This is a genomic window from Teichococcus aestuarii (assembly GCF_003116135.1).
GTDB lineage: Bacteria > Pseudomonadota > Alphaproteobacteria > Acetobacterales > Acetobacteraceae > Pseudoroseomonas > Pseudoroseomonas aestuarii.
Genome location: NZ_PDOA01000010.1, coordinates 109,627 through 164,085 on the forward strand (window position 1 = coordinate 109,627; position 54,459 = coordinate 164,085).

Sequence of the window (54,459 nt, forward strand, 5' to 3'; positions counted from 1 at the left end):
TCCTTTCCCCGACGGCGTGGCGGCGGGCAGCCCCGGTTACCCGGCGCCCGACCCATCCCGTTTTCCTTCTGATGACCTCAGGTGCGTGGTCGCGACCCGGGCCATCGCCTTCACCGTCTCCGAGCGGCTCGTGCACCCGAACAGCCTGCGGCCGATCTCGTCCAGCCCGAGGGCCGTCTCCTCGGAAACGCGGACCGTCAGGACAGGGCCACGGGCGATCCGCGCCCGGTCGCGGAGCTTGGCCAGCAGCCGGGCGCGCAGCGCTTTCGCCCGGTCCGGAGGAAGCAGGCAGTCAGGGGAAACCGGGTCCAGCACGTGGCGCAGCAGCCAATCGTCCTCGTGGCGCTGGCGCGACCGGAGAAATCTTTGCCTGGCGGCCTCGCCTATCGGCTCCGACCCGCCGCTGGCCGCGACGGGGCCGCGCGAGTACGCGTGCAGGACGCTCCTGAGAGCGTCCGAGTACAGCTTGGCGCCGTGCGCCCGCAGCCAGCCTTCGAGGTCGAACCCGAACTCGGACCGCAGCAGCCGCAGCAGTTCCTTGTCGCGTTCTGCTATCGGTGGCGTGCCCATGCAGCGCCCAATCCTTGTTTCTCGGCGGACCTCGACGGTGCCAAGGGGCAACGCGAATACCGTGGAACTCCACGGCCAGCAAGCGCCGCCCCACAGGGCGTGGAGCTCCACGGTAAATGCGCAGGGTCAATCGGCCACCGGCGCCGCCGCGTCGGCGTCACTGCGTCCAGGGAAGCCATTCCGGCGCGATCCGTAGTGAAGTTCCGCGCGATCCGTAGGGGAAGAGCCCCGTAACCGACTGATTCCGCGAGCGGAATCGGCTCCGAATCTTGAATAGATTCCAGGGGGACCGCGCGCCGCCGGTTCGGCATGCCTTAGTCGGCCAGCGACGAGGTGCGGCGGCAGGCCGAGAAACAGGGTTGACCGCTCTGGGTTCCGCGCACGTCGTTGGCTGCGCGGAGGCTCCCATCCGGCTTCCGCCAGGCGCGGGCAGGACGGCTGGCAGCCCGCCAGGGCTTCGCTGATGCGCCGTACGCCCGCCATCAACTGGCATCAAATGCCCCTCCCCCGACGGGGAGAGTTCACGGAACTGAAACAGACAGCTTCTTGGCGAGATGATACGACGTTTCCACAAATATCGAACCGACGTTCGATATGCGCGAAGCAGGAGTTCACGGCGATGTCGTCGAAGCCGACGTCCGGCGCCACAGCGGCCGGGACCACGAAGCCAAACCGGGCAGGGGCCTTGGTGCCGCGGGCGGGTAGGCTGCTCGCGCTGGCGGGGACCGCGGCGGCTTTCCTCGGGGTGGCCGCGCCCGCGCAGGCCGAGACCCGAGAGGTCACCCAGGTCACCGGCAGCTCCACGGTGGCCCCGTTCAGCCGGGCCGTCGCCGAGGCGGTCGGTAAGGCAGCGGGCGGGGAGCGGGTCCGGGTGGCCAGCACCGGCACGGTGCACGGCTTCGCCCAGTTCTGCCGCAGCAACGGCCTCGGCAACCCGGACGTGCAGGACGCCTCGCGCCGCATCAACGCGGGCGAGTTCGCCCTGTGCGTGCGGAACGGCGTCAACGAGATCATGGAGATCCCCATCGGCTACGACGGCATCGTCGTCGCCCACCGGAAGGGCCTCGCCTCGCCGAACTTCACGCTGGCTCAGCTCTGGCTCGGCGTTGCCAAGCAGGTGCCGCGGGACGGGCGGCTCGTGCCGAACCCCTACACCTCGTGGCGCCAGATCTCGCCGGAGCTGCCGGACTGGCCGATCCGCGTCATCGGCCCGCCGCCGACCTCGGGCACGCGCGACAGCTTCACCGAACTGGCGATGATCCCCGCGTGCCGCACGGCACCGGAGGTCCAGGCCATCGAGGAAGCCGCCGAGCGGACCCGGGTCTGCTCCACGGTGCGCGAGGACGGCCGCTGGACCGACGCCGGTGAGGACGATCATGCCATCGTGGCCAAAATCGCGAACGGCGCCGACGGCACCCTGGGCATCTTCGGGTTCAGCTTCCTGGAGGCCGCCCGCGACCGCATCGAGGGTTCGATGGTCGGCGGGGTCGACGACACGGTGGAGACCATCGCCTCTGGCCAGTACCCGCTCTCCCGCCCGCTGTTCCTGTACGTGAAGCGGCCGAACATCGACCGCGTGCCCGGCCTCAAGGAATTCCTCGCCGAGTACGCCTCTGATCACGCCCTGGGCCGGGAAGGCTACCTGGCCCGCATCGGGCTCGTGCCGTTACCGGCGGAGCGGCTCCGCGCCATCCAGGACGCGGTGCGCAACCGCGTCATCATGGACCGGCGCCCGGCGGGCTAAGGGCGATGCGCGGCCGTGACCCCCGAGACCTCGACCCGCCTGCCGCTGGTCGGCGCCCGTCGGCCGCCGGTGGCGGTGGCTGCGCCGGGCCGCGGCCCGCGGGGGACACGGCCGCGCCGTTCGACTATGGCGACAGCATGGAAGCCACCGAAGCCGCGTCCGTGTTCTCCGCCCTCGGCCAGGGTTCCCGCCTCGACCTGCTCCGCACCCTGCTGGACGCCGGGCCGGACGGGTTGCCAGCGGGCGTCCTGGCGGAGCGGCTCGGCATCGTCCCGTCCACGCTGTCCTTCCACCTCAGGGGCCTGGAGCAGGTCGGGCTGATCCGCTCCACGCGGCAGGGGCGCAGCCTCATCTACGCCGCCCAGATCGACCGGCTGCGGCACGTCGTCACCTTCCTGACCGAGACCTGCTGCGGTGGCCGCCCGGAACTGTGCGGCAGCCTGACTCCGGCACCGGCGGCAGCACCCCTGCGGGACGGCCCCATGGTCGCCGCCTTCAACGTGCTGTTCCTGTGCACCCGGAACTCGGCCCGCTCGGTCATGGCCGAGGCCATCCTGAACAAGCTCGGCGGCGGCCGCTTCCGCGCCTACTCGGCGGGCTCCGATCCGGCGGCGCGGCCAATGGCGGAAGTCCTGCGCAAGCTGGAGAGCCTCGGCCACGACGTCTCCGCGGTGCGCAGCAAGTCCTACCGCGAGTTCCAGGGGCCGGACGCGCCGAGGATGGATTTCGTCATCACCCTCTGCGACGAGCTCCAGGGCCAGCACTGCCCCGACTTCGGCGGGCAGGCCATCACGGCGTCATGGCCGCTGCCCGGCCCCGGCCGCTACGAGGCCGGGTCTCCGGACCGCCAGCTGATGGTCAACGAGCTCTACGCCAGCCTGCACCGTCGCCTCGGCATCCTCACCAATCTCAAGGTGGACGCGCTCGACCGGCTGTCCCTGCGCCACCGCGTGGACGACCTCGGCGAATCCCCTCTCACCGTCGCAAGGGAGCGCTGACATGCGCGTCGGCATCAACGGCATGGGCCGCATCGGCCGTCTGGCCTTCCGTGCCGCCATGGGCGGCGTCCACCGCGAGACGGACGACCCCCGCGCGGGCAACCGGCTGGACGTCGTCCACGTCAACGAGCTGAAGGGCGGCGTCGAGGCGACGGCGCACCTGCTGGAGTTCGACACCATCCACGGCCGCTGGCGCGAGCGGATCGCGGCGGAGGGCGGCGAGGCGTTGCGCCTCGGCGACCGGCGCGTCGGCTTCAGCGCCGCGGCGGCGCCGGGCGACCTCCCCTGGGGAGACCTCGGCTGCGATGTCGTCCTGGAGTGCACTGGCAAGTTCCTGAAGCAGGAGCAGCTCCAGCAGTACTTCGACCGCGGCGTGAAGCGCGTCATCGTGGCGGCGCCGGTGAAGGACCCGGCCGCGGCGGCCCTGAACATCGTGGTGGGCGTCAACGACCACGAGTACGACCCGGCCCGGCACCGGCTTCTGACGGCGGCGTCCTGCACGACGAACTGCCTGGCGCCGGTGGTGAAGGTCGTCCACGAGGCCATCGGCATCCGCCACGGCCAGATCACCACCATCCACGACCCGACGAACACCAACGTCGTGGTGGACGCCCCCCACAAGGATCTGCGGCGCGCCCGGTCGGCCATGCTGTCCCTGCAGCCGACGACCACCGGCAGCGCCACCGCCATCGCGCTCATCTACCCGGAACTCCAGGGCCGCCTGAACGGCCACGCCGTCCGGGCGCCGGTGCTGAACGCCTCGCTGACGGACGCCGTCTTCGAGCTGCGGCGGGAGACCACGGCGGAGGAGGTGAACGCCCTGTTCCGCGACGCCGCCGCCGGGCCGCTGGCGGGCATCCTCGGCTACGAGGAGCGCCCGCTGGTCTCCGCCGACTACGCCAACGACACCCGCAGCGCCATCGTCGACGCGCCCAGCACGCTGGTGACCGACGGCACCATGCTCAAGGTCTACGCCTGGTACGACAACGAGATGGGCTACGCCTGCCGGATGGTCGACCTCGCCTGCATCGTCGGGGAGCGCGGCGTCTGATGTCGGCCGTCCGCAACTACATCATCGTGACCGGCGCCTACTGGGGCTTCACGCTCACCGATGGGGCGTTGCGGATGCTGGTGCTGCTGCACTTCTACCAGCTCGGCTACACCCCCTTCACACTGGCCTTCCTGTTCCTGCTCTACGAGGCGGCGGGCATCTTCGCCAACCTCGGGGGCGGGTGGCTGGCCGCGAAGTTCGGCATCCCGCGGATGCTGGCCATTGGCCTGACGCTGCAGATCGGCGGCCTGCTGATGCTGTCGGCGCTCGACCCGGCCTGGAGCGCCGCGGCATCTGTGGCTTGGGTCGTTTGCGCCCAGGGCATCTCCGGCGTGGCCAAGGACCTGACCAAGACGGCCTCGAAGTCGGCCATCAAGGCGTCCTCGCAGCAGGGCGCCGGTCAGTTGTTCCGCTGGGTCGCCTGGTTCACCGGCTCCAAGAACGCCATGAAGGGCTTCGGCTTCTTCCTTGGGGGCTTCCTGCTCCAGGCCGCGGGCTTCCGTCCGGCGCTCTGGGCGCTGGTGGCGTTGCTGGTGGTGGCCCTGGTGGGCGTGCTGCTGTCGCTCCCCCGGGAGCTGGGCAGGGCCAAGGCGTCCAGGAGCTTCAGGGAACTCTTCGCCAAGAACCGCGGCGTCAACCTGCTCGCGGCTGCCCGCGTCTTCATGTTCGGCTCCCGCGACGTCTGGTTCGTCGTGGGCCTGCCGGTGTTCCTGTATGGCCAGGGCTGGAACTACGTCGGCGTCTCGACCTTCCTGGCCGCCTGGACGATCGGCTACGGCGGCGTGCAGGGCCTGGCGCCGCAGGTGGTCCGCCGCAGCCCGGACGGGCTATCCCGCGAGGTGCCGGAGGCGCGGCTCTGGGGGACGGCGCTCGCGGCCATCCCCGTCGTGCTCGGCATCGTGCTGGCGACGGGCGCGGTCGGGCGCCCCGACCTCGTGGTGGTCGCCGGATTGGCCATCTTCGGCTTCGCCTTCGCTGTGAATTCCTCACTGCACTCCTACCTGATCCTGGCTTACGCCGGGTCCGAGAAGGCCGCCGAGGACGTCGGCTTCTACTACGCTGCCAACGCGGCCGGACGGCTGGGCGGGATCCTGCTGTCGGGCGTGCTGACGCAGTACGCCGGTCTGGAAGGATGCCTCTGGGGGTCGGCCGCGATGCTCGCCGCCTGCGCCCTCCTGACCTTCCTGCTCCCCAAGAGCCTCGTGGCACGTCACGCCCCCGTCTGACGCCCCGCTCGCAAAGCACGTGACAATCCGGCGAAAGGAGCGCCGAATGCAGGGCTGCAGGTAGAACCCGTAAGTGGGTCGCCTGGGGGTGGAACGAATGGCTCCAGCGTGCCCCGCAGGCCGAAGGGCCGTCCTGGCCGCCGTGGCCCTGGCCGGGCCGCGCAGGGCCCGTGCGACCTCTCTGGCCCCGGTCCGCTTCGGCCTCACCCCAGTCTTCCTCGAATCCGACCTTGCCCTGCTGCGGGCGCTGTCCAGCCAGATGGCGGCGGCGCTCGGTACCCCTGTTGAGCTCGTGAAGCGCCGGACCTACCAGGAGGTTGTCGCGCTCCTTCTCACGGGGCAGCTCGACGCCGCCTGGATCTGCGGCTTCCCCTACGTGCGGCACGCCGACAGGCTGTCGGTTCTCGCCGTGCCGGTGCACCGCGGGCGCCCACTCTACCAGTCCTACCTCATCGCGGACCCCAGCCTGCGGGCGAGGTCGCTCGCGGACCTCCGGGGCCGCAGCCACGCCTTCTCCGACCCGGACAGCAACTCCGGGTGCCTGACAACCCGTTGGCTCCTCGCGGGCGAGCACCAGTCCCCGGCGACGTTTTTTGGCGCCACCTTCTTCGCCTACGGCCACCGGAACGTGGTCCGGGCCGTGAGCAGCGGCCTGGCGGAAAGCGGGTCCGTCGACGGCTACGTCTGGGAGACCATGGCCGAGACGGAGCCTGGGCTCACCTCGACGACTGACGTTGTCGCCCGCTCCGCATGGCAGGGCTTCCCGCCGGTCTGCTGCCTCACCGTGTCGCGGCAGGGCGCCGCGGCTCGCGGCATCGAGGCGGCCCTGCTGGCGATGGCGGGTTCCCCGGCGGGCACCGAGATCCTCCGCGCGCTCCGCCTGGACGGCTTCATGCCCGGGAGCCCCGGCCTCTACGACGGCATCCGCGCGATGTCCCAAGACCTGGAGAGCCGGGCATGAGGCGTGCGGGACCGCGGCGGCTCCGGGCTCAGCTGGACCCACGACGTTGGCCGCTGCTGCTCACCGTTCCCTTGACGGTGGCGGCATTGGTGGCTGGCGTGGCCACCGTCACCGGGCAGGCGGTGCTGGCGCGTATGGAGGCGGACCAGGGGCGCCACCTGGCGGCCCTGGGGGCGGCCTTCCTCGACGGGCTGGCGACAGCTGTCCAGCCAGCCGCCGTGCGGGCCGACGTCTGGGAGGCGTTCGACGCCCTGGACCGTGCCAGCGGGCAGTACGAAGCCCTCCGGCCCACCCTGTCGGTTGTGGTCCTGCCAGACGGCTCGGTCCTGGCATCCTCGAGCCCGCGGGTGCTGCGTACCGGCGCCGCGCTGCCGCGGTCTCTGTCTGGCCCGGCTGACCAGGCCATCGCCTCGGGGTCGCCCGCCATCGACGAGCGGGCCGGGCGGGCTGTCGTGGCGCGGGTCCTGCTGGAAGGTGGCGTGCCGGTCGGTCGGCTGGTGGCCAAGGCCGACATCGGTGCGCTGCTGGCGGAGCGGGACGCGGTGGTCAGGGCGCTGGTCCTGGCGAACATCGGCATCGCGGCGCTGTTCGCCGCCGCAGGCGCGCTACTGGTCCGGCGCATCCTCCTGCCGACCGAGCGGCTCCGCCATCGGCTCCTCGAGGCCGCCCAGGGGAGGCGCCCCGAGCCCCTGGATGCGCAGGCGGGCTCCGGCCCTGAGCATCTGGCCCTGGTGAACGCGTGGAACGGCGCCGTGGCCGCCATCGCGGAGCGGGACCTCATGGCCGGGCGGCTGGCCCGGGAGGAGGGCCGCGCCCAGCTTGGGCGCCTGACGGCGGCCATGGCCCACGAGGTGAACAACCCGCTCGGCGGCCTGATGACGGCGGTGGACACCCTCTCCGAGTACGGCGACAGGCGCGACATCCGCGAGGAGGCCGTCGGCCTGCTCAGGCGGGGCCTGGACGACATACGCAAGGTGGTCCGCGCAGGGCTGTCATCCTGGAAGACGGGGCCGGGCGAGGCACCACTCGCGGCTCAGGACTTCGAGGACCTGCGGCTGCTCATCCGCCACGAGGTGTCACGCCGTGGCCTGACCCTCGACTGGCGCAACGACCTGCCGGACGGCGTGCGCGTCGACCGGACGCTGGCCCGGCAGATCGCGCTGAACCTGCTCCTCAACGCGGCCGCCGCCTCGCCGCCGCAAGGCGTCCTCGGCTTCCGCGCGCAGGGACTCAGCCAGGGCGGCGCGGTCATCGAGGTGGGCGATGTCGGCACCGGCCTACCCGCCGAAGCCGAAAGCCTCCTCGCGGACCCGGACGGCCCACCACCTTCTGGTGGCGGGCTCGGCCTCTGGACCGCCGCCCGGCTGGCGCGCAGCCAGGGGGGACGGATCACGCGCGAGCCGACACCGCGGGGAACGCGGCTGGTCGCCGAGCTGCCGGTCCCCTCCCACGCCAAGGAGGTCGCCCATGCCAGCTGAACGAGGCCAGATCCTCCTCGTCGAGGACGACCCGACGACGGCGGGCACCATGGCCCAGCGCCTGCGCATCGAGGGGTACGGCGTCGAGGTCGCGACCGGCGCCGTCGAGGCCGCTGCCTCGCTGGAGCGGCGGGTGCCCGACCTGCTGCTGTCCGACCTGCACCTGCCGGACGGCTCCGGGGAGGAGCTCTTCCTGTCCCAACGCAGCCGTCTCGCCGGGACGCCCGTGCTGGTGATGACGGCCTACGCTGGCGTCGACCAGGCCATCCGGCTCATGAAGGCGGGCGCCGACGACTTCCTGGTGAAGCCCGTCGAGATCCAGGACCTCCTCGGCCGCGTTGGTGCCCTGATGGCCCGGCGCGTGGTGCCCGCGGCAGACGCTACCCTGGGCGTCTCGGCCGCCATCCGCCGGATCGAGGCGACGGTGCGCCGGGCGGCGCCCAGCGACTGCCCGGTCCTGCTGCTCGGCGAGACCGGCACCGGCAAGGAGGTGGCGGCCAAGCTCCTGCACCGCCTGTCCCCACGTGCGGCGGCGCCCTTCGTCGCGGTGAACTGCGCGGCCATCCCGGCCGAGCTGGCGGAGAGCGAAGTCTTTGGCCACGAGCGCGGTGCCTTCACCGGCGCCGCCATGCGACGGATCGGCTGCGCCGAAAGGGCAGGGGCAGGCACGCTGTTCCTGGACGAGGTCGCCGAGCTGGCGCCCGGGCTGCAGGCCAAGCTCCTGCGGTTGCTCGAAGGGCGCGAGTACACCCGCGTGGGCGGCTCCGGCACGCTGGCGTTCCACGCGCGCGTCGTCGCGGCGACCAACGCCGACCTGGACCAGCTTGTGCGCGACGGCCGCTTCCGCGAGGATTTGCTCTACCGGCTCGACGTGATCCGCATCGAGATCCCGCCGCTCCGCATGCGCCGCGACGACATCGTGCCGCTGGCGCGCCAATTCCTTGCCAACGCATCCCTGGCTTCGGCCCGCGGCATCCGGGGCTTGGACAGCCGGGCGGAGCGCGCCTTGGAGGAAGCGGACTGGCGCGGCAACGCCCGCGAGCTCCGCAACAGGGTTGAGCGGGCCGCCGCCTTGGCGGACGGGCCCTGGGTCGGTGTCGACGACCTCCTGGGGGGCACCGCGTCCAACGGCGCCAGCCCCGTGGCGGCGGTCGGGACGCTGGCCGAGGCGGTCACGGACGCCGAGCGGCGGGCGGTCTCCGCCGCGCTCGCCGCCGCGTCCGGCGAGGTGGAGGTCGCGGCGGGCATCCTCGGCGTCGGCCGCTCGACGCTGTTCGAGAAGATCCGGAAGCTGGGTTTGCGGTGATCGGATGAAGCCTGAGCGGACGGTGGTTCGCCCAAACTGACAGGCAGCAGCGCTTACACCAGGCTCCGAAACAAGCGCTCAGGGCTAATCACGTTCCATGGCTCGTCTGAACGCCCATTCATTGTAGTCTTCTTCGTCGCACTCGTCTTCGTCATCCCTCTCCGGTTCCTCTGGCGGCTCAGGATCATCTGGATCCTCGAAGAAGGCTTCCACGGCGAGGAACTGCTTCGCCGCCTCGTTCAGTTCCACCTGCACGATGTGGGTCTCGATCTCGTTGGACTGTTCTTCCGCAGGGATGAGCTTGGCGTACTGGTAGGTGAGCCACGGGAAGAAGTGGTTCATGACTCCGTGAGGCGTGTGAGTTGTACCCCAGACACCAATTTGGGAATCCGGTTGGCTCTTTTCATAACTCCCGTAGTAAACGTCTATCTTGCGAAGACCCAGGGTCTTGTTGACCCAGAAGTCGAAACTGAAGAAGACTTCCTTGTCTCGGTATTCCTCCATGTCTGCTTTGTCGGCCGCGAAGCGATAACGCTTGATCGACGCACGGTCCGTGCCGATCCCGCTGGCGAGGGCGGGCTTCGCCTTCTCATCCAGCACGTTCCGAGAAGGGATGTGGATGGCCCAGCCCTTCTTTGTCTGCCTTGTCAGATGGCGTTCAACACGTTGCCAGAGGGTGAGGCCGGTTTCTGGATTGTGGAGGATCAGAAACACTGGGAGGGAGTGCCGCAGCCAGTACTCGAGGTGGCGAGGCTCACCGTAGAACGTGTACCCCTCTGCATCCTTGTGCTGGAAGAAAGAGGTGCCCGACTTAACCTGAAGCGCAATCAGCTGTCCCGTTGGCTCTCCCTCTTCGTCAACAATCTCGACTTCCGCATCGACACCAAAGTCGCTGATCGTCTGCTCGCGGAAGAACCACTTCAGGCGCTTGGTGAAGATGAGGTTCACTTCCTGAACGCCGACGCGCTCTGTCAGTGCCGTTGATGTTCTGGCCATGGGATGCATCACTGATAGCAGAAGGGGCGCAATACTACACACGACGTGCGGCGTCGGGCGAGGCCCCGACCACGATGTCACGTAGGCGCCGCAACGGTCCAGGATGCCTTTCGTTCTTGCCTTGCGAGCGGGGGCGCAAAGTCCAGCCTTCTGGACCCGGACGGCGCCAAGTCCAGCTTCCTGGACTCCGGTGACGGTCCGGTGACAGCAATCCTCCGTCAACATCCTGATTTCCAAGGCACCGTAAGCCACCGCCGTCACGGGCGCCGTTGGCACGCCCGCTGCAATGCTGTCGTCGCCTGAGAGCGGGGAGACGGAAATGTCGGGTTGCAACAAGCTTACGGAGAGCGGCCGCCGCTTCTTCCTGGGACGGGGGGCGCTGGCGGTGGCTGGCGCGGCGGCGGCCTCCACGGTGCCGCAGGCGCCCGCCAAGGCGACACCGGCCCTGGCGCGCGTGGCGTACCCGGTCAGCAGGCTGGGCAACATGCGCGACCTGAAGGTCAACGAGCCCATGGACATCAGCTACCCGGACGCCGACAGCACGGGCGTGCTCATCAAGCTCGGCACGCGGGTCGAAGGTGGCGTCGGCCCGGACGGCGACGTCGTCGCCTTCTCGAACCTCTGCCCACACAAGGGCTACCCCATGTTCTACCAGGCCGACGACCGCACCCTGAACTGCCCCGGCCACTACAGCCGCTTCGACTGCGAGAAGGGCGGCCTGCAGGTCTGGGGCCACGCGACCCAGAACCTGGCCCAGTTCCGCCTGCGCGTGGACGCGGGTGGCGACATCCACGCCGAGGGCGTGGACGAGCTGCTGTACGGCCGCCACTCCAACGTGCTGGCCTGAGGAGGGCGGGAACATGGCTTACAAGCGCAACATCGACCGCCTGCCGATCCCGCCGCGGGACGCCAAGGTCAACAACGTCGTCTGCCACTACTGCATCGTGGGCTGCGGCTACAAAGCCTACTCCTGGCCCGTGAACCGCCAGGGCGGCCCGGCGCCGGACGACAACGCCTACGGCGAGGACATGCGGGGCCAGCTCGGCGCCGACAGCGCCGCCTGGGCGGCGCCGTCCATGTACAACGTCGTCCGGCACAACGGGCAGGACGTCCACATCGTCATCAAGCCCGACCACGACTGCGTGGTGAACTCCGGCCTCGGTTCCATCCGCGGCGCCCGCATGGCCGAGATGTCCTACTCCACCGTCACCGGGACGCAGCAGGCGCGCCTGACCGACCCGCTGGTCTGGCGCTACGGCACCATGTCGCCCGCCTCCTGGGACGACAGCGTCGCGCTGGTCGCCGAGGTCACGCGCCGGGTCATCGAGGAGCAGGGCGAGGACGGCCTGCTGGTCTCCGCCTACGACCACGGCGGAGCGGGCGGCGGCTACGAGAACACCTGGGCGACCGGAAAGCTCTACTTCCAGAGCATGAAGGTGAAGAACATCCGGATCCACAACCGTCCGGCCTACAACTCCGAGGTGCACGGCTCCCGCGACATGGGCGTGGGTGAGCTGAACAACTGCTACGAGGACGCCGAGCTCGCGGACACCCTGTTCATCGCGGGCGCCAATTCCCTCGAGACCCAGACCAACTACTTCCTGAACCACTGGGTGCCGAACCTGCGCGGCTCGACGCTGGACAAGAAGCAGAGCCAGCTGCCGAACGAGCCGCACGCCGCCGCCCGCATCATCGTGGTGGACCCCCGCCGGACGGTGACCATCGCGGCCTGCGAGGCCGAGGCGGGAAAGGAGAACGTGCTCCACCTGCGCATCAACAGCGGCACCGACCTCGTGCTGTTCAACGCGCTGTTCACCGAGATCGCGACCAAGGGCTGGGCCGATAAGGCGTTCATCGCCACCAGCACCAGCAACTACGACGCCGCGATCGGCGCCAACCGCACCACGGTGGAGGAGGCGGCCCGGCTCACCGGTGTGTCGGCGGAGGACATCCGCAAGGCGGCGGCCTGGATCGCGGAGCCCAAGCAGGGTGGCGCCCGGCGCCGCACGATGCTCGCATACGAGAAGGGCATCATCTGGGGCAACGACAACTACCGCACCAACCAGTCTCTGGTGAACATCGCCCTGGCGACGGGCAACATCGGTCGCCCCGGCGGCGGCTGCGTCCGCCTCGGCGGTCACCAGGAAGGCTATGCCCGCCCCTCCGACGCCCATGTCGGCAAGCCCGCCCAGAACGTCGACGAGCTCCTCATCGGCGGCAAGGGCGGCATCCACCACGTCTGGGGCTGCGACCACTTCAAGACGACCCTGAACGCCTCCGAGTTCAAGCGCGCCTACCAGCGCCGGACCAACATGGTGAAGGAGGCGATGGACTCCGTCCCCGCCGGTGACCGCGCCGCCCAGGTGGAGGCCATCATGAAGGCCATCCGCGCGGGCGGCCTGTTCAGCGTGGACGTGGACATCGTGCCGACCCAGATCGGCTCCTGCGCGCACGTGGTCCTCCCGGCGGCGACCTCGGGGGAGATGAACCTGACCTCCATGAACGGCGAGCGCCGCATGCGCCTGACCGAGCGCTACATGGACCCGCCGGGCAACGCGATGCCGGACTGCCTCATCGTCGCGCGCCTGGCGCAGGCCCTGGAGCGCTCCTTCCGCACGGCCGGGAACGCCGCCGTGGCCGACCGCTTCCGGGGTTACGACTGGAAGACGGAGGAGGACGCGTTCATGGATGGCTACCACCAGCACGAGAAGGGCGGCGAGTTCGTCACCTACGCCCGGCTTCGCGCCATGGGCACCAACGGGTTCCAAGAGCCCGCAGTCGGGCTGGAGACCACCGGCGCGGTGGCTGGTGGCACGACCACCGGCGCCTCGCCCGGCATGGTGGTGCAGGGGCCCGGCATAGAGGGCGCCCGCGGCCGCGAACCCGTCCAGCAGGCGGCGCCGGGCGCCGGTGCGACCGGCACACCGGCGGCGACCACCGGCGGCAGCGAGCGAATCCTTGGGACCAAGCGCCTCTACGCCGACGGCAAGTTCAACCGCCCGGACGGCAAGGCGGTATTCGCCGCCACCCCATGGCGGGGGCTGCAGGCCCAGGGCAAGCAGGCAGAGAAGGACTCGCAACGCTTCCTGGTGAACAACGGCCGCGCGAACCACGTCTGGCAGTCGGCCTACCTCGACCAGCACAACGACTTTGTTCGCGACCGCTTCCCGTACCCCTACATCGGCATGAACCCGGATGACATGGGCGAGCTGGCGCTAAAGCCGGGCGACCTCGTCGAGGTCTTCAACGGCAACGGCGCCACCCAGGCGGTCGCATGGCCGGAGGGGGGCCTCGGCCGCAACCAGACCTTCATGCTGTTCGGCTACCCGACGGGCGTGCAGGGCAACGTGGTCAGCAAGGCGACCAACGAGTTGGTCATACCAAACTACAAGCAGACCTGGGCGAACATCCGGAAGCTCAGCGACGCCCCCGAAGCCGTCCGCCACCTGTCTTGGAAGACCCAGGAGTACCGGGCCCAGACTTGAGATCGGGCACCCTGCGACGCGGCCGCCCGGCTGCGTCGTCACGCTCCCCCTGCCATTGGAGACCCCATGCGAGTCCTTGCCTCGGCCCTGCTCTGCGTGCCGCTCCTCGCCTTCCCGGCTCTCGCCCAGACCGTCCCGTCGGGCGAGCAACTGTTCCGCAGCCAGTGCGGCGCCTGCCACGGCGTGGACAGCCGCAACCGCGTCGGCCCCGGCCTCGCCGGAGTGCTGGGCCGCCGCGCGGCAGCCGTCGAGAGCTTCCGCTACTCGAACGCCATGCGCACAAGGGCGGCGGAAGGACTGACCTGGGACGAGGCGACGCTGCACGCCTACTTGCAGGCCCCCAAGCAGGTCGTGCCCGGAGGCAGCATGTCCTATGTTGGCATGAAGGACGAGGCACGCCTGAACGCTTTGCTGGCCTATCTCAAGGAGAATGCGGGGTCGTGACCACCAGCCTCGCGCCCCGCCCCGCATGCTCCGATTGCGACCTGCAAGCGGGCCTTGTGGACGTCGAGATCGCGCGCGCACGGCTTCTCGCCGACGTCCATCCGGTGCGGGGCGTCGAGCTCGTTTCATTGTCGGCGGCGGCCCGGCGGGTGCTGGCGAATCCTGTACTGGCGACATCGGACATGCCGCCGTTCGACCGCGCCGCCGTGGACGGCTATGGCGTCGGCGGGCCGGGGCCCGGCCCCTTCCAGGTCGTCGGCTACCTTCCGGCGGGCGCGGGTGGCCTGCCGCGTGTGGGCGCCGGTGAGGCGGTGCGCCTGCTGACCGGCGCCGCCGTCCCCGAGGGCGTCTGGGCGGTCGCGATGCAGGAGGGCTGCCGGGTGGACCCGCACTCCGGTGTCGCGTCGCCGACGCTCCTGCAGGATGCCAACATCCGCCGCCGGGGTGAGGATTTCCAAGCGGGCGAGGCGGTGCTGGAGGCGGGCACCCGGCTCGACCCGCGCCACCTCGCGTTGCTGGCTGCGGTTGGGGTGGGCGACGTCGCGGTCCGGCGCAGGCCGCGGGTCGCCGTGCCCTCCGCCGGTGACAAGCTGCTCGAGCCGGGCATGCCGCACGCGCCGGGCGCCATCCACGACAGCAACCGCCCCATGCTGGCCGCCTTGCTGCGGGGCATGGGCGTCGAAATCCTTGGCCTGGGCCTGCTGCCTGACCGGCGATCCGACATCGCGGCCGCCCTGGAGCGGGCGTCCGGGTGCGACGCCATCGTCGCCTCGGGCGGCGTGTCCGGCAGCGAGGCCGACCACTTGCTGGGCGCCCTGCATGACGCCGGTGGCCACGGCTCCTGGTGCGCCGTGGCGCTGAAGCCGGGCAAGCCACTGGTGTTCGGCGGCATCGGCACGGCGCGCTGCCTGTTCCTGCCCGGCAACCTGGTGGCCGCGCTGGTTAGCGGCATCCTGTTCGGGCGCCCGCTGGTAGCTCGGCTTACCGGGGCTGTGGACGGCGGCCTGAAATCCTTGCCAGCGCGCCTGGCGTCCGGCTGGGACCGGAAGCCGGGGAGGGAAGAGTTCGCCCCCGCGATGGTCGGGCCGGACCTCGTGGTCGAGCACATCAGCAAGCCAGGGTCGGCGCGACTCATGCCGCTGGTAGCGGCCGATGGCTAGGTCAGGGTAGGTCGAGACGTCGGGATGCTGCGGGCCGGGGACGCGGTCGCGTTTCTATCCCTAGCGGGAATCCTAAACGGGTAGGATGGCGCCCGTGCTCCTTCGTTGCCGCGGCGGTTTCGCCAGGTTTCGGAGGGCAGGGACTCCGGTGTTGCGTTCGGGTGTTTGGCAGCCTCTGGTCGATAGCCGCCTATCCGCTTCGGAAGGTGAGGCAGGGCAAAGCGGACCCTCCCTGCTGAAGGTCTCGCGATGGATGCCCTGCCGATGGCATGCGCCCCCAGTAAGTCCGCGGGCGCCGCACAAACACCATCAGCGCGCGGGCTGCAGCACCGGCGCAGAGGGTGCCGGAGGGTTGGCCTCCAGTTCGGCAATCAACTGCTTCATCTCGCCGATCTCCCGCACCTGGGCCGCGATGATGCTGTCGGCCAGTTGCCGGACGTGCGGGTCCCGGATCCGCGCCCTCTCGCTGGTCATGATGGCGATGGAGTGGTGCGGGATCATCGCCTTCATGTAGGCCACGTCGCCCACCGTCTGCTGGCTCCTGACCAGCCACAGCGACCCTGCGAACACCAGGACGCTGGCGCCGAGGATGGCCATGTTGGCGGTCCGGTTCCGGTACATGCCGAGCATAAACAGCAGCATGATGACGGCCATGGTCGCCCCCATCACGAGGGCCATCCAGGTCCGGGTCTGGCTGTAGAAGACGTGCTCCAGGGCATAGGTGTTCAGGTACATCAGGCCGAACATGACCACGGTCGACACCAGGATCATCAAACCGAAACGTGCGTAGCTCATGGCGAAGCCCTTTCTGGCCGCTGGCCGGGATGGCCCGGCTTCAGCGACAGGTCTCGATTGGCAGGAGCGCGACCAGTGCCCGCAGGCACCGGTCGCATTGGAGGCGGTGAGCCTGGCTAGACAGCCCCCGCTTGAACTCAGGCGATCGGGCCGCCGCTCTCCGGGAAGACGTACCAGGAGCCGAAGTCGCCAATGCCCTCCACGAAGCCCGGCGCCTCGGCGAACATGAAGTCGCTCTGCCGCAGGTCGTCCTTGGCGATGCCCTCGAGGAGGATGGACCCCGCGAAGGTGTCGTCCTCGCCCATGCCCCAGCCGACCAGGGCGCCCCCGGCTGTGTCCTGAATGACGACATCCGCAGGCTGGATGCCCTCCATGAAGGCGATGTGGTCGAAGGCGCCTTGGGCCTCGCCGGTCGCCTCGAAGTCCAGGACCACGTCGTGGCCGCTGTCCATCGACACCATGAAGGCGTCGGCGCCGGTGCCGCCGACCAGGGTGTCGTCGCCCATGCCGCCGTTCAGCATCCCGTGCGCGGCGCCCTCGTCGAGGTAGTCGTTCCCGTCGCCGCCCATGAGCTCGTCGGACTCCGCCCCGCCGAAGAGCCTGTCGTCGCCAGCCTCCCCCGTCAGGCGGTCCATGCCGTCGCCGCCCGCCATGGTGTCACGGTCGTCGCCACCCTGGAGATGGTCGTCCCCGGCCAGGCCTGAGATGGTGTCGTCTCCCGCCAGTCCGAAGATGGTGTCCGATTCCGACGACCCCGTCAGGGTATCGGCACCAGCGGTGCCGCGGAGGACGGCGTTCCCCTCGATGTCGAAACTCAAGGTGCGGTTATCGAAGACGTGGTCGGCCAAAAGGTCGAAGATGGCACCGGCCTGTGGCTCACCGGATACCTCGGGGCCCGCAACGCTGGGCGTCGGTGCCTCGTCGGCTGGGCCGTCAGGCACCCGCAGGCCGGGAGGCAGGTCGGCCGCGTCGCCGAACATGAAGTCGTCCTGCGCCAGGTCCGCCTTGAAGACGCCTTCCAGCAGGACTGAACCCCCGTCCCAACTGACCTGGACCCCATCTGCGGTGTCCGCAAAGGCAAGGTCTGTCCACTGGAGGCCGTCCATGACCGCCAGGTGGTCGAACATGCCGGGACCGGCGGTGAAGTCCTTGATGACGTCGTGGCCGCTCATCCGGCCGATCATGAAGGCGTCCGGGCCGCCTCCGCCAACCAGGGTGTCGTCGCCCATGCCGCCGTCGACGGTGCTGTGCCCCTCACCCTCGTCCAGGTGGTCGTTCCCGGGGCCGCCGCGCAGCGTGTCGGCGCCAGGGCCGCCGTAGAGGGTGTCATTGCCCTCGCCACCTTCGACCTCGTCGTCGCCCATGTTGCCGGAGACCACGTCGGCGCCCGCACCGCCGTGGAGGACATCGTCCATGCCGCCCCCGCCAATGCGGTCGTCGCCTTCGAGGCCCCAGGTGAACTCGGCGCCGTCGGTGCCGCCCAAGGTGTCGGCGCTCTCATCGCCGAAGGTGACGTTGTGGACGTGGCCACCGGCCTCGAAATCGAAGTGAAGCCCGCCCAGCGTGCCGTGCAGGGTGTCAGCCAGCCGGTCCGTGAGGTTCGTGAGCAGGCTGCTGAGATGTTGATTCTGGCTCATGCCGACGCTCCGTCAGAACGTTTTGATCTGCACGGGAAGCGTTTGCTTCCGGTGGAGGTGACAAGGACCGGACCCGCTGTCCGGTCCTTGTCCCGGCGTCAGGCGCTCATCTCGCGGCAGGACGCGGCGCACTTGCGGCACTGCGCGACGCAGTCCTCCATGCCACCCACGGCCTCGCAGCTTTTGGCGCACTCCTCGCAGATCTCGGCGCACTCGGCACAGGTGTGCTTATGGTGGGGCGTGCCGATCAGCATCATGTCGGCAGAGGTCTGGCAGATGGTGGCGCAGGCCATCATCAGCCTGAAGTGATGCGGCTCCACGTGCTTGCCGCCCGCTTCCAGGCAGTGGTTCATGGCCGTGCCCAGGCAGGTGGAGTGGCAGCGCAGGCATTCCTCGATGCAAGCCTGCATGGCGGGGGTCATCTGATGCATCTTTCTTCTCCGTTAGGATGTCCGTGAGGCGGGGTTCGCCAGCCTGCTCGGCAGGTCGGCTGCCCAATTGAGGTGACGAGCGTGGGTGCGGGCGCCCGTTGGACGGAGGGCTCGGCCATGCTCCGCCTTCCGCAGGCCCTGGGGCTCTGCGGAGACGCTCAGGACGCCTTATCGGGGTGGTGGAGAAGGAAGGTCGGAGAAGATGCCCGCGATCGAAGGTGGCGGCATGGCAAAGAAATCGCTGCCGCTGACCAGGAGCGTGACCTGCGGGCTGACCGGCGGCAGGAGGGCAGCGCCGCTCCCGCAGTGCCCGATGACGCAGCAGCCTGGCCGGACGGCATCGCCGTCGCAGTTCGGGCAGCACTTCTTGCCTGCCGTCCTTGCCTTCGCAGCCGGACCAGACATCCGGGCATGGTGGGGAGCGGGCGTGGCGTGACCAGCGTACGCGGACGCCTGGGTGAGGGCCGCAGGGGGGGACGTCGGGGACATGGCGTTATGTGCCACCGCAGGCACAGCAAGGATGGACACGCATATGGCGAGCACCAAAGCAGTCACAGCCTGGATCGCGCTTTCCGTCCAGCGCATCGGTTCATCCGCCCTACGAGCCTTCGCCAGTAAGCGTCCGTCTGCCGGATGGTTTCCTATTCGGCTTGCGAAGAACGCGGCACATCGGAGATTTCCGCACCTGCGCTGCCTCGCTTAACCTCGCTTCGAATGCGACCACGACGCCTGGAGCTGCGGGGCATCGCAGGCCGGATGTCATTGCTGTCGCCTTGCAGCACCGGCGTGCTCGCCCTGGCGGCCGGGGGCGAGCACGCCGATGCCTTCACAGGACCAGGCGGGCCTAATCCTGCAAGCGGACGGCCCGCAGGCGCAGCGCGTTGCCGATGACCGAGACAGAGCTCAGCGCCATGGCCAGGGCCGCCACGATCGGGCTGAGCAGCAGGCCCAGGACCGGGTACAGCACGCCCGCCGCCAGGGGCACCCCGGCCGCGTTGTAGACGAAGGCGAAGAACAGGTTCTGCCGGATGTTGCGCATCACCGCGCGCGACAGGAGCCGCGCCCGCGCGATGCCCGCGAGGTCGCCCTTCACCAGGGTCACGCCCGCGCTCTGCATGGCGACGTCCGTCCCGGTGCCCATGGCGATGCCGACGTCGGCCTCCGCCAGCGCCGGGGCGTCGTTCACGCCGTCGCCCGCCATGGCGACGACCTTCCCCTTGGCGCGGAGCTCCCGGACGATGCGGTGCTTGTCCTCGGGCAGGACGTCGCCCTGGAAGTCCTCGATGCCGAGCCTGCGGGCCACCGCCTCCGCCGTCGTGCGGTTGTCGCCCGTCAGCATGACGATGTGGATGCCGCTGGCGCGCAGGCTCTCCAGCGCGGCGGGCGTGCTCTGCTTGACAGGGTCGGCCACCGCGATGACGCCGCCCGGCCTGCCGTCCACGGCCAGGAAGAGCGCCGTGCCGCCCTCACGCCGGAGCTCGTCGGCCCGGGTGGCGAGACCACCCAGGTCGACACCAAGCTCCTGCATCAGCCGCGCGTTGCCCAGCGCGACTTGGCGCCCCCCCACCGTGCCGGTCACGCCCTTGCCCGTGACGGACGCGAAGTCGGCAGGCTCGCGGAAGGCCATGCCGCGTTCCTTGGCGGCGGCCACGACCGCGGCCGCCAGCGGGTGCTCGCTGGACCGCTCCAGGCTGGCGGCCAGCGGCAGCACCTCGGCCTCGGTCAGGCCGGGTGCCGGGACCACGGCCACGACCTTGGGCTTGCCCTCCGTCAGCGTGCCGGTCTTGTCCACGACCAGGGTGTCGACCTTCTCCATGTGCTCGAGCGCCTCGGCGCTCTTGATGAGCACGCCCGCGGACGCGCCCTTGCCGACGCCGACCATTATGCTCATGGGCGTTGCCAGGCCGAGCGCACAGGGGCAGGCGATGATGAGCACCGAGACGGCCGCGATCAGCCCGTAGGAGAGCGCGGGACTCGGGCCCCAGGCTGCCCAGGCGACGAAGGCCAGCGCCGCCACGGCGATGACCGCCGGGACGAAGTAACCGGAGACCGTGTCGGCCATGCGCTGGATGGGCGCCCGACTGCGCTGCGCCTCGGCGACCATGGCGACGATGCGGGACAGCATGGTGTCGGAGCCGACCTTGCCCGCCCGCATGACCAGCGCGCCGGTGCCGTTCACGGTGCCGCCGATGACCTTGGACCCCGGCGCCTTCTCGACCGGCAGGGATTCACCGGTGACCATGGACTCGTCCACGGCGCCGCTCCCTTCCAGCACCGCGCCGTCCACCGGCACGCTCTCGCCCGGACGCACCCGCAGCCGGTCACCGACGCTCACCTCGGCCAGCGGGATCTCCTCGTCCTCGCCGCTTTCCTTGAGGCGCCGCGCCGTCTTGGGCGCCATGTTCAGCAGGGCGCGGATGGCGCCGCCAGTCTGCTCGCGGGCGCGCAACTCCAGCACCTGGCCGAGCAGGACGAGCACCGTGATGACGGCGGCCGCCTCGAAGTAGACGGCGACGGTGCCGTCCATGCCGCGGAAGCCCTCGGGGAAGACGCCAGGCGCGAAGGTCGCGACCAGGCTATAGAGGTAGGCGGCGCCGGTCCCGAGGGCGATCAGGCTGAACATGTTCAGCCTGCGGTTCCTGAACGACTGCCAGCCGCGCACGAAGAAGGGCCAGCCCGCCCAGAGCACGACCGGCGTCCCGAGCAGGAACTGGACCCAAACGGAGACCCTGGGCGGCACCAGGTGATGGATGCCGAGGCCCGGGATGTGGGCGCCCATCTCCAGGACGAGGACAGGAAGGGTCAGCACCAGGCCGATCCAGAACCGCCGCGTCATGTCGGCGAGTTCCTCGTTGGGCGCGGCCTCGGCAGTAATCTCCAGCGGCTCCAGGGCCATGCCGCAGATGGGGCAGTTGCCCGGGCCTTGCTGCCGGATCTCCGGGTGCATGGGGCAGGTGTAGATGGCGGCCTTCTGCGCAGCCGTCGGCGCGACAGCCTTCTCCGGCTTCAGGTACCTGTCCGGGTGAGCCTCGAACTTTCCCTTGCATCCAGCCGAGCAGAAATGGAACGCGGCGCCGCCGTGGTGGGCGTGGTGCGGCGTCTTGGCAGGGTCAACCGTCATCCCGCAGACCGGGTCGCGCACCAGAGTCTGGTCGTCGTTAGCTGGCGTATGAGCGCCGTGACCATGGTGATGGTGGTGATGCTCTCCCATCTGCGGGACTCCTCCAAGACTGCTGTGCTCGACGTTCGGTGCTCTAGGAGGTGGGGTTTCCCATTGTGGGAAGGTCAAGGGCGCCGATCGGACACCCTGCTGGCCTTGACCTTCCCATAGTGGAAAGCCCCACCTGTTGGACGGTCATTGAGGAGGAGAGCACGATGTACCGCTTCGACGTTCCCGGCATGAAGTGCAGTGGCTGCGCCAAGAAGGTAGAGGGCGCCATCAAGGCCAAGGACACCGCTGCCGAGTTCAGCGCTGACGTGGAGAACAGGCGGGTGACCGTGATCTCCTCGGTATCCCAGACGGAGCTCGCCGCGGCCATCCAGGAAGCGGGCTACGCCAACCAGCCCGTGCCCGCCTGAGCTTCCCGGCAACGAGCTGCGCCGGACACCGTAGCCGGAGCAGGCTGCTCCGGCGACTGTGATGCCGTCCTGCGCCAGCGTCGGCCGGTGCTACATGTGATGCCGGACGTGCGGGTTGCTCATCACCTCGGCCGTCTTCGCACCGTAGTGGTGGTCGGGCTGGATGTAGGCGACGCCGCTCGATTCTCCGCCAGTCGGAACCGGAACGCCGGGGACCGGGTGCGCGGCGCCGGGATCGAGGTAGCGAATCCTCAGGTTTTCCCCGCCCCCGGCAACGGCGACACGCCCGCCACCCACGACGTTCTCGTCATGGCCGGGCGGGTAGACCACGGCAAAGTTCTCGCCCTGCCCAACAACCTCGATGGGCCCGTTGGCGTGCGCTACCGCGGCGGAAGTGCCGATCGCCGCAAACAGGGAGAGGGCGAAAAGCGCGGATTGGAAGCGGGGTGTCATAGCGAGATCCTCAATCAGGTTTGCCGTTTCTCGTCCGGCACCTGGAGAGGATGGGCCGCCACTGTGTCAGCCCGCTTGCGCCATCTTATCAATTGATGTCAGCGGAACTGCACCCCGGCTTCCACGCGGTGCGAGGCGGGACGCCCTGGGGCGTCCCGCCCCATCTCGTCAGTGGTTCATCATCTGACAGTGCTGCATCATCTGCTGCATCTGCGGCGACATCGTGCCCTGCTGGGCCTGCGCCCGCATCTGCTGACAGTGCTGCATCATCTGCTGCATGTTCATGCCTCCCATGTTGTGACCCTGCATGGAGCCCATGCTGCCCTGGGCGGCGGACGAACCCGGCGGCGTCGTGGATGTCGGAGGCAAGGACATCTGCGACGAGGTCGGGGTCGCCGCAGGCGGGCCGCCGGGCTGCGCGCAGGCGGCCACGCCGAGCAGCAGCGTTGCAGCCAATGCGACCTTCCCGATCGCCTTCGAAGTCATGTGGACCATGTGTCCTCCTTGAGATGGCAGGGGTTCGGCAGGCGCCCCGGCCCGCCTCGGCGGGCTGGGGCGACGACGTTGCACGGCGAGCAGGCGGTCACAGGGGGTGACCGACGCGCCTTGCATGACGTGGAACGGCAGCATGCTTCGAGGCAGCATGTTGCAGGTTGAGACGGCGGGGGACTCGCTCATAGGGCTTCCAGTCCGCGGAACCGCATCCACGGCCGCCAGGCGCCGTCGCGGCCAAAGGCGACGACGTCGTAGGTCGAGGGCTCCGCGCCCGGCACCTCCATGCCCGGCACGCCGATCGGCATGGCGGGCACGGAAAGCCCAGCAACGCCGTCGGGCCTTTCCTTGAGCAGGCGCCGGATTGCCGCGGCGGGGACATGCCCTTCCATGGCGTAACGACCAGTCTTCCCGGCATGGCAGGAGAGCAGGTCCGAGGGTGTGCCAAGCGCCTGCCGGTATGGCCCGACCGCATCCACGACCTTGTCGTCGACCTCGAAGCCCTCGGCCCGCAAGTGCGCGACCCAGCCACCGCAGCAGCCGCAGGTGCGATCCCGCCAAGCTTCGACCTTGGGCGGCCCGCCACAGGCCGTGGGCAGCAGTGCCAAGCCAAGTAGGCCGCTTGTGAGACCTCGACGGGTGGTGACGATACGCATATTCGCGCTCCTAGGCTGGTCTAGGCAGGATGATGCTGGCGCGCAGCCCCCCGCCTGTGATGTTCTGAAGCGCGACCGACCCGCCATGGCGGCCGACCGCCTGCCGTGCGATGGCCAAGCCGAGGCCGGAGCCGCCAGTGCTGCGGTTGCGGGACTCCTCGAGGCGGTAGAAGGGCTGGAAGACGCTCTCCAGCTGCGCCTCGGGAACCCCCGGCCCAATGTCGTCCACATGAACCACGAGTTCCTGCCCCAGGTCGGACAGGGTCACCCGGGCCGAGAGGCCGTACTTCAGCGCGTTGTCGATGACGTTGGCGAAGGCGCGCTTCAGGGCGATGGCCCGGCAGGGAAGCCGCGCCTGCGAAGGCCCCTCATAGGTCACCGACTTGCCCATGTCCTCAGCGTCGCCGCAGAGGGTCTGGAGCATCGCTGCGATGTCGGCGGACCGGACCTCCTCCTGCTCCTCGTCGCCCCGCAGGTAGGCCAGCGTGGAGGCAATCATGGCATCCATCTCGTCGAGGTCGGCGTCGATCTGCCGTTGCGCCTCGGCGTCGTCCAGGAAGCCCGCGCGCAGGCGCAGCCGTGCCAATGGGGTCCGGAGGTCATGACTGACGGCCGCGAGCGCCTGTGTCCGGTCGGCAATGAGGCGGTCGATGCGCGCCTGCATGCGGTTGAACGCCTGTGCCGCCTGCCGAACCTCGCGGGGTCCCTCCTCGGGCACGGTGACCGTCTGCCCGGGCCTGCCGATGCGGTCGGCCGCGCTGGAAAGCTCCCGCAACGGCCGCGCGATGAGGCGCACGACCAGTAGGCCCAGCACCAAAATGCCGATGGCCATGGCGGTGGTGGAGAGGAGTGTGGCGTGCTCCGGCTGCGCTTGCAGCGGGTCGGCGTGGTACCAGAGATGGCCGCCGTCCGGCAGACTGACCGCACCTTCGGCCTCCAGATGGCCGCTGGCGGTAAGATTCTGGGCCGTCACGGCCCCCACTGCGACACCGGGTCGCCAGCGCACCTGGAAGCCCGGGGAGGACAGTGCCTGGGCCACTGCCTCGCGGGCATCCGGCGGCACCATGCCGATGGCGCGGGCGGCCGCGGCGACCCGCTCGCCAGTGACCTTCTGCTGCGTGCTTCCCAGCAGGATATCGCTGCCTGTTTGGTGCAGCCACAGGCTGCCGACATGGAACGCCATCAAGCCGACCAGCAGCACCAGGATGATGCGGCCAGCCAGGGTGCTGGGGAGCAGCCGCCTCATCGACGCGCGACCGAAGGGACGAACATGTAGCCTGCGCCCCGAACAGTCTTGATGATGGCGGGGCTGTCCGACAGCGGCTCCAGCTTTCTCCGGAGGCGGCTGACCATGACGTCCACCGAGCGGTCGATGCTGCCCGAGATCCGGTTGCGGGCGAGGTCCAGCAACTGGTCGCGCGACAGGACGCGTTGTGGGTGCTCGCAGAAAGCCAGGAGCAGGTCATACTCGCCGCTGGACAGATCAACCGCCGAGCCGTCGGGTGCCGCCAGTTCGCGGCGCCGGGTGTCGAGGAGCCAGTCGGCGAAGACCATCCTGTCGCCGGTGACGAGCCCCGTCCGGGCTGCCCCGGCCTGGGCGCGCCGCAGGACGGCCCGGATCCGGGCCAGGAGTTCTGGACGGCTGAACGGCTTGGGGAGGTAGTCGTCGGCGCCGAGTTCGAGGCCCACCACCCGGTCGGCCTCCTCGCCGCGGGCCGTCACCATGATGATCGGGACCTCGGACCTCGCTCGGAGCATCCGACACAGGTCGAGCCCCGACTGGCCTGGCAGCATCACGTCCAGCAGCACCAGGTCCACCGGGGACAGCGAGATAGTGTCCCACATCTCCGCGCCGTTCCGCGCCCCCGTGACCCGGAAGCCGTTCTGGCGCAGGAACTTGGCGATGAGCGTGCGCATCTCCCCGTCGTCCTCGACGACGAGAATGTGAGCCTCGAGGGGGAGCGGGCTGCCCCGCCCCTCCCGCTCCGTGTCAGGACTGACCGGCGGCACCGGCGAGGACACCCAGCTTCGCCCGTGCCTTCGGAGCCAGGCCGGGGGCGGATGCAGCCTTCGCTGCGAATTCGGTCATGTCAGCGTCTCCCACCACAATCAGGGCCACCATGCCCAGACCAGTGTGGGGCGTGCACTGCACGGGGTAAACGCCGGGCCGGTCGAAGGTCACCGTTGCCTCGCTGTTGAACGGCACGGTGAGCGGCGGCGCGCCCGCAGGCCAAAGCGACTGAATGGGGGCGACGTTGTGACCCTTGTCGGTGGGCTCGAAGCGGACGGAGCCGCCCACCGGGACCCGCACCAGAGCGGGATCGTAGGCGAAGGTGTCGCCTGCCACGGGACCGCGGTTCAACTGGCGGACCGTGGCGGCTGGCTCAGCGGCGCTGGCCAGCCCCGTCATCATCAGCAACGCGACAAGGGTCGTGCGGATCATCATGGTTTTGTCTCGTCTTAGAAGAACAGCCGGATGCCGGTCATGAAGGTCCATCCGCCCACATCCTCACCGTCGTTGCGGGCGTAGCGGGCCGTGTCACCAAGCTTCCGCTCGTAGCTGACGCCGATGTAGGGTGAGACCTCGCGCGTGAACTCGTAGCGCAGGCGCAGCCCGGCCTCGATGTCGTTGATGCCGCTGCCGACGTGAAGTTCGGGCACCTTCTGGAGCGCGAAATTGGCCTCGATGTTGGGCTGGAGCACCAGGCGCTGCGTGATGTAGGCGTCGTAGGACACCTCCGCGCGCGCCGACAGGTCGCCGCGCTCGCTGACAAAACCCTGGAGGTCGACCTCGAACATGCCGGGCGCCAGCCCTTGCAGGCCGATGACGCCGTAGAAGCGGTCCGGCCTGGGGCGGATGTCGTAGCGGACACCGGCCTGGAGGTCCCAGTAATAGCCGATCAGGCGCGAGTAGAGCAGTTGGATCTCGGCGCTCTCGACCCGGCCGTTCCGCGCCGTCTCGCCCTCGGTCTTCAGCCAAACCCGGTTGACGTCGCCGCCATACCAGGCCTGCCCGTCCCAGCGGCCGATGTTGGGGCCGTCCAACCCCCAGCCGTACTCCAGCTTCTCGAACAGCACGGCGCCGGTGAACACCTCGTGGCTGAACGGGGGCTCGGTGCTGTGCGGCATCGCCTGCGCGTGCGCCGGTGCGGCCTGGAGCGCGCCGATGGCCAGGACGGCCGAGGCGGCGGCGGTCAGGATGCTCTTGGTCTTCATGACCGTCACCGCGCCGAAGCCGCCTGGCGTGCCGAGACCACAGATACCTTGCGCATCATCCCAGTCTCCATGTGGTAGAGCATGTGGCAGTGGAAGGCCCAGCCGCCGGGCGCGTCCGCCTCGATGTCGACGTCGAGCGTCGAGCCCGGCTTGATGTTGACGGTGTGCAGCAGCGGATTCTCGGCCCCGTTGCCGACCTGCGGAATCATCCACATGCCGTGCAGGTGCATCGGGTGGCTCATCATCGTCTCGTTGACGAAGCGGAAGCGCGCACGCTCGCCGAGGTGGAGCTGGATGGGCTGCGCTTGGCTGAAGCTGTTGCCGTTGATGGACCAGAAGTACCGCTCCATGTTGCCGGTCAGCCGGATCTCGATGATGCGGGTTGGCTCCCGGACCGGGTAGAGCGGCTTGGCGGCCCGGAGGTTGCGGTAGGACAGAACGCGAGCACCCGGCGGCGCGCCGACATCGTTCACCAGGGGGTCTGGCATCGCCATGGCGCCGTGGTCCATGCCGCCCATGGCACCGGCGCCCGTCGAGCCATGATTCATGCCGGGCATGTTGCCGTGGTTCATCCCGGCCATGGACGAGGGGGCCATGCCCCGCATGCTGGAGTGATCCATCCCGGGCATCGCCGGTTGGTTCATCCCCGACATGGAGGAGTGGCCCATGCCAGCCATGTTTCCATGGTTCATGCCGCCCATGGACTGGCCCTGCATGCCCTGGGAACCCCCGGCGGGCATCTGCATGGCGGAGTGATCCATGCCCCCCATGTCCATCGGCGCGACGTGGCCCGGGGCGTCAACCTCCGGCATCGGTGTGCCGCGGTCCAGTCCGCTGGGCCCGTAGTTCATGCCCATGTCGGCCATGGTCAGAACCGGGCGCGGACGGTGCGGCGGCAGAGGCAGGGCGGGCAGGCCTTCCCGCGTGGCCAGGCTGAACTGCGCGAAGCCCTGGCGGCCCATGGATTCCGCCAGCACCTGGTACTGGCGCCCGTCGCGCGGGCGGACCAGGACGTCGAAGGTCTCTGCCGGTGCGATGCGGAACTCATCCACGGTGACGGGGCGGACGTTGTTGCCATGCGCCTGCACCACGGTCATCTCGAGGCCGGGGACGCGCACGTCGAAGTGGGTCATGGCGCCGCTGTTGATGAAGCGCAGGCGCACCGTCTCGCCGGGCCGGAAGAGCGCCGTGAAGTTCTGTGCCGGAGTGTGGCCGTTGACCAGGTAGGTGTAGCCGCCGACATCCTCGATGTCGGTCGGGTCCATCCGCATGTCGCCCCACATGACGCGGTCGGAGACGATGGCTGACCGCGCGGCGCCGTCCGGCGCCCGGCGGAGTTCGCCGACCAGGCTGGCCAGGGTGCGCTTGTTGTAGTTGTAGTAGCCGGGATCGCGCTTGAGGTTGGCGATGACGTGGCTCGGCGTCTCGTCCGTCCAGTCCGACAACTGGACGATGTAGTCGCGGTCGTAGCCGAAGGGTTCCGGCGTCGCGGGGTCGATGACGATGGAGCCGTAGATGCCGGACTGCTCCTGCACGCCCGAATGGCTGTGGTACCAGTAGGTGCCAGCCTGGACGAGCGGGAAGCGGTATTGGTGCGTCCCGCCCGCGTCGATGCCCTGGAAGCCGTCGCTGATGCCCGGTACGCCGTCCTGGCTGCTCGGCAGGATCAGGCCGTGCCAGTGGATCGAGGTGTGCTCGCGCAGCCGGTTGGTGACGTTGATCACCACCTCCTCGCCCTCGCGGAAGCGCAGGACGGGACCCGGGATCTGCCCGTTGATGGCCATGGCCGGGCGGCGGCGCCCGGTGATGTTGGCCGTCACGTGCGACAGGGTCAGGTTGAACTCGCGCGGCATCGCCCGGCCGACGGCGGGCTGCGCCGAGGCGCCGGACGCGGCCGGGAACGCCAGGGCGGCGACCCCGAGGCCCAGGGCCCGCCGCCTGCTCAGCTTGTCATTGGTCATCGTTCGGTCCCCTTGGCCACGTCCACTGCGGGCTGGTCTTGCCGGTCAGCGCGAGAAGGTGACGTTGCCCACCATTCCGGACTCGTAGTGGCCCGGGATGTTGCAGGCGAACTCCAGGCTGGTGGCCCTGGTGAACTTGAAGACCATCTCCCCCGTCTTGCCGGGGTCGACCAGAACGGCGTTCGGGTCATCGTGGCGCATCGCGCCGTGATCCATGCCGCCGTGTCCCATGGCGCCATGGTTCATGCCCGGCATCCTGGAGTGGTCCATGCCAGCCATGGCATCCTTGCTGGTCGCCGACATCATGCCGCTGTCGAACATGGCCCGCATCTCGCGCTGGTGCTGCTGGTGCATGACGGCGGTGCCGATGTTGAACTCGTGCAGGAGCTCGCCAGCGTTGCGCACCCGGAAGCGGACGGTCTCCCCGGCCCGGACCTGGATGCGCTGCGGCTGGTAGCTGTTGTCCCGCATGACGATGTCGATCGTCCGCCTGACGTCCTGGGCACGGCCACGGGTGCCGAATGCCTGGTAGGCCGAGTCCGCAGAGGCAGGCTGAATCTGGGCCGCAGCGATGGCGGCCAGGATGGCGGCCGCGATGGAGGTGGCAAGGCGCATCGGTGAGCTTCCCCGGTCTGTGCAAGCAGGGGCAGGTCGGTGGCCTGCCGCGTGAACTCGATGCGGCCAAGATGGCCTCCGAGTGCGAGCCCGAGATTGCCCAAGTGTGACAAGATATTTCAGGTGAGGGAGCGCAGCGCGGTTCGTGACATGGGCCTGCCCACAGCGGCACGGTGTCCAGCCTGCCACTCAAACCTTCACCGTGAGGGGGACAGATCGCGCTACAGGTGACCGGGCTAAGGCGGGGTTGATCCAGGAAGCGACCTGCCCACCCAATCCCTGAACCTCGACAATCTGGGTGCAGCCAGCCTGGCGGTAGGCTCTGTTCAGGCACCCCCCCTGAAAGTGGAGGAGGCTCAGATATCAACTTGTAGTGACGATTCCGTCGTGTATTTTCCGCGGCCAAGTTCGTCTTCCGACCAAGGTGCAAGGCCGCTGGCTTTGCTGATAACGGCTGAGTCCCTGCTGTCAGGCGCCGTTTGCCCGAGGGTTTAGGGAAACGTCGTCGACGGAGCGCACCTTGTCGCAGCCTATGCCTTATTGGCAGAGCCAGCCGAGATACGATGGAGGGGTCTACGACCTGACCCATCTCCAGCCATGGAACACCACCATCTTGGCGCCCGGCTCACCCGGCCCTGAAGGTTCGGCGGGCAGTGAGAAGGTTCGGATGCCCATTTGCTTCAAGTTCAGCTATCACTGCTGCACGGACAAGGATTCGACAAGGCTTGGCTTGGGAGACCTTGTGGTTGAAAGCGAGCGGCCGGAAGAGAGGCGGCGCCTGTGTCCAGTTCGCTGGTTTGCCAGCCGGAACCTGAAGGAAACGTTGAGAAGCGCCATGAGCGGGCGCTTGGCGCCCATCAACAACTATCAGTGGGTACTCCACACAAAGCTGCCTGGCATTTCGCACACTTGGATCGTTTTCCTGAAGTTCATGCCTGGCCCGCCCAACGGCTGCGCTATCGCTAGCGTGGAAACGTCTTACCTCACCGGCGACCCGATAAAGGGCGGGAGAGAGGAGAACTTCGCGTACATTGCTCATAGGACGCGTCAGACGGGACAGCTCTACGGCGTCAGATAGCCCGAAAAAGCTTTGGGGCCAGACCCGTCGGCCTGACCCCTCCGCAACACTTCCGTGTAAATAGATACCCAATTTGATCCGCGATAGTGCCGCAGATACCTGCTTCCACAGGCTGGGGCACCCGTTAGGATTGAACCAAGTGGCTCAAACCAGCGTTCCAAGTGCAGTCTGAAGGTATGTTCAGTTAGCCTCAGCGTCAAGAGGTGAGGCCCCCAAGCGCAAGTAATCCCCCTTAAACCCGTATGAACGCGGGTACCTGTGGTCCTTGCTTGAACTGCGTCTGCCTCCCCAGGAGAACCACGCGAGCACCATGGCTCCGTTGGGCCTGGGGCGTGGCGCTCGGTGGCTCCGGCGTGGCGACATGCTTGAGTGGCGGCACTTCCCGCTCATCGTCCTGGAGCGCCGTCCCTCCGCCCCGAAGGCGTTCGTGCCGGTCAGGGTGAGCCATGTCGGTTTCTGGGAAGTGGCTTGCACTGAAGGTCCGGCTGCTGTGGGCGCACAGCCGTCATGGCCGGGTCTGGCCGGGCACGGACAGGCCGCTTCCGGGGTAGGCTCGCCTGGGAAGCAGACACCTGCTTCATGCGGCGAAGCACTCCGCATGAGCTTGACTGCGCCAACATATCGGCGATACTCGATATATGGAATCGGAAGACGCCCTCGCGTGCCTTGGCGCCCTGTCACAGTCGACCCGGCTGGAGACCTTCCGGTTGCTGGTGCGCCATGAGCCCGAGGGCCTGCCTGCGGGCGAGGTCGCCCGACAGCTCGAGGTTCCCCAAAACACGATGTCCACGCACCTGGCGGTGCTGACGCGCGCTGGCCTGCTTCGTTCCGAGCGCCACAGCCGGTCCATCGTCTACCGGGCCGATGCCGAGCGCCTGCGGGAGATGATGCTGTTCCTCGTCAAGGACTGCTGCGGCGGACGCGCCGACCTGTGCCAGCCCCTGGTCGCCGACCTGCTTCCCTGCTGCCCGCCCGAGAAGGCCACCCCATGAGCGACGTCACCATCTACCACAACCCGGCTTGCGGGACGTCCCGCAATACGCTGGCCCTCATCCGCAACAGCGGCGAGGAGCCGAAGGTTATCGAGTACCTGAAGACGCCGCCGACGCGGGAGGTGCTGGCCGACCTCATCCGGCGCATGGGCGTCCCGGTGCGCGACGTCCTGCGCCAGAAGGGCACACCCTACGAAGAGCTTGGCCTTGGCGATCCGTCCTTTACGGACGACCAGTTGCTCGACGCCATGGTGGCGCACCCCATCCTCATCAACCGTCCCATCGTGGTGACACCGCTCGGCGCGAAGCTGTGCAGGCCGTCCGAGGCGGTGCTCGACATCCTGCCGAACCCGCAGCAGGGCGCCTTCACCAAGGAGGACGGCGAGAAGGTCGTCGGTGAACCGGGCCACCGCCTGATCTGAGTCGGGCGCCCGCGCCCTCCCATTCCGGGGACCGACGAGCCAAGCCGCTGACCATCGCTGACAGCGGATGGTCCGGCGCGCCCTGACGCCCGAGAGAACACGCCCTTCATGCTGGCCCTGGCCATCTTCGTCCTCACTCTCGTCCTGGTCATCTGGCAGCCACGCGGTATCGGCATCGGCTGGAGCGCCATGGGCGGCGCCGTGCTGGCGCTCCTGACGGGCGTCATCGGCTGGGCCGATGTCCCTGTGGTCTGGGACATCGTCTGGGACGCCACCTTCACCTTCGTGGCGCTGATCATCATCTCGCTTCTGCTGGACGAGGCCGGGTTCTTCCAGTGGGCCGCGCTGCACGTGGCGCGCTGGGGCGGCGGAAACGGGCGGCGGCTGTTTCCGCTTGTCGTGGTGCTGGGCGCGCTCATCGCTGCCTTCTTCGCCAATGACGGCGCCGCCCTGCTGCTGACGCCCATCGTCATGGCCATCCTGCTGCGGCTGAACTTCTCCGCAGGCGCCACGCTCGCCTTTATCGTCGCCTGCGGCTTCGTGGCCGACACCACCAGCCTGCCGCTGGTGATCTCCAACCTCGTCAACATCGTCTCGGCCAACTATTTCGGCATCGGCTTCGACCGCTATGCGGCGGTGATGGTGCCGGTGAACCTGGTGGCGCTGGTGGCAACACTCGGCGTGCTCTGGGCCTACTATGGCCGCCAGGTGCCCGCGAGCTATGCGTTGGACCGACTGGAGCGGCCCGGCGCCGCCATCCGCGACCACCTCGTCTTCCGGGCGGCCTTTCCGCTGCTTGCGGTGCTGCTGCTGGCCTATTTCGTCCTGGCACCGCTTGGCGTGCCGGTGGCGGCCGTGACCGGCGCCGCAGCGCTCCTCCTGCTGGTGCTGGCCGGGCGCTGGCACCGGGGAGGGCAGGGCGCCCTTGTCTCCATCCGCAAGGTACTAGGCGAGGCTCCCTGGCAGATCGTCGTGTTTTCGCTCGGCATGTACCTGGTGGTCTATGGCCTGCGGAACGCCGGGCTGACGGACCATCTGGCTGGCGCACTGGAATGGCTGGCCGGGCATGGCCTCTGGGCCGCCACCATCGGCACGGGCGTCGGCGCCGCGCTGATCTCCTCCGTGATGAACAACATGCCGAGCGTGCTGGTGGGCGCCCTGGCTATCGAGCAGGCGCGGGGCATCCCGCTCGCCATCCGCGAGGCGATGGTCTACGCCAACGTCATCGGCTGCGACCTGGGGCCCAAATTCACCCCCATCGGCAGCCTGGCGACGTTGCTCTGGCTGCATGTGCTGTCGCGCAAGGGCACTACCATCACCTGGGGGCAATACATGAAGGTCGGCCTCGTCATCACGCCTCCGGTGCTTCTGGCCGTGCTGGCCGCCCTGGCGCTTTGGCTGCCCGTGGTGGGTACGCCGTGAGCAACACGACCAAGCGCGCCATCCGTCCGTTCCTGACGACGGGGAGACCCTAATGCCATCCGACCTCGACCTCACGCTGCCCAACGTTGCCGACGACCATCTGCAGATGCCGAATCTCACCCGGCTCGGCATTCCCGGCGCCAGCACGCACCCACCGCGCATCCTGCTGCTCTACGGCTCGCTGCGGGAGCGGTCCTACAGCCGGTTCCTGACGCTGGAGGCCGTGCGCATCCTCCGCCGCCTCGGCGCCGAGACGCGGGTCTTCGACCCCCGCGACCTGCCGGTGGTCGACAGCGTACCCGCCGACCACCCCAAGGTGGCGGAACTCCGAGAGTTGTCCCTGTGGTCCGAGGGCCAGGTTTGGTGCAGCCCGGAGCGGCACGGCGCCGTCACCGGCATCCTGAAGAACCAGATCGACTGGCTGCCGCTGGAGAGCCGCGGCGTCCGTCCGACCCAGGGGCGCATGCTGGCGGTGATGCAGGTCTCCGGCGGCAGCCAGAGCTTCAACAGCGTCAACACCCTGCGCCTGCTCGGGCGCTGGATGCGGATGATCACCATCCCCAACCAATCCTCCGTGCCCAAAGCGCATGAGCAGTTCGACGAGGCGGGACGCATGCTGCCGGGGCCGCTCTATGACCGCGTCGTCGACGTCATGGAGGAACTGGTGAAGTTCACCCTGCTGACTCGTGACATTTCGAGCCACCTGACCGACCGCTACAGCGAGCGCAAGGAGCGGGCGGAGAAGCAGGCCAAGGCGGACTTGGCTAAGCTCTCGGGCGCCGTCGGATAGGCGCTGGAGCTCTCGTGCGGACAGTAGGCAAGAGAGGACAACCTCTGCTCGTGAACGGATAAAGACGTTTCCACTGACACCAAGCCCACGAGAAGGCCGGGCTCAGGTAGCTGACAGGATTGTTGGTGCGGCGCGTTATTGTTAACGAGAGTTAATCTCAGCTACCCGTCCACCGGGAAAGGCCCGCCATGACAAACACGAACTCCGTCACCTATCCCGCCATGCCCACGCTTCGCCGCCGCCACGCGCTCGCGCTGCTCGGCGCGGCTGGCTTTGCCCTGCGGACTGCACCGGCGCGTGCCGCCGCGGTGGAGAAGAGCGTGAAGCTGGCGCCCGGCCTCTGCGAACTGGTTGTCAGCACCACCACAGGCCTTGTGCATGTGGCGAGCACCGGCCCGCGCGGCGCCGACGACGCCAAGATCCTTGGCCTGGATCCGCGTACCCTGGAGGTCCGCTCCACCATCGAGCTCGGCGCGAACACAGCTTTCGGCCTCGGCGTGAACGACAGCACCGGCATGCTGTTCGGCACCGGCACGCGCAAAGGCAGGGTGCTCGCCATTGACCTCCGCACCGGCAAGGTCAAGACGGAGATCGGCGAGGGCGAGAACAACCATCCGCGGCAGGTCGTCGTGGACGAGGCGCGCAACCGCGCCTTCGTCTCCAACTTCGGCTTCCGGGAGAAGCCGAGCGCCGTGTGGGTGGTGGACACGGCTGCCAACACCCTCGCCAGCGTCATCACGGAAGGGCTGGAAGGGGGTATCTCGGGCCTTACCCATGACCCTGCGGGAGACCGGGTCTTCGTGGCCGCCTTGCAGACGAACGAGGTGGTGGAAGTGAGCCTTGCCCGCCGCGCCGGGGTGCGCCGCTTCGCCTCCGGCGGGGACGGGCCAATCAACTTGGCCTTCCACGCCGCCAGCGGGCGCCTGTTCTGCACCAACCAGAAGAGCGGCCAACTGGCCGTGCTGGATGCCGCGTCCGGCCAGCCGGTCAAGGTGCTGGAGACAGGTGCGGGCGCGCTGGCCGTCACCTTCTCGACCGACGGTGCGCTGGCCTATGTCACCAACCGTGGGGCTGGCACGGTCAGCCTGGTGGACACGCGCGCGCTGACCGTGCTGGCGAGCCTGCAGACCGGCACGCACCCGAACACCGTGGCCGTGGATCGGCGCACGGGGCTCGCCTATGTCAGCAACAAAGCCCGCTCGGCGCCGCGTCCTGCCCAGGGCCAGCCTCCGGCCCCGGCGCCCGAGGACCCGAACGGTGACACGGTGAGCCTGATCCGCGCCTAAGATCATGGCCGTTCCGGCGGGCAACCGCTGAAACGGCCCGGAGTGGACACGGCTGGGAAGAGCCGTGTGAACGGTCAGGCGCCAGTGCTGGGACCGAGGGCTTCGATGATGCGGCACTCCGCCACCTTGCCGTGGCGGCACTGTCCGATGAGGGAATCCAGTTCGCGGCGCAGTGCCTGGAGGTCGGCAATCTTCCGGTCCACATCCTCCAGGTGCTCGCTGGCGATGACGTCCACCGCGTCGCAGGAGCGCTCGCGGTCCTCGGCCAAGTCGAGCAGTGTGCGGATCTGATCCAGCGAGAAGCCGAGGTCCCGCGCACGCCGGATGAAGCTCAGGCGGCCAAGGTGGGCCTCGCCGTAGGTCCGGTAGTTCCCGGCGCTGCGGGCCGGGGCCGGGAGCAGCCCCACACGCTCATACCAGCGAATGGTTTCCACCTTCGTCCCGGTCGCCCTGGCGAGAGCGCCGATGTTCAGCAAGTTCTCCAAAGACATCACCTTGACCCTGTAGCGACTACAGGGTCTATATAAGACGTCATCAGTTCCCCGCAACCAGCGGGGACCCACCTGCGAAGGAGGCAAGCGATGGCGAATGGTGACACGGCAGCAGGAACATCGGTCGACCTGCGTTACCGGGTGGAGGGCATGGATTGCTCCGGCTGCGCCCTGAAGATCGAGGGTGCGGTCGAGCAGATCGGCGGCGCCGAGGACATCCAGGTCAACTACAAGACGCAGACCCTGGAGTTCCGCCTGAATGAGGCGACCACGCCACGCTCGGCCGTCGAGGAGAAGATCCGCGGTCTGGGCTACGGTGTCGCGGCCCTGGCGTAACCAACAGGAACAGGATGACAGCCATGGCTGACGGCGGAACGGCTCAACTAGCCCCCAAGTCCAGGGCGGCCCTGCGATACCACGTGGAGGGCATGGACTGCCCGTCCTGCGCCTCGAAGATCGAAACTGCCGTTGGCCGCTTCGGCGGGGCCGAGGACATCCGGGTCAACTACCACAGCCAGGTCCTGGCCTTCCGGCTGGACGAGGCGGCGACCCCGCGTTCGTCCGTCGAGGAGGGGATCCGCAAGCTCGGCTACGGCGTCGCCCCGGTCGAGGCGCCGCGGGTGGTCGCGGGCGAGCCTGGCGCGGTCGCCGCCGACGTACCGCTCGTTCGCCCACGCCAGCCCTGGTGGAAGGGGAAGAAGGCGCGGCTTGCCGCGGCGATCGGCGCCCTCATGGTGGCCGGGTTCGCCGCTTCGCTCGCCGTCCCGTCGCTGGACCACTGGGCCTACGTACCCGCCGCCCTGATCGGGCTCGTCTTTTTCGGCAGGAAGGCCATCGCCGCGGCGCGCGCCGGTTCGCCCTTCAGCATCGAGATGCTGATGTCGATCGCCACTGTCGGCGCCATCGCCATCGGAGCAACCTCCGAGGCGGCCGTGGTGGTGTTCCTGTTCACTGTCGGCGAACTCCTGGAGGGCATCGCGGCCGGGCGCGCCCGCGCGGGGATCGAGGCGCTCGGCGCCCTGGTGCCGAGGACCGCGCTGCGCATCGAAGACGGCACGGCACGGGAGGTGCCCGCCGCCAGCCTCAAGGTCGGCGACCTCGTCCTGGTCCGCCCGGGTGACCGCGTCTCCGCCGACGGCGATGTGGCCGAGGGCGAATCCGAGGTCGACGAGAGCCCGGTGACCGGTGAGTCTATCCCCGTTCCCAAGGCGGAGGGCGCCCCTGTCTTCGCGGGCAGCATCAATGCCTCCGGTGCGCTCCAGGTCCGGGTGACGAAGCCTGCCTCCGACAACACAATCGCCCGCATCATCCGCCTGGTGGAGGAGGCGCAGGACGCCAAGGCGCCGACCGCCCGCTTCATCGAGCGGTTCTCGGCCATCTACACGCCGATCGCAGTTGCCGTGGCGGCCCTGGTTGTCGTCGCGCCGCCGCTTATCGTCGGCGCGGACTGGGACACCTGGATCTACCGCGGCCTGGCGCTGCTGCTGGTCGCCTGCCCCTGCGCCCTCGTCCTCTCGACGCCCGCGGCCATCGCCTCCGGCCTCGCCGTCGGCACCCGGCGGGGCCTGCTGGTGAAAGGCGGCGGCGCCCTGGAGACCATCGGCCGGATCCGCGCCGTCGCCTTCGACAAGACCGGCACCCTGACCGAGGGACGCCCGCGCGTGACCGACCTCCTCGCCCTGTCTGGCTCGGAACGCACGATGCTTGGCCTCGCCGCCGCGGTGGAGAACGGCTCCAGCCATCCGCTCGGCCGCGCCATCCTGGAGCGGGCGGACGCGGACGGCATCCCGCTCCGCCCGGCCAAGGAGTCCCGCGCCATCCCCGGCAAGGCCGTCGAAGCCGTCGTGACCGGCAAGCGCGTGACGGTCGGCTCACCCACCTACGCTGCCGCTCAGGCGCCGCTCACGGCTGACGCAACGCGGACGGTCGCCGAGTGGGAGAATCAAGGAAAGACCGTGGTCGTCGTCTCTGTGGACGGCGCGCCCACTGGCCTGGTCGCGGTGCGCGACGAGCCCCGGCCGGACGCGGCCGCGGGCATCCGGGCGCTCGACGCCCTCGGCGTCGAGGCCGTCATGCTGACCGGCGACAACGTCCGCACGGGTCAGGCCATCGCCGGAGCGCTCGGCCTCAAGGTGAAGGCGGGGCTGCTGCCGGAGGACAAGCTGCGCGAGATCGGCGCCCTCAAGGCAAAGGCGCCCGTGGCCATGGTCGGCGACGGCATCAACGACGCGCCCGCGCTCGCCGCCGCCTCGGTCGGCATCGCCATGGGTGGCGGGACCGACGTGGCCTTGGAGACCGCCGACGCGGCGCTGCTGAACAGCCGTGTCGTGGACGTGGCCGCCCTGGTCGGGCTGTCGCGCGCGACTCTGGCCAACATCCACCAGAACGTGGCCATCGCCCTCGGCCTCAAGGCGGTCTTCCTGGTGACGACGGTGGTCGGCATCACCGGCCTCTGGCCCGCCGTGCTGGCCGACACCGGCGCCACGGTGCTGGTGACCCTCAACGCCATGCGCCTGCTCGGGTACCGCTTCAAGGGCATGGCGCATGGCTGAGGGCCTGCTTAGGGCGCGGCTCGCCTGGACCTGGGGCGCGGGGACGGCCGCGCTGGCCTTCGCGCTGGACCAGGCGACGAAGTGGTGGGTGCTGGCCCATCTCATGGATCCGCCCCGCGTCATCCCCGTCACCCCGTTCTTCAACCTGGTGCTGGCATGGAACCGGGGCGTCAGCTTCGGCCTGCTGTCGGCGGACCACCCCGCGACGCCCTGGCTCCTGTCCTCCCTCGCGCTCGCCGTCATCGCAGGCCTCGTCGTCTGGACGACGCGCGACCGGCGCCCCGGGATGGCGGCTTCGATCGGGTTCATCGTCGGTGGCGCCCTGGGAAACGTCGTCGACCGGCTGCGGCACGGCGCCGTGACGGACTTCCTGGACTTCCACGTGGCTGGCTACCACTGGCCCGCCTTCAACCTCGCCGACAGCGCGATCTTCGTCGGCGTTGCGCTCCTGCTCCTCGTCAGCGGGCGGCGCGAACCGGCGGGCGCGCCGACCTCCGTGGCGCGACCCTGAGGGCGGGACCGGCGTGAACCCGCTCCTCCAGATGTCCGGCCTCCTGACCGCTTTCCTGGCGGGGATGGTTTCCTTCCTCTCGCCCTGCGTGCTGCCGCTGGTGCCCGGCTACGTCTCTTATGTCGCCGGGCGCTCGGTCGCCGCCGAGCGCACCGCGCCGGATCGCCTCGCCACGGTCGGCCTCGGCCTCTGCTTCGTCCTGGGCTTCGCGACCGTCTTCGTGGCGATGGGCGCGGGCGCCTCGGCGCTGAGCCAAGCCCTGCTGCGCTACCGCTACGAGGCTGGGATCGTGGGCGGGGTGGTCGTTATCCTGTTCGGCCTGATGACTGCGGGTGTTCTGCGATTGATGCCGTTACAACGCGACCTCCGCTTCATGCCGACTCTCAGCGGCGGCACGCCGCTCTCCGCCTACGTGCTCGGGCTGGCCTTTGCCTTCGGCTGGACGCCCTGCATCGGTCCGGTGCTGGGCGCCATCCTGGCGCTGACCGCCACCAGCGAAATCAGCCACCTCGGCATCATGCTCCTGGCCGCCTATGCGGCCGGGCTGGGCGTGCCCTTCCTGCTGGTGGCCGCCTTCGCCGACGCCTTTCTACGCGGCCCGTTCCGCAGCCTGCGACGCGTCGGGCGCGTTCTTCAGATCGTGGCGGGTGGCATCATGGTGGCGATGGGGGTGGCAATGATTACCGGCCACCTGACTGACTTCGCCATCCTGATGCTCCAACTCTTCCCCTGGCTCGGGAGCATCGGATGAGCGGCGCCGCGGATTCTAAGAAGCGCGCCTAATACGCCGTCAGCCACACCGCGAAGCATGCAACTCCGCCCGGCTGGGTTTAGCGCTCCTCGGCCCTCGCCGGGTGCGCCCTTGCCGAAAGACATCGTGCTCGGTGTCCCAAGGTGGCCACCATCGCGGCTTCCGCGACACCGCGCAAAAACAGGGAGAACAGAATGCCGTCTCAGCCGATCGTACGGGGCTTTTACGATGATCAGACCGGAAGCGTCTCCTACGTCGTGGCGGATCCGCAAACAAAGAAATGCGCGGTTATCGATCCCTTGTTAAGCTTCGACCGCAATTCATGCAGCCTTGCGACCCAGCCAGCCGACGAGATTGCCACCCATATCCGGGAGCGCGGACTGATCCCGGAATGGGTGCTCGACACCCACCCGCATGCTGACCACCTTTCTGCCGTCGCCTACCTGGGCGAGCGCCTTGGCGTGCCAACAGGCATTGGCGAACAGACCCTCGCAGTTCAGGCGATCTGGTCGGACATCTATAACATCCCCGATCTCGAGGTCGGTGGCCGCGACTATTGGGACCACATGTTTGCAGATGGTCACTGCTTCAATCTTGGCGCCTCGGAAGTGAGGGTGATTTTTTCCCCAGGCCACACCGCGGCCTCGGTCACCTACGTCGTTGGCGACGCCGCGTTCGTGCATGACACCCTCTTCATGCCGGATGCGGGCACGGCACGAGCCGACTTCCCTGGTGGTAACGCGCGGGCCTTGTACCGCAGCATCCAGAGCATCCTCGCGTTGCCACCGACGACACGCCTCTTCACCGGCCACGATTACCGTCCGGGCGGGCGCGAACCGCGTTGGGAGTCCACCGTAGCGGAGCAGCGGGCAACCAACATTCACCTACGGGACAGCGGCGGAGAGGACGGGTTCGTTCGGCTGCGGGAGGAACGTGATCGAACGCTTCCTCTGCCAGCGATGATGCTCTTTGCATTGCAAGTGAACCTCCGCGGCGGACGTCTGCCGAAGCCGGAAGCGAATGGCACCTCATACCTGAAGCTGCCGATTGACCGCTTTCGAACGAGCGCTGCCAGGGCGATGGACGCAGAATGATCGGCCGGTTTTGGACGGCCTCTCCGAAGCGGCCAGCGATCCCAGCATTGAGCTCACGGTCATCTTGGGCCGTGCATCTGGGTGGCGGTGCTGAGGTCTTTCCAATGTACGAAAGGCGCCCGTCACCTCGTAGCACGCGACATCTTGATGGCCATGGGCGCCGCGCCGGTCCGCTATTTCAGATCCGGCACCCCCTGAACGTATCGGTACGGTCTTGGCTCGGGAGCATCGGATGAGCGACGACGACGACCTGCCCAAGGACCTCGCCCACATCACGCCCGCCTACCGCCGGGCGCTCTGGATCGTGGTCGGCCTCAATGTCGGTTATGGCCTGGTGGAGATGGTCGGCGGCTTCATCTCCGGCAGCCAGGCGCTCAAGGCGGACGCCCTCGACTTCCTCGGCGATGGCCTAATCAGCTTCCTTGGCCTGCTGGCGATCGGCTGGAGCCTCGCCTGGCGTGCCCGCTCCGCCCTCATTCAGGGCCTGTTTCTTGCCGTGCTTGGCGTGGGCGTGCTCGCCACCACCGGCTATCGGGTGCTGGTGCTGAACCAGCCCGAGGCCGAGCTCATGGGCCTCTTCGGCGCCGTCGCGCTGGTGGTGAACGTGGCCTCCGCAGCGGTCCTCATGCCGCACCGCGAGGGCGACGCCAACGTCCGGGCCGTCTGGCTGTTCAGTCGCAACGATGCCATCGGCAACCTGGCCGTGGTGGTCGCGGCGGGCCTGGTCTGGTGGACCGAAACTGCGTGGCCAGACCTCGCCGTGGCGTTCGTCATCGCCGGGCTGTTCCTGCAATCCGCCTGGGCAATCATCCGTGATGCTCGTAGCGACCTTGATAAGGCAGGCCAGGGAGAACAGCAGTCCGACCGATAGCCGCCATCAACTTATCAGCTTGCCTGCTTGGTGGTGCATGCAACAGGCATGATGATAACGGCGCTGCCCATCGTTGCTGCCCTTGGCAGGAGCAGCAGGTGGGCAGGCGCCACAGCGAGGGCGCGGCTTCCTGGGGTATGGCACGGCGGCTTGCGCCGGGGCCCGGCCAGCCGGTGCACCTTCCTGGAAGACCTTTCCGTTCCGGTCCTTGCAAAGCGGGCTGCCTGCTGCGGCTGGCGAGCCTAACCACGTCACCACACCCGCGGCGTGACATCGGTTGCCCGCTCACCACGGAGGAGCCGACAACTTGGCCATCACCCGCACCGGCCTGGAAGAGAACCAAGTCGCCATCTACTTCGCCGCCGTCGTGGCGGGCGCGATCGCGGCCGTCGCCGCGCCCGGCGCGGCGTGGGGGGCGGTCATCAACCCCGCCCTCGCGGCCCTGCTGTACGTGACCTTCCTCCAGGTGCCGCTGGCGGACCTGCGAAGGAGCCTGGCCAACGGGCGCTTCCTGCTGACGCTGCTGGCGGTGAACTTCGTTGCCGCGCCCCTGGTGGCGTTCGCCCTGGCTTCCATGCTGCCCGGCGAGCAATGGGTGCTGCGCCTGGGTGTCCTGATGGTGCTGCTGGCGCCCTGCATCGACTACGTGGTCGTGTTCACCCACCTCGGCCGCGGGGACGCCCGCCTCATCCTGGCGGCGACGCCGGTGCTGCTGGTGGCGCAGATGCTGCTGCTCCCCGTCTACCTCGGCCTGTTCATCGGCGAGCGGGCCATGGCGATGATGCAGCCCGGTCCCTTCATCGAAGCCTTCGTCTGGCTGATCGCCGTGCCCCTGGCTCTCGCCGCGGCCACTCAGGCGTGGGCGGCGCGCTTCGGCGCCGGGAAGGCGGTCGCGGACGCCATGGGATGGCTGCCCGTTCCCCTGATGGCCGTGGTGCTGTTGGTGGTCATCGCGGCCGTTGCCCCGAACGTGGCGGCCCAGGCAGGCTCCGTCGCCATGCTGGTGCCGGTCTACGTCGCTTTCGCCGCGCTGATGCCGGTCGTAGGTAGCGTCATCTCCAGGTATGCGGGCCTGGAGGCGGGCGCGGCGAGGGCGGTCACCTTCAGCGGCGGCACCCGGAACTCCCTGGTCGTCCTGCCGCTGGCCTTCGCTATCCCGGAAGCCGGTGCGCTGCTGCCTGCCGCGGTGGTGACGCAGACGCTCGTCGAACTCGTCGCCATGCTGGTCTACATCCGCTGGGTGCCGAGGCTGGTGCCCGCCAACCCCGGCCTTGCTGCGGAGTGACGGTCATCCCGCCGTTGCCGACCACGCGGGGAAAGGGTCAGCCAGCCGCTGGCGGCGGATCTTCCGCGTGGCAACAACCCTTCCCGTCCACCTGGACAGGCGGGCACGGCACCGTGCCGTAGGAGCAGAACACACAGCAGTCGCCCTGCTTGGGCCGGAGCAGCGTTCCGCAGCCGGTGCAGTCATAGAAGTACTGGCAGGCATCGGTCGGCATTGTCTCGGTTCTCGCCGTGCCGCAGTGCGGGCAGGTGATTGTCGACTCCAGGATCATCGGGTCCTCACACGTACGCATAACCGAGCACCAACAGGATGATCCCGACCGCCAAACCTGCCGGAACGACAAGCCGGAGGGCTGGGTTGGGGGAGCAGGCGGAGCCCGGCTCGCAGGCAACCGCTGCCCGCTGGCGCCAGAGCAGGACCGCTCCGCCAGCCAGGCACGCGGCTGCGGCGGCGAGCAGGATCGTGCGGTACGGCCCCAGAAGGACCGCCAGCCCGAAGAGCCAAGCGCTTCCCAGCCCGAGGGAGCCAAGAAGCATCGGCAGCGCACAGCAGGAGGCCGCACCGAAGGCTGCGGCGATGCCCGTCGTCGTCAGCACCATCGCACCGGCTTCCTGGACCGCCCCATGTGCCGGGGTAGCATTCACTTGGGTGTCGGACACGGTCGGCCTCCTTGTCTCAGCTATGCAGCCTACCTACCGTCTGTAGCGACTACAGACTCAAGTCCTTTCTGAGGAGGCGCATGGGATGGGGCAGAGCGGCGTTGCCATCGGTGAACTCTCGCGGCGGACGGGCTGCAACATCGAGACGATCCGCTATTACGAGCGGATTGGCTTGCTTCCAATACCGGCCCGCCGGGGGCGCTACCGCCTCTTCGGTGAGGAGGACATCAGGCGGCTGAGGTTCGTGCGGCGCGCGCGGGAGCTTGGCTTCACCCTGAACGAGGTGGGCGCGCTCCTCGAACTTGGTGCAGGCGCCTGCACCGAGGTCCATGGCATCGCCGCAGCACACCTCGCGGATGTCCGCTCCCGAATTGCCGACCTCCAGGCGATGGAGCGTGTACTGGATGGTGCCGTGCAGCAATGTCAATCCGGGGAGCAGGCCACATGCCCACTGATTGAGACCTTGTCGGGAACAGCGGCCACTACCTAGGCGCAGCGCAAGGAGGGCCATGGGCTAGCAGTCGATTGCTGTGAGTGGTCGTGGCGGCCATTGCGTCGGGCATAGCGGCCAAATCGGCAGCGTCGCCAAGCTGATCTGCATTTGCTGATGCGGAGGCTGGTTCCCACCATGCCGAGTACCGCCTTCGCCAGTTTGCTGGCGAAGGATGTCAGGGGGAAGGCCCTTACTCCACCTCGGGTGCCGTCTCGTCACCGTCCCCCAAAGCCAACTGCATCAGCACAGTATCCAGCCATCGCCCGTGCTTGCGGCCAACCGAGCGCAAGGTGCCGATCGGCTGAAATCCGAACGCCTTGTGCAGGCGGATGGACGCCTCGTTCGCGCTGTCGCCGATGACGGCCACCATCTGCCGGTAGCCGAGTGCGGCGCACTCCTGGATGAGGGCCTCGAGCAGGCGGCGGCCGATGCCGCGCCCTCGGGCCTCCTCGCTGATGTAGACCGAGTTCTCGAGTGTATTCCGGTAGGCAGGCCTGGGCCGATAAGCGCCCGCGTAGGCGTAGCCGAGCACGCGACAATCGGTGTCCTCGGCCACCAGGTAGGGCAGCCCGCGTTCGGTGATGGCGATGCGTCGCTGCCGCATATCTTCGGCCGTCGGTGCCTCTGTCTCGAAGGTGGCGGTGCCATGGAGCACGTGGTGCCGATAGATGGTGGCAACAGCGTCCATGTCGGCCTCTCTGGCAGGCCGGATGGTCACCTCGGCGGGCTGATTGGTGAGGGCGGTTGTGATCAGTTCAGGCACGGGAACCTCGTTTTCTTGGATGGAGGATGACTGTCAGGAACGCCGGAGCGCATTGGGCACGAGTGCCAGCACCATCAGGATGTTCAGCATCGCTGCCCCGCACAGGATAGCCAGCGTCGCCTGCGTGCCGAAGCTGTCCAGCAGCCAGGCGCCGAGAAAGGGCGAGGCTGCCTGCGCGATGAGGGTCGGCATGGCGATGCGGCCCATCAGCACGGCGTAGCCCTCCTTGCCGAACAGGGCCAAGGGCACCGTGTCGCGGGCGATGGAGCGGATGCCGCTGCCCATGCCGTACATGACGATGCCCACCGCCATGACACCCGGGGCGCCCACCAGCATGCCCAGGCCGACCGCCACCAGCACCGCGGACGCGACCAGGCTCCAGATGGGATGCGCCTTCTTGCCGAACAGCATCTCCAGCACGCGGGCGCCGACCTGCGCCGGGCCGATCAGCGTGCCCAAGGCGACGGCCGCCGCCAGCGCCAGCCCTTGCGACTGCAGCAGTGTCAGCAGGTGGACGGAGATGACGGTCATGATGACCGCCGCCAGGGTGAACCCCGCTGCCAGCACGACGAAGGCGTAGCGCTGGCCCGCCTGCACATGGCCTGGCGCCACGGCAGCCTTGGCGGCCGTGGGTGCCGCAGCGGGCTTGGCCAACTCGCGCGGCACGCCGAACAGGTAGAGCGGCAGCACCACGGCGAGGTGGATGGCGGCGTAGGTCAGGCAGGCGCCGCGCCAGCCCAGGTGGTCAACCAGGAAGGCACTGAGCGGCCAGCAGACCGTGCTGGCGAAGCCGCCGAACAGGGTGACGTGGGTGATGGCCGAGCGCGCCTGCTCGCCACAGAGACGCCCCAGCGTCGAGAATGCCGGGTCGTAGAGCCCGGCCCCCATGGCCAGCCCGAGCACCACCCAGGCGACTACGAACACCGGCAGGCTCGGCGCCAGCCCGAGCAGCAGCAGGCCCGCGGAGAGCAGGACGGCGCTGGCGGCGAGCACGGGGCGGCCGCCGTGCCGGTGAATCAGGTGGCCGATGCGCGGCGAAGCCAAGCCGGACACCAGCATGCCAATAGACAGGGCGCCCATGATCCAGGTGAGCGGCCAGCCGGTGTCCGCGGCAATCGGTCCGGCCAGGACGGCTAGCAGGTAGTAGGAGGAACCCCAGGCAAGGATTTGGCCGACGCCGATGGCCGAGACGACCGTCAGCCGGTTGCGGCCTGCTGCCGCACCGGCAAGGGCGCTTCCCGGTGTCGTGGCCTGGCTCATTCGGCGGGCTCGGACGGTACGGTCGCCCGCGCGGTGTTGGTCCCGCAGCACGTCGTTTCCTTGACCAGCTCCTGCTCCGGCCGCGAGGAGCAGCAGGCGACCGGGGGTGCCGCGGGAGCGCAGCAAGAGGACACCACGTCGGCGGCGCCGGGCAGCACGCGGCTCGAGCTGCAGACGCCGGTCTCCGGCAGATCGAGCTCGACACGGCGCGCGGCCTCGAGGTCGCCCGCGAGGAAGGCGGCGATGGAGCGCACCTGCTCGTGGCCGGTGGCCAGCAGGAAGGTGGGCGCCCGCCCGTAGCTGGCCATCCCGGCAAGGAAAAGCCCGCTGTCCGGCTGCTGGAGCTCGAAGGCGCCGTGCGGCCGGACGGTGCCGCAGGAGTGCAGGTTGGGATCGATCAGCGGCGCCAGCACGCGCGGGCACTCCAGCGCCGGGTCCAGGTCCAGGCGGACCTCGCCAAGGATTCCGAGGTCGGGCCGTAGGCCGGTGGCGACCACCATCTCGTCCGCCGCCACCGTCCTGCCTTCGAGACCCTTGACCTGCAGGGAACCACCGGTGCCCCGGCGAACCTCATCCACCGCGAAGGGCGCGAGCAGCTCGACGGCACCGGCCTCCACGAGGCGCCGCAGCCGTTGGCCGAGGGCGCCGCGCTCCGGCAGCTGGTCGGCGGCGCCACCGCCGTAGGCCCGCGTCAGGTCGGCGCCGCGGGCCGCCCACAGGACAGCCGTGCCCGGCGCCTGTTCGGCCAGGCGGGCGAGGTCGATGAGGGTGCCAACGGCCGAGTGGCCCGACCCGACGACGAGGACGCGCTTGCCCGCGTAGCGGCCGTGGTCGGCGCCCAGCACGTCCGGCATGCCGTGGCGGATTCGCTCGGCGGCCTCGCGTTCGCCCACGGCGGGCATACCGGAGGCACCGGCCGGGCTGGGACTGCCCCAGGTGCCGGTGGCCACTATGACGGCGCGAGCGAGGAGGCGGCCCTCGCGTCCGTCGGCCTGGAACCTGACCTCGAAGGGCTGGTCCTCGCGCCCGGCGTCGCGGACCTTGCCCACGCGTTGCCGGACGACGCCGATCACCCGCGTGTTCAGGCGCAGGCGGCCAGCGATCTCCGGCAGCGCGGCGAGCGGCGCCAGGTAGTCGTCGGCGAGTTCGCGTCCGGTCGGGAAGCCATCGGCGTCAGGCGCCATCCAGCAGTGCCGCTCCAGCAGGGCTTGGGCCGCCCGGTCGATGTTGTAGCGCCAGGGGGAGAACATGGGGACGTGGCCCCAGGCAAGCGGCGCCGTGCCGACCGAGGGACCGGCTTCCAGGATGACCGGCTCGAGGCCACGCTCCAGCAGATGCGCTGCGGCGGCGAGGCCGACCGGACCGCCGCCGATGATGGCGACAGGTAGCGATCCGAGGGCGGCGTGGCCCTCAGAGGCCCTGTTCTGAGGGCGCGGCGTGGCGGAGCAGCAAGACGTCATTTGACGTTCCCCTTGGGTATGCCTCGGTGGGCGATGTATGTGGGCAAGCCAACGGTCAGCATCGGCAGGCACCCTTGGCCTGGTCGCGGGCAGCAGCGGCGCGGTCGGTCTCGGTCAGGGCCGCCGTGGCGTCCATCCATGCCTCCAGGCCGACCTTGAAGGCGTCGCGGCCCCTGTCGGTCAGCGTGTAGACCTTGCGCTCGCGACCGGAGACGATTTCCGAAGCGGATGTCAGGTAGCCGCCCTGCTCGAACTCGCGCAGCGTCGGGTAGAGGGCACCCTCGGAGGGCGAGCAGCAGCCGTTGGTGGTCCGCTCGACGGCACGGGCGATGTCGTAGCCGTGCGCCGGGCCGTCGTGCAGCACCTGGAGGACGAAGAAACGGCTGAGCGCCATCTTGATGGTCCCGGCCCAGTAGGCCCGGTCCGTGAAGTCCGGGGAAGGTCGGGCGACGGCGCGGAGGGTGGGTTCCTTCGACATGTCGGAACCCTATGCCTTGGAGGGCGAGGTATCAAGGCTACATTGGACAGTGATGGGCGACTCTGGCGCCTGGGATGGCGCGAGACACCGCTGAATCAGTCCTATACCTTGCACGCCCGTTACCGCCTGCGCCCGGAGTGGGGCTGCGGGGGAAGCCTCGCGGATGTCGTTTCAAGCCTTGGGGCGCACTAGGTTATCCGGCAACAGGAGCGGTAGATGACGGAAGCCCAGCGCAAGACCTTCGAGATCATGGCGAGGCGGTACACCGAGGTGAACACGACCACCCGTGCCGTTGCCCGTGAAGCGCTGGTCCGCGAGGGCATCCGGACGGCCGATGGTCGTCTTGCCCCCGAATACGGTGGCCCGGCGCCGAAGAAGCCGTCGAAGAAGCCAACCGCAGCTCGTAGTTGAGTCGCTACGCCACTTCCTTCGTATTGGGCTACCACGACTGCGATGAGAAGGTGGGCAGGAAGGCCCTTGCAGGTGAGGTGAACCTGCTGCGGAGTGAGAAAGATTATGATTGGCTCGGCCCCGGTGTTTACTTCTGGGAGGGCGATCCCGGACGCGCACTGGAGTGGGCCGAGGACAAGGTCGCCCGTGGCGATTACAAGAAGCCCTTTGTTCTGGGTGCCGTCATCGACCTGGGCAACTGCTTGGACCTTCTGGTCCGCGAGAACCTCAATCTCCTGAGAAACGCCTATGACAGTCTGGTGGCCACGCGGGAGAAGAGCGGGCAGGCGCTGCCTCGTAATAGGGATGTCAGGGGCAGCACGACCAACGACAAGCTGCTCCGCAACCTGGACTGCGCCGTGATCCGCCGCCTCCATGCCATCTTGGAGGAGGATTACGATCTGCCTGCCGGAAGCGAGAAGCCGGGCCCGTTCGACACCGTCCGCGGTCTCCTCACCGAAGGCGAGCCCGTCTACCCGGACGGAGGCTTTTACTTGAAGACCCATACCCAGATTGCCGTCTGCAATTCCGCCTGCATCAAGGGCCTGTTCCTGCCGCGTTGACTGCTACCTTCAAGGTGCGTTCGCCTGAGAGCCGGGCCGAATCGGAATCCGTGGATGACCGAGGGGTGGTGTGGAGGTGCAGTCGCCGCTTGCCAGCCAGACGACCCGCCAATCAGGTCGCGCCAGGCTAGGCCGGATCCTTGCGGTTACCCTTGCTCACGATGAGCATGTCGTTGTCCGGCAATGGTCGCTGCAGCTCGCGGGCGATCCCCCACGGCGCCTGCAGCCAAGTGTCTATCTCGTCCGGTGTCGTCAGCATCACCGGCATCGCCTTGAGGTGGATGGCGCCCTGGGATGTCGCCCAGCAACTCCAGAGGCCACTGCCGGATGCCGACATGCTCATTGTGTCGAGGGGGAACCGGGCGGATCCGGCGCCCGGATAGGCCGCACCGCACGCATCGGTCACCGATGCCTGGGTTCACTGCCCCACGCTGTTGAAGAGGCGCGAGCGAGGAGCACGAGCCGAGTACGAGGTCGTACCCTCCGGAAGCAGAAGGTGGCCCAGACTGGACCATGTGAAGACTTGCCCGTCGCGCACGTGTTCATTGAAAGCGCCAAAGCTGCCCCCCATCTCCATTGCTTGGGCTGAGCCGTTGGAAGGTGTAGATGCTGGACGTGATTGGGTCCCTCATGAAGGGCGAGGACAAGTATCCTCGGGCCTTCGCCGCTGCGAACGAGTTTTGGAGCGAGATCTTCGTGGTGCAGCGGGATGGTGACGACGCCACTTTGCAGGCGGCGATAGACGGCTCGCAGACAAGCTTTGAATGGCGCATGTCAGACGTCGGCGTCTCCCGCCCCTCTGCGAAGTCCATCATGGCCGTGACCGCGATTGGCGCGCTCTATCGGGACGGCTTCGAGGATGAGGAGTTTGCCAAGCGGGTCATTCGTTCCTTCGTGGCGAGCTCGAGGTTAAGCTTGGAGGTGAAGGCGTCCGCTAGGGATACGATGACGATGTACTCGCTTGATTGAGGGTGTGACCCTCGTCATCGGAGCCGAAGGCGCAAGCGTCTCGACTCGTTAGCGGCGGTGAACTTCCACAGCGGCAAAGCGTCCGCTGTCCCGTAGCAAGCTGGCGCCCGGGAAGCCTACCTCGAACGGCGCCATAACGGGGTTGGAGCGGTGCAGCCGGGCCAGATCGCCTCCGGCAACCGCAGCAACTGCGTGAGACCGCTACAGTCCTTCGCCGCCACGCCGAGTGGCACGGCGCCAAACTCGTCCTTTGGCCTCGCCACCCACCGACGGCTCGCCGTGAGGTGGCTCGCCACCATCCACACCGCGGCGGCGAGGGTGGCCGGGACCTCCCGGAGCTCGGCCTGCTTCGTACCTGGCAGGCGGACCAGTCGACCGGCGACGAGATCGTGCAGGACGGGATGGTCACGCCGCCAGACAAGGGCCTCGTCGGAGGTCAGGAAATCAGCGCTCGGGCGAGGCTGCCTTCTGAAGGAAGGCATCCGCACCACCCGCGACGAACCCCTGGCCATGCTGGGCAAGCCAGCGGTTGAAGTCGGCACCTGCCTCGGCCCTGAGCGCCCGCTGTCGGTCCTCGCGCCTATGGACGAGTTCCTCGTCGAGCAAGTTGGCCACGGTGCGTGCGGCGTATGGCCTGCCATCGGGACCATGATGGCCACGCTCGGCCAGCATCTCGGCGACGGCGCCAAGGTCACGGTCCAGGTCTTCGGAGGCGAGGCGCCGGGCCTCGGCTTGGATGGCTGGGTCACTTGGGTAGGGCGGCATGGGCGGTCCTCCTGCGGACCGAGCCTAGCCCCGGTGCCATGAGCCCTGGCAAGCGGCAATGAACCTCCTATGCTGCCCGGACGTTTCGATGCCAGGGGCAAGGGAGCGACCGATGGGGCTGGCAACCTACACACTGAAGATGGCGGCTGTGTCAGCGCTAGCCGCTGCGATTCTGGTCTTCGGCGGTGAGCCAATGCCTGCTGGCTGGCTGGACGGCATCGTGGATCCGGGCGCCACCGTGGGGCAGGCCGCGACCGTGGTGGTGTTCACGGTGGCCGGGTCGGCGGCGACGGCGGGCGGAATAGCCGGGCTGTTGTGGCTCGCCTGGGCGTACTGGCGCGAGTAGCGGGCCGGGCTGCGGCAGCGAAGATGGGACGAGGTGCAGTCACCACATGATTGAGGTGGCGCGTCAGGTTGTCCGGAGAACCTCAGGAACCGGGTTGCCGGTGCCATCTGTGCAACCCAAGGGATCCTGGCCACGTTCTGATGACGGTGCGACTAGGCGCTAAGACAAGAGGTGCCCCTACCTGGATGGTCAGATCCAGGTAGGGGTGCCTTCTTGCGTTCAGTCTGCGGCTACAGTCTGGATTTCAGGCGGGAAGGCCCGCCTTAGGTATTATAAACGGCGCACGCGCTCGCATGGCCATCATCTCCTTGCTCCGGTTGCGACGTGGGAAACGCCGGGCGGCGTCCCGCTGACAGACCGGTACGACTAGGCGACCGGGTCTGTTCCTCGGGCTCGGGGCTCAACAGGAAGTATGTCCCCCTGGAGTCGGAGCCGAATAGGTGGCCATTGCTGGCCAGAATTGATGCCAGTCGATTCATGGGGCGTTGCTCCGCACCCAGGAGACCGTCCGCCAGTACGACCTTGAGGAGCTCCGTCCGGTGTGTCGGGCCGCCTTCTGCAAGGATGGCGGCGACCCGATCTCGCACGCGGCTGTTCTTGCTGTCAGGCTTGCTCTTGGGCGACACCGACGATGGCGGCACAATGTGGTCGCGCCTGCGCTCGAGGTACGCTTGCAGCCGCAATAGGGTGCGGAGCCCCTCCATAACTCGTGCCTGTCGGGCATCCAGGACCGCAATCGCCGCAATGCATGCCACATCGTTACCGTCGTTGCGGATACGTGCCTTCTCAAGCCACGCCGTCGCCTTCGCCCGCGCTGCAGCCAGTTGCTCCATCTCGAGCTCGACCACTTCATAAGCAAACGTCGAGATGCCCTCGGCGAACAGCGGGGGGACGCTGGCGAGCAGGGCGTCGAGTTCATTGGCGATCACGGCGCCGGGTTCAGAGCTGCTTCCCATAACGCAAGGTAAACGGGAGACTCTGGCGCCGGTTGCAGCACGCGCAGGGTGAAACCTGTCGTTTTCCTTGGGCGGAAGGCCAGCGCCGGGTGACTCTGCTTGCGCAGGGTCTCGCCGCGTTTCGGCAAGCAAAAAGGGCGCGAGGATTCCGCGCCCTTTGTCAATGAAAGCAACGGGTTAGGAGAGCGCCAGTCTACTGAATGGCGCCGGAGTCTCCCGTTTGGTGCGCGCTTATACTCAGGCGTCCACCGCCTCCAGCTCCAGCCGGGCCGCGTTCTCCTGGATGAAGCGGAAGCGCAATTCCGGCTTGCGGCCCATCAGCGCCTCGATCAGCTCGGAGGTGGCGGCGCGTTCCTCGGGCGGCAGCACCACGCGCAGCAGGGTGCGCTTGCGCGGGTCCATGGTGGTCTCCTTCAGCGAGGCGGGCGGCATCTCGCCCAGGCCCTTGAAGCGGCTGACCTCCACCTTCTGGTTGGGCTTGAAGGCCTTCTTCAGCAGCTTCTCGCGCTCGGCATCGTCCATCGCGTAGACGGTCTTGCCGGCGGTGGCGAGGCGGTAGAGCGGCGGCTGCGCCAGGTAGACGCGGCCCTGCCGCACCAGCTCCGGCAGCTCCTTGTAGAAGAAGGTCATCAGCAGGGCCGCGATGTGCGCGCCGTCCACATCGGCATCGGTCATGATGACGACGCGGCCGTAGCGCAGCCGGGCGATGTCGAACTTCTCGCCTGCGCCGCAGCCGAGTGCCTCGATGAGGTCCTTCAGCTCCTGGTTCTGCCGCAGCTTGTCGGCGCTGGCGGAGGCCACGTTCAGGATCTTGCCGCGCAGCGGCAGCACGGCCTGGGTCTCGCGGTCGCGCGCCTGCTTGGCGGAGCCGCCGGCGGAATCGCCCTCCACCAGGAACAGCTCGGTGCCCTCGGCGGCCTCGCGCGCGCAGTCGGCCAGCTTGCCGGGCAGGCGCAGGCGGCGCGTGGCGCTCTTGCGCGGCGTGTCCTTCTGCTCGCGCCGGCGGATGCGGTCCTCGGCGCGCTCGATCGCCCAGGTGAGGAGGTTGCCGGCGGTGGCGGGGTCGCCCGCCAGCCAGTGGTCGAAATGGTCGCGCAGGCCCTGCTCGACGAGGCGGGCGGCCTCGGGGCTGGTCAGCCTGTCCTTGGTCTGGCCCTGGAACTGCGGCTCGCGCACGAAGACCGAGAGCATGCCCGCCAGCCCGCCGAACAGATCCTCGGCGGTGATGCTGGCGGCGCGCTTCTCCTTCTTCAGCTCGCCATAGGCGCGCAGGCCCTTCACCAGCGCGTTGCGCAGCCCGGCCTCGTGCGTGCCACCCAGCGGCGTCGGGATGGTGTTGGCATAGGTGTGCAGGAAGCCCTCGCCCTGCTCCAGCCAACTCACCGCCCATTCGGCGCGGCCGGCGCCCTGGGGGAAGGTGGCCTCGCCGGCCCAGGGAGCGGGGATGACGGGCGCGCGCCCCTCCAGCGCCGCGGCCAGGAAGTCCGACAGGCCGCCGGGAAAGTGCAGCGTGGCCTGGGACGGCGTGTCGTCCTTCACCAGGGACGGGTCGCAGGCCCAGCGGATCTCGACCCCGCGGAACAGGTAGGCCTTGGAGCGGCAGAGCCGGAACAGCCGCGCCGCCTGGAAGAGCTGCTGTCCGAAGATCTCCGGATCCGGCTTGAAGCGGATGGTGGTGCCGCGCCGGTTGTGCACGGCGCCGGCATTCTTCAGCTTGCCGAGCGGCTTGCCACGCGCATAGGCCTGGGTGAACAGGGTGCGGTCGCGCGCCACCTCCACCTCCAGCCGCTCGGCCAGGGCATTGACCACCGAGGAGCCGACCCCGTGCAGGCCGCCCGAGGTGTCATAGGCCTTGCCGGAGAACTTGCCGCCCGAATGCAGGGTGGTGAGGATCACCTCCAGCGCCGAGAGCTTGGGGAATTTCGGGTGCGGGTCGGTCGGGATGCCGCGCCCGTTGTCGCGGATGGTGAGCCAGTTGTCCCGCTCCAGCGTCACCTCGATGCGGTCGGCATGGCCGGCCACCGCCTCGTCCATGGCGTTGTCGAGCACCTCGGCTGCCAGATGGTGCAGCGCGTTCTCGTCGGTGCCGCCGATATACATGCCGGGGCGCCGGCGGACGGGCTCCAGCCCTTCCAGCACCTCGATGTCCTTGGCCGAATAGGAAGCCCCTGCCGCTGCCTTGGGGCCACGGCCGCCGAAGAGATCGTTCATGTCTTGTTCACACCCTCGGCCGGCAAACTAGCCAAGGGAGGGGGTCGGCCGCAACCCTCTGTTCCGTTTTGCCGGGCCGGGGCGGCCGGCTGGCCCCGCGCCGGGCAGGCCGGGCGGGGCAGCCAGGGGGCGCGGCAGCCCCCTGGCGTTTCAGGTGCTTAGTGCCCGTTTGAGAATGCGGGTGTTGAGGTGTTCAGGGGACATCGTGTGCCCAGATGGGCTGGATGTGGACCAAGGAACACCGTGCCCGCCAGGCAGCCTTCGAGCGGCGCCGCTATCCGACAGAC

56 protein-coding genes are annotated in these 54,459 nt (G+C 68.7%); 30 read left to right on the plus strand and 26 right to left on the minus strand.

Going from position 1 to position 54,459, the window contains the following annotated elements; translation table 11 throughout:
- Positions 1–36: 36 nt before the first annotated feature.
- Entirely contained in the window at positions 37–570 is a 534-nt protein-coding gene (locus CR165_RS15320) for a hypothetical protein (RefSeq protein ID WP_099095876.1), read from the minus strand.
- A 619-nt stretch (positions 571–1,189) separates the two neighbouring features.
- On the opposite strand from CR165_RS15320, the gene CR165_RS15325 reads away from it, so the two are divergent.
- The 7 genes from CR165_RS15325 to CR165_RS15355 all read left to right on the plus strand — a co-directional run bounded on the left by CR165_RS15325 (position 1,190) and on the right by CR165_RS15355 (position 9,334).
- Positions 1,190–2,314, plus strand: coding sequence for a substrate-binding domain-containing protein (locus CR165_RS15325; RefSeq protein WP_109517859.1), 1,125 nt, complete (start codon positions 1,190–1,192; stop codon positions 2,312–2,314).
- Positions 2,315–2,451: 137 nt separating this feature from the next.
- Positions 2,452–3,312 carry a metalloregulator ArsR/SmtB family transcription factor gene (locus CR165_RS15330; RefSeq protein WP_099095878.1) on the plus strand — a complete coding sequence of 287 codons (861 nt, stop codon included), beginning with the start codon at positions 2,452–2,454 and terminating at the stop codon, positions 3,310–3,312.
- 1 nt (position 3,313) lies between these two features.
- On the plus strand, positions 3,314–4,363 hold the full coding sequence (locus CR165_RS15335) for an ArsJ-associated glyceraldehyde-3-phosphate dehydrogenase (RefSeq protein ID WP_109517860.1): 1,050 nt from the start codon (positions 3,314–3,316) through the stop codon (positions 4,361–4,363).
- Entirely contained in the window at positions 4,363–5,589 is a 1,227-nt protein-coding gene (gene arsJ, locus CR165_RS15340) for an organoarsenical effux MFS transporter ArsJ (RefSeq protein ID WP_099095880.1), read from the plus strand. The genes CR165_RS15335 and arsJ overlap by 1 nt, the downstream gene beginning before the upstream one ends.
- A gap of 142 nt (positions 5,590–5,731) precedes the next feature.
- On the plus strand, positions 5,732–6,550 hold the full coding sequence (locus CR165_RS15345) for a substrate-binding domain-containing protein (protein ID WP_245906461.1): 819 nt from the start codon (positions 5,732–5,734) through the stop codon (positions 6,548–6,550).
- A gap of 98 nt (positions 6,551–6,648) precedes the next feature.
- The gene (locus CR165_RS15350) at positions 6,649–8,028 is read left to right on the plus strand and encodes an ATP-binding protein (protein WP_146201918.1); all 1,380 of its coding nucleotides are present in this window, start codon (positions 6,649–6,651) and stop codon (positions 8,026–8,028) included.
- Positions 8,018–9,334, plus strand: coding sequence for a sigma-54-dependent transcriptional regulator (locus CR165_RS15355; protein ID WP_099095883.1), 1,317 nt, complete (start codon positions 8,018–8,020; stop codon positions 9,332–9,334). The genes CR165_RS15350 and CR165_RS15355 overlap by 11 nt, the downstream gene beginning before the upstream one ends.
- Positions 9,335–9,418: 84 nt before the next feature.
- On the opposite strand, the gene CR165_RS15360 is transcribed toward CR165_RS15355, so the two are convergent.
- Positions 9,419–10,330, minus strand: a complete 912-nt coding sequence (locus CR165_RS15360; RefSeq protein ID WP_176559831.1) for a DUF4365 domain-containing protein — start codon at positions 10,328–10,330, stop codon at positions 9,419–9,421.
- A 319-nt stretch (positions 10,331–10,649) separates the two neighbouring features.
- Between CR165_RS15360 and CR165_RS15365 the strand changes: the two genes are divergently transcribed.
- The 4 genes from CR165_RS15365 to CR165_RS15380 all read left to right on the plus strand — a co-directional run bounded on the left by CR165_RS15365 (position 10,650) and on the right by CR165_RS15380 (position 15,419).
- Positions 10,650–11,177, plus strand: coding sequence for an arsenate reductase (azurin) small subunit (locus tag CR165_RS15365; protein ID WP_099095885.1), 528 nt, complete (start codon positions 10,650–10,652; stop codon positions 11,175–11,177).
- A 13-nt stretch (positions 11,178–11,190) separates the two neighbouring features.
- Positions 11,191–13,815 carry an arsenate reductase (azurin) large subunit gene (locus tag CR165_RS15370; RefSeq protein WP_099095886.1) on the plus strand — a complete coding sequence of 875 codons (2,625 nt, stop codon included), beginning with the start codon at positions 11,191–11,193 and terminating at the stop codon, positions 13,813–13,815.
- Between the two features lie 66 nt (positions 13,816–13,881).
- Positions 13,882–14,259, plus strand: a complete 378-nt coding sequence (locus tag CR165_RS15375) for a c-type cytochrome (RefSeq protein ID WP_099095887.1) — start codon at positions 13,882–13,884, stop codon at positions 14,257–14,259.
- Positions 14,256–15,419, plus strand: coding sequence for a molybdopterin molybdotransferase MoeA (locus tag CR165_RS15380; protein ID WP_099095888.1), 1,164 nt, complete (start codon positions 14,256–14,258; stop codon positions 15,417–15,419). The genes CR165_RS15375 and CR165_RS15380 overlap by 4 nt, the downstream gene beginning before the upstream one ends.
- Positions 15,420–15,728: 309 nt before the next feature.
- On the opposite strand, the gene CR165_RS15385 is transcribed toward CR165_RS15380, so the two are convergent.
- From CR165_RS15385 to CR165_RS15395, 3 genes are all read right to left on the minus strand, one after another.
- Complete coding sequence (locus tag CR165_RS15385) at positions 15,729–16,214, minus strand: DUF305 domain-containing protein (RefSeq protein ID WP_099095892.1); 486 nt, start codon at positions 16,212–16,214, stop codon at positions 15,729–15,731.
- 137 nt (positions 16,215–16,351) lie between these two features.
- Positions 16,352–17,851 (minus strand): calcium-binding protein, encoded by a 1,500-nt coding sequence (locus tag CR165_RS15390; RefSeq protein WP_244311088.1) that lies wholly within the window; start codon positions 17,849–17,851, stop codon positions 16,352–16,354.
- Between the two features lie 98 nt (positions 17,852–17,949).
- Positions 17,950–18,282 (minus strand): four-helix bundle copper-binding protein, encoded by a 333-nt coding sequence (locus CR165_RS15395; protein WP_099095893.1) that lies wholly within the window; start codon positions 18,280–18,282, stop codon positions 17,950–17,952.
- Positions 18,283–18,484: 202 nt separating this feature from the next.
- Here CR165_RS15395 and CR165_RS24560 point away from each other — a divergent pair, with 202 nt between their 5' ends.
- Complete coding sequence (locus CR165_RS24560; protein ID WP_099095894.1) at positions 18,485–18,718, plus strand: hypothetical protein; 234 nt, start codon at positions 18,485–18,487, stop codon at positions 18,716–18,718.
- A 408-nt stretch (positions 18,719–19,126) separates the two neighbouring features.
- On the opposite strand, the gene CR165_RS15400 is transcribed toward CR165_RS24560, so the two are convergent.
- Positions 19,127–21,493, minus strand: a complete 2,367-nt coding sequence (locus tag CR165_RS15400; RefSeq protein ID WP_109517863.1) for a heavy metal translocating P-type ATPase — start codon at positions 21,491–21,493, stop codon at positions 19,127–19,129.
- 164 nt (positions 21,494–21,657) lie between these two features.
- Between CR165_RS15400 and CR165_RS15405 the strand changes: the two genes are divergently transcribed.
- On the plus strand, positions 21,658–21,861 hold the full coding sequence (locus CR165_RS15405; protein WP_099095896.1) for a heavy-metal-associated domain-containing protein: 204 nt from the start codon (positions 21,658–21,660) through the stop codon (positions 21,859–21,861).
- A gap of 90 nt (positions 21,862–21,951) precedes the next feature.
- Here CR165_RS15405 and CR165_RS15410 read toward each other — a convergent pair whose 3' ends face one another.
- The 9 genes from CR165_RS15410 to CR165_RS15450 all read right to left on the minus strand — a co-directional run bounded on the left by CR165_RS15410 (position 21,952) and on the right by CR165_RS15450 (position 29,254).
- The gene (locus CR165_RS15410; RefSeq protein ID WP_099095897.1) at positions 21,952–22,314 is read right to left on the minus strand and encodes a hypothetical protein; all 363 of its coding nucleotides are present in this window, start codon (positions 22,312–22,314) and stop codon (positions 21,952–21,954) included.
- Positions 22,315–22,482: 168 nt separating this feature from the next.
- Complete coding sequence (locus CR165_RS15415; protein ID WP_109517864.1) at positions 22,483–22,809, minus strand: hypothetical protein; 327 nt, start codon at positions 22,807–22,809, stop codon at positions 22,483–22,485.
- Between the two features lie 179 nt (positions 22,810–22,988).
- Positions 22,989–23,462 (minus strand): DUF411 domain-containing protein, encoded by a 474-nt coding sequence (locus CR165_RS15420; protein WP_109517865.1) that lies wholly within the window; start codon positions 23,460–23,462, stop codon positions 22,989–22,991.
- 10 nt (positions 23,463–23,472) lie between these two features.
- Entirely contained in the window at positions 23,473–24,708 is a 1,236-nt protein-coding gene (locus CR165_RS15425; RefSeq protein WP_109517866.1) for an ATP-binding protein, read from the minus strand.
- Complete coding sequence (locus CR165_RS15430) at positions 24,705–25,472, minus strand: response regulator (protein ID WP_109517881.1); 768 nt, start codon at positions 25,470–25,472, stop codon at positions 24,705–24,707. Before CR165_RS15430 ends, CR165_RS15425 begins: the two co-directional genes overlap by 4 nt.
- Positions 25,453–25,959: a plastocyanin/azurin family copper-binding protein gene (locus tag CR165_RS15435; RefSeq protein WP_109517867.1), complete on the minus strand. Its 507-nt coding sequence runs from the start codon at positions 25,957–25,959 to the stop codon at positions 25,453–25,455. The genes CR165_RS15430 and CR165_RS15435 overlap by 20 nt, the downstream gene beginning before the upstream one ends.
- A complete protein-coding gene (locus CR165_RS15440) occupies positions 25,923–26,678 on the minus strand; it encodes a copper resistance protein B (RefSeq protein WP_109517882.1) in 756 nt (251 codons plus the stop codon). The genes CR165_RS15435 and CR165_RS15440 overlap by 37 nt, the downstream gene beginning before the upstream one ends.
- A 5-nt stretch (positions 26,679–26,683) precedes the next feature.
- The gene (locus CR165_RS15445) at positions 26,684–28,639 is read right to left on the minus strand and encodes a copper resistance system multicopper oxidase (protein ID WP_109517868.1); all 1,956 of its coding nucleotides are present in this window, start codon (positions 28,637–28,639) and stop codon (positions 26,684–26,686) included.
- A gap of 45 nt (positions 28,640–28,684) precedes the next feature.
- Entirely contained in the window at positions 28,685–29,254 is a 570-nt protein-coding gene (locus CR165_RS15450) for a cupredoxin domain-containing protein (RefSeq protein WP_099095904.1), read from the minus strand.
- A gap of 1,716 nt (positions 29,255–30,970) precedes the next feature.
- Between CR165_RS15450 and CR165_RS15460 the strand changes: the two genes are divergently transcribed.
- The 5 genes from CR165_RS15460 (at position 30,971) to CR165_RS15480 (ending at position 35,244) form a co-directional block, all read left to right on the plus strand.
- Positions 30,971–31,324: an ArsR/SmtB family transcription factor gene (locus tag CR165_RS15460; RefSeq protein ID WP_099095906.1), complete on the plus strand. Its 354-nt coding sequence runs from the start codon at positions 30,971–30,973 to the stop codon at positions 31,322–31,324.
- On the plus strand, positions 31,321–31,746 hold the full coding sequence (gene arsC / locus CR165_RS15465) for an arsenate reductase (glutaredoxin) (protein ID WP_109517869.1): 426 nt from the start codon (positions 31,321–31,323) through the stop codon (positions 31,744–31,746). The genes CR165_RS15460 and arsC overlap by 4 nt, the downstream gene beginning before the upstream one ends.
- 108 nt (positions 31,747–31,854) lie before the next feature.
- Positions 31,855–33,168 (plus strand): arsenic transporter, encoded by a 1,314-nt coding sequence (locus CR165_RS15470; protein WP_099095908.1) that lies wholly within the window; start codon positions 31,855–31,857, stop codon positions 33,166–33,168.
- 52 nt (positions 33,169–33,220) lie between these two features.
- Positions 33,221–33,958 (plus strand): arsenical resistance protein ArsH, encoded by a 738-nt coding sequence (arsH, locus tag CR165_RS15475; RefSeq protein ID WP_099095909.1) that lies wholly within the window; start codon positions 33,221–33,223, stop codon positions 33,956–33,958.
- 188 nt (positions 33,959–34,146) lie between these two features.
- Positions 34,147–35,244, plus strand: coding sequence for a YncE family protein (locus tag CR165_RS15480; protein WP_007002456.1), 1,098 nt, complete (start codon positions 34,147–34,149; stop codon positions 35,242–35,244).
- A gap of 74 nt (positions 35,245–35,318) precedes the next feature.
- Here the strand turns inward: CR165_RS15480 and CR165_RS15485 are convergent, their stop codons facing one another.
- Entirely contained in the window at positions 35,319–35,735 is a 417-nt protein-coding gene (locus CR165_RS15485; RefSeq protein WP_007002455.1) for a MerR family transcriptional regulator, read from the minus strand.
- Between the two features lie 90 nt (positions 35,736–35,825).
- Here CR165_RS15485 and CR165_RS15490 point away from each other — a divergent pair, with 90 nt between their 5' ends.
- From CR165_RS15490 to CR165_RS15520, 7 genes are all read left to right on the plus strand, one after another.
- The gene (locus tag CR165_RS15490) at positions 35,826–36,071 is read left to right on the plus strand and encodes a heavy-metal-associated domain-containing protein (RefSeq protein WP_007002454.1); all 246 of its coding nucleotides are present in this window, start codon (positions 35,826–35,828) and stop codon (positions 36,069–36,071) included.
- Between the two features lie 23 nt (positions 36,072–36,094).
- Positions 36,095–38,287: a heavy metal translocating P-type ATPase gene (locus tag CR165_RS15495; RefSeq protein WP_442970744.1), complete on the plus strand. Its 2,193-nt coding sequence runs from the start codon at positions 36,095–36,097 to the stop codon at positions 38,285–38,287.
- Positions 38,280–38,798, plus strand: coding sequence for a signal peptidase II (lspA, locus tag CR165_RS15500; protein ID WP_007002452.1), 519 nt, complete (start codon positions 38,280–38,282; stop codon positions 38,796–38,798). The genes CR165_RS15495 and lspA overlap by 8 nt, the downstream gene beginning before the upstream one ends.
- Before the next feature lie 13 nt (positions 38,799–38,811).
- Positions 38,812–39,549 carry a cytochrome c biogenesis CcdA family protein gene (locus CR165_RS15505; RefSeq protein ID WP_007002451.1) on the plus strand — a complete coding sequence of 246 codons (738 nt, stop codon included), beginning with the start codon at positions 38,812–38,814 and terminating at the stop codon, positions 39,547–39,549.
- 143 nt (positions 39,550–39,692) lie between these two features.
- A complete protein-coding gene (locus CR165_RS15510) occupies positions 39,693–40,643 on the plus strand; it encodes an MBL fold metallo-hydrolase (RefSeq protein ID WP_306302903.1) in 951 nt (316 codons plus the stop codon).
- Positions 40,644–40,875: 232 nt separating this feature from the next.
- Positions 40,876–41,514 carry a cation diffusion facilitator family transporter gene (locus tag CR165_RS15515; RefSeq protein WP_007002449.1) on the plus strand — a complete coding sequence of 213 codons (639 nt, stop codon included), beginning with the start codon at positions 40,876–40,878 and terminating at the stop codon, positions 41,512–41,514.
- A gap of 307 nt (positions 41,515–41,821) precedes the next feature.
- A complete protein-coding gene (locus CR165_RS15520) occupies positions 41,822–42,799 on the plus strand; it encodes an arsenic resistance protein (RefSeq protein WP_007002448.1) in 978 nt (325 codons plus the stop codon).
- 37 nt (positions 42,800–42,836) lie between these two features.
- Here CR165_RS15520 and CR165_RS26015 read toward each other — a convergent pair whose 3' ends face one another.
- Positions 42,837–43,070, minus strand: coding sequence for a GDCCVxC domain-containing (seleno)protein (locus CR165_RS26015; RefSeq protein WP_081798710.1), 234 nt, complete (start codon positions 43,068–43,070; stop codon positions 42,837–42,839).
- 7 nt (positions 43,071–43,077) lie between these two features.
- The gene (locus CR165_RS15530; protein ID WP_007002446.1) at positions 43,078–43,398 is read right to left on the minus strand and encodes a mercuric transporter MerT family protein; all 321 of its coding nucleotides are present in this window, start codon (positions 43,396–43,398) and stop codon (positions 43,078–43,080) included.
- 145 nt (positions 43,399–43,543) lie between these two features.
- On the opposite strand from CR165_RS15530, the gene CR165_RS15535 reads away from it, so the two are divergent.
- Positions 43,544–43,948 (plus strand): MerR family transcriptional regulator, encoded by a 405-nt coding sequence (locus CR165_RS15535; RefSeq protein ID WP_007002445.1) that lies wholly within the window; start codon positions 43,544–43,546, stop codon positions 43,946–43,948.
- Positions 43,949–44,141: 193 nt separating this feature from the next.
- Here the strand turns inward: CR165_RS15535 and CR165_RS15540 are convergent, their stop codons facing one another.
- The 4 genes from CR165_RS15540 to CR165_RS15555 are packed head-to-tail and all read right to left on the minus strand — an operon-like array spanning position 44,142 to position 47,912.
- The gene (locus CR165_RS15540) at positions 44,142–44,714 is read right to left on the minus strand and encodes a GNAT family N-acetyltransferase (RefSeq protein ID WP_007002444.1); all 573 of its coding nucleotides are present in this window, start codon (positions 44,712–44,714) and stop codon (positions 44,142–44,144) included.
- Between the two features lie 33 nt (positions 44,715–44,747).
- Positions 44,748–45,974: an MFS transporter gene (locus tag CR165_RS15545; protein WP_181378192.1), complete on the minus strand. Its 1,227-nt coding sequence runs from the start codon at positions 45,972–45,974 to the stop codon at positions 44,748–44,750.
- The gene (locus CR165_RS15550; RefSeq protein WP_109517870.1) at positions 45,971–47,434 is read right to left on the minus strand and encodes an FAD-dependent oxidoreductase; all 1,464 of its coding nucleotides are present in this window, start codon (positions 47,432–47,434) and stop codon (positions 45,971–45,973) included. Before CR165_RS15550 ends, CR165_RS15545 begins: the two co-directional genes overlap by 4 nt.
- 55 nt (positions 47,435–47,489) lie before the next feature.
- Complete coding sequence (locus CR165_RS15555) at positions 47,490–47,912, minus strand: PadR family transcriptional regulator (protein WP_099095912.1); 423 nt, start codon at positions 47,910–47,912, stop codon at positions 47,490–47,492.
- Positions 47,913–48,128: 216 nt separating this feature from the next.
- Between CR165_RS15555 and CR165_RS24565 the strand changes: the two genes are divergently transcribed.
- Both CR165_RS24565 and CR165_RS15560 read left to right on the plus strand, forming a co-directional pair.
- Positions 48,129–48,323: a hypothetical protein gene (locus tag CR165_RS24565; RefSeq protein WP_141563147.1), complete on the plus strand. Its 195-nt coding sequence runs from the start codon at positions 48,129–48,131 to the stop codon at positions 48,321–48,323.
- The gene (locus CR165_RS15560) at positions 48,320–48,925 is read left to right on the plus strand and encodes a hypothetical protein (protein WP_099095913.1); all 606 of its coding nucleotides are present in this window, start codon (positions 48,320–48,322) and stop codon (positions 48,923–48,925) included. The genes CR165_RS24565 and CR165_RS15560 overlap by 4 nt, the downstream gene beginning before the upstream one ends.
- A 127-nt stretch (positions 48,926–49,052) precedes the next feature.
- Here CR165_RS15560 and CR165_RS25690 read toward each other — a convergent pair whose 3' ends face one another.
- A complete protein-coding gene (locus CR165_RS25690; RefSeq protein ID WP_232477424.1) occupies positions 49,053–49,331 on the minus strand; it encodes an SOS response-associated peptidase in 279 nt (92 codons plus the stop codon).
- 200 nt (positions 49,332–49,531) lie between these two features.
- Between CR165_RS25690 and CR165_RS15575 the strand changes: the two genes are divergently transcribed.
- Positions 49,532–49,894, plus strand: a complete 363-nt coding sequence (locus CR165_RS15575; RefSeq protein ID WP_099095914.1) for a hypothetical protein — start codon at positions 49,532–49,534, stop codon at positions 49,892–49,894.
- A gap of 444 nt (positions 49,895–50,338) precedes the next feature.
- Here the strand turns inward: CR165_RS15575 and CR165_RS24570 are convergent, their stop codons facing one another.
- The gene (locus CR165_RS24570; RefSeq protein WP_141563148.1) at positions 50,339–50,659 is read right to left on the minus strand and encodes a hypothetical protein; all 321 of its coding nucleotides are present in this window, start codon (positions 50,657–50,659) and stop codon (positions 50,339–50,341) included.
- 112 nt (positions 50,660–50,771) lie between these two features.
- On the opposite strand from CR165_RS24570, the gene CR165_RS15590 reads away from it, so the two are divergent.
- Positions 50,772–51,005 carry a hypothetical protein gene (locus CR165_RS15590; RefSeq protein ID WP_099095917.1) on the plus strand — a complete coding sequence of 78 codons (234 nt, stop codon included), beginning with the start codon at positions 50,772–50,774 and terminating at the stop codon, positions 51,003–51,005.
- Between the two features lie 263 nt (positions 51,006–51,268).
- Here CR165_RS15590 and CR165_RS15595 read toward each other — a convergent pair whose 3' ends face one another.
- Positions 51,269–51,934, minus strand: a complete 666-nt coding sequence (locus CR165_RS15595; protein WP_099095918.1) for a hypothetical protein — start codon at positions 51,932–51,934, stop codon at positions 51,269–51,271.
- A gap of 264 nt (positions 51,935–52,198) precedes the next feature.
- A complete protein-coding gene (gene parE / locus CR165_RS15600) occupies positions 52,199–54,172 on the minus strand; it encodes a DNA topoisomerase IV subunit B (RefSeq protein WP_109517871.1) in 1,974 nt (657 codons plus the stop codon).
- Positions 54,173–54,459 lie beyond the last annotated feature (287 nt).

Bases quoted from the DNA above. Each gene is read 5' to 3' on its own strand.
- CR165_RS15575 (WP_099095914.1), top strand. From the start codon at position 49,532: ATGCTGGACGTGATTGGGTCCCTCATGAAGGGCGAGGACAAGTATCCT.
- CR165_RS15470 (WP_099095908.1), top strand. From the start codon at position 31,855: ATGCTGGCCCTGGCCATCTTCGTCCTCACTCTCGTCCTGGTCATCTGG.
- CR165_RS15530 (WP_007002446.1), bottom strand. From the start codon at position 43,398: ATGGTGCTGACGACGACGGGCATCGCCGCAGCCTTCGGTGCGGCCTCC.
- CR165_RS15460 (WP_099095906.1), top strand. From the start codon at position 30,971: ATGGAATCGGAAGACGCCCTCGCGTGCCTTGGCGCCCTGTCACAGTCG.
- CR165_RS24570 (WP_141563148.1), bottom strand. From the start codon at position 50,659: ATGCCGCCCTACCCAAGTGACCCAGCCATCCAAGCCGAGGCCCGGCGC.
- CR165_RS15415 (WP_109517864.1), bottom strand. From the start codon at position 22,809: ATGGTCCACATGACTTCGAAGGCGATCGGGAAGGTCGCATTGGCTGCA.
- arsJ (WP_099095880.1), top strand. From the start codon at position 4,363: ATGTCGGCCGTCCGCAACTACATCATCGTGACCGGCGCCTACTGGGGC.
- CR165_RS15450 (WP_099095904.1), bottom strand. From the start codon at position 29,254: ATGCGCCTTGCCACCTCCATCGCGGCCGCCATCCTGGCCGCCATCGCT.
- CR165_RS15555 (WP_099095912.1), bottom strand. From the start codon at position 47,912: ATGTCGAAGGAACCCACCCTCCGCGCCGTCGCCCGACCTTCCCCGGAC.
- CR165_RS15420 (WP_109517865.1), bottom strand. From the start codon at position 23,462: ATGCGTATCGTCACCACCCGTCGAGGTCTCACAAGCGGCCTACTTGGC.
- CR165_RS24560 (WP_099095894.1), top strand. From the start codon at position 18,485: ATGCCCGCGATCGAAGGTGGCGGCATGGCAAAGAAATCGCTGCCGCTG.
- CR165_RS15335 (WP_109517860.1), top strand. From the start codon at position 3,314: ATGCGCGTCGGCATCAACGGCATGGGCCGCATCGGCCGTCTGGCCTTC.
- CR165_RS15410 (WP_099095897.1), bottom strand. From the start codon at position 22,314: ATGACACCCCGCTTCCAATCCGCGCTTTTCGCCCTCTCCCTGTTTGCG.
- CR165_RS15385 (WP_099095892.1), bottom strand. From the start codon at position 16,214: ATGAGCTACGCACGTTTCGGTTTGATGATCCTGGTGTCGACCGTGGTC.
- CR165_RS15445 (WP_109517868.1), bottom strand. From the start codon at position 28,639: ATGACCAATGACAAGCTGAGCAGGCGGCGGGCCCTGGGCCTCGGGGTC.
- CR165_RS15425 (WP_109517866.1), bottom strand. From the start codon at position 24,708: ATGAGGCGGCTGCTCCCCAGCACCCTGGCTGGCCGCATCATCCTGGTG.
- CR165_RS15320 (WP_099095876.1), bottom strand. From the start codon at position 570: ATGGGCACGCCACCGATAGCAGAACGCGACAAGGAACTGCTGCGGCTG.
- CR165_RS15405 (WP_099095896.1), top strand. From the start codon at position 21,658: ATGTACCGCTTCGACGTTCCCGGCATGAAGTGCAGTGGCTGCGCCAAG.
- arsC (WP_109517869.1), top strand. From the start codon at position 31,321: ATGAGCGACGTCACCATCTACCACAACCCGGCTTGCGGGACGTCCCGC.
- parE (WP_109517871.1), bottom strand. From the start codon at position 54,172: ATGAACGATCTCTTCGGCGGCCGTGGCCCCAAGGCAGCGGCAGGGGCT.
- CR165_RS15355 (WP_099095883.1), top strand. From the start codon at position 8,018: ATGCCAGCTGAACGAGGCCAGATCCTCCTCGTCGAGGACGACCCGACG.
- CR165_RS15545 (WP_181378192.1), bottom strand. From the start codon at position 45,974: ATGAGCCAGGCCACGACACCGGGAAGCGCCCTTGCCGGTGCGGCAGCA.
- CR165_RS15550 (WP_109517870.1), bottom strand. From the start codon at position 47,434: ATGACGTCTTGCTGCTCCGCCACGCCGCGCCCTCAGAACAGGGCCTCT.
- CR165_RS15390 (WP_244311088.1), bottom strand. From the start codon at position 17,851: ATGAGCCAGAATCAACATCTCAGCAGCCTGCTCACGAACCTCACGGAC.
- CR165_RS15375 (WP_099095887.1), top strand. From the start codon at position 13,882: ATGCGAGTCCTTGCCTCGGCCCTGCTCTGCGTGCCGCTCCTCGCCTTC.
- CR165_RS15515 (WP_007002449.1), top strand. From the start codon at position 40,876: ATGAGCGACGACGACGACCTGCCCAAGGACCTCGCCCACATCACGCCC.
- CR165_RS15325 (WP_109517859.1), top strand. From the start codon at position 1,190: ATGTCGTCGAAGCCGACGTCCGGCGCCACAGCGGCCGGGACCACGAAG.
- CR165_RS15395 (WP_099095893.1), bottom strand. From the start codon at position 18,282: ATGCATCAGATGACCCCCGCCATGCAGGCTTGCATCGAGGAATGCCTG.
- CR165_RS15480 (WP_007002456.1), top strand. From the start codon at position 34,147: ATGACAAACACGAACTCCGTCACCTATCCCGCCATGCCCACGCTTCGC.
- CR165_RS15485 (WP_007002455.1), bottom strand. From the start codon at position 35,735: ATGTCTTTGGAGAACTTGCTGAACATCGGCGCTCTCGCCAGGGCGACC.
- CR165_RS15370 (WP_099095886.1), top strand. From the start codon at position 11,191: ATGGCTTACAAGCGCAACATCGACCGCCTGCCGATCCCGCCGCGGGAC.
- CR165_RS15400 (WP_109517863.1), bottom strand. From the start codon at position 21,493: ATGGGAGAGCATCACCACCATCACCATGGTCACGGCGCTCATACGCCA.
- CR165_RS15360 (WP_176559831.1), bottom strand. From the start codon at position 10,330: ATGGCCAGAACATCAACGGCACTGACAGAGCGCGTCGGCGTTCAGGAA.
- CR165_RS15490 (WP_007002454.1), top strand. From the start codon at position 35,826: ATGGCGAATGGTGACACGGCAGCAGGAACATCGGTCGACCTGCGTTAC.
- CR165_RS15440 (WP_109517882.1), bottom strand. From the start codon at position 26,678: ATGAAGACCAAGAGCATCCTGACCGCCGCCGCCTCGGCCGTCCTGGCC.
- CR165_RS15330 (WP_099095878.1), top strand. From the start codon at position 2,452: ATGGAAGCCACCGAAGCCGCGTCCGTGTTCTCCGCCCTCGGCCAGGGT.
- CR165_RS15495 (WP_442970744.1), top strand. From the start codon at position 36,095: ATGGCTGACGGCGGAACGGCTCAACTAGCCCCCAAGTCCAGGGCGGCC.
- lspA (WP_007002452.1), top strand. From the start codon at position 38,280: ATGGCTGAGGGCCTGCTTAGGGCGCGGCTCGCCTGGACCTGGGGCGCG.
- CR165_RS26015 (WP_081798710.1), bottom strand. From the start codon at position 43,070: ATGATCCTGGAGTCGACAATCACCTGCCCGCACTGCGGCACGGCGAGA.
- arsH (WP_099095909.1), top strand. From the start codon at position 33,221: ATGCCATCCGACCTCGACCTCACGCTGCCCAACGTTGCCGACGACCAT.
- CR165_RS15365 (WP_099095885.1), top strand. From the start codon at position 10,650: ATGTCGGGTTGCAACAAGCTTACGGAGAGCGGCCGCCGCTTCTTCCTG.
- CR165_RS15535 (WP_007002445.1), top strand. From the start codon at position 43,544: ATGGGGCAGAGCGGCGTTGCCATCGGTGAACTCTCGCGGCGGACGGGC.
- CR165_RS15435 (WP_109517867.1), bottom strand. From the start codon at position 25,959: ATGGACCTTCATGACCGGCATCCGGCTGTTCTTCTAAGACGAGACAAA.
- CR165_RS24565 (WP_141563147.1), top strand. From the start codon at position 48,129: ATGACGGAAGCCCAGCGCAAGACCTTCGAGATCATGGCGAGGCGGTAC.
- CR165_RS15590 (WP_099095917.1), top strand. From the start codon at position 50,772: ATGGGGCTGGCAACCTACACACTGAAGATGGCGGCTGTGTCAGCGCTA.